Raw genomic sequence first — 55495 nt, forward strand, 5'->3', positions numbered from 1 at the left:
GGTGATGACGAAGGCCACGAAAGCCAGCGACAGCGTGACGGGCAGCCGCTCCATCACCGCTTCGGCCACCGGCTGGTTCAGCATCAGCGACCGGCCGAAATCGCCCTGCGCCAGGTTGGTGATCCACAGCCACAATTGCACTGCAACGGGCTGGTCCAGCCCCAGATCACGGCGGACCTGCGCGATGGCGTCCTGATCGGCCATGTCGCCGGCGATGATCGTCGCCGGGTCACCGGGCAGCAAATGCATCAGAAGGAATGTCAGAACGGCCACGATGAACATGACCGGGATCGCCTGCGCGATCCGGAAGGCTATGAGCTTGGGCATGCCTTGGCTCTCCTGCCAGGGGGTGGGGTCGTGGCGGCAAGGCGGGCGCGCGACCCACGGGACTGGTCGCGCGCCCTGTCATCCGGGATCAGCGGTCCAGCCACATGTCCCAGAAGATGTTGATGTTGTACGGGCGGAACCCTTTCAGATCGTTCGCAAGCGCCCGGTTGGACCCCCGGTCGGAGACCTTGATCATGTAGGCCCCTTCAAGCACCTCGGCCTCGATCTCCTTCCACGCGGCCACGCGGTCTTCCAGCGCGAGAGAGCTGTAGAAGGTGGCATAGGCCTCATCGAGCGTGGCGTTGTTCTCGATATGCGGGAAGTTGTAGATCATGGTTTCCCATTGCTGCGGCCCGAGGATCGGGTTGGAGCAGAACGAGGTCGTGGAGACGTTCCAGCCGCCGTTGCCCGATTGCAGGTTGGAGGCGTTGGTGGTCCAGTCCGTGATGTCCAGCTTGACCTTCATGCCGGCCGCTTTCAGCTGTTCGGCCAGAACGATCATGGAATCGCGCATGTAATCGTAGTTGGTGTTGGACTGAAGGAGGATCTCCTCCCCGTTGTAACCGGCCTCCTTCAACAGGGCTTTCGCCGCTTCGGGATCGCCGCCATCGTACCAGCCGGCATTGTCCTCGCCGATGAAATATTCCCCGTTGGGATAGACCATGGAGAAGTTCTTGTTCGCCGACTCGCCGCTGGCCAGGATCAGGTCGTCAACCTCGGCCGCGGTTCGGATCGCCTGACGGATCATGCGGTTGTCGGTCGGTGCCTGGCCGGAATGCACGATCAGATATTGCTGGCAATAGGGGAAGACGGTGACAGGGGTCACGCCTTCGGCGCCATCCAGACGTTTCGACAGGTCCAGCGGCAGGGAGGTGGTGATATCCGCCTCGCCGGTCTGCATCGCCGCGACACGGGCGTTGGCCTCCGGCAGGAAGTTGTAGCGCACGGCATCCACATGCACGGTCTTCTTGCCGACATAGCCGCTGGGCCCGTCGGAATCCTCACGTGGGGTGTAACCGGGGTTCTTCTCGATCACCACGTGGCTGTCCTTGACCCAATCGCCCAGCTTGAACGGGCCGGTGCCGATCACTTCGATATCGCGGGCCGGAGCGTCCCGCTGCGAGGCGGGCATGATGTAGAGCGGATAGACCGGGGTCTTCAGCCGGTCGATGAAAACGGCGTTCAGGTTGTTCAGCTCGATCACGAAGGTATAGGGGTCAGGCGTGCGGTATTCCTTGACATCCGCCAGCGTGCCCTTGCCGGGGCTGACCTCGGCGTAGCGTTCGTAGGTGGCCTGCACATCGGCGGCGGTCATTTCCTGGCCGTTGTGGAATTTCACCCCTTTACGCAGATGAAAGGTAAAGGTCGTGCCGTCGTCGGAGATGTCGTAGCTTTCGGCCAGCATCGGCTTGGCTGAATAGTTCTCGTCCATGGAGACGAGGCTTTCGAAGACATGGGCCAGCACCTCCAGCTCAACCAGGCTGGCCGCCATCTGGGGATCCAGCTGGCCGGGGCCGGAATTGTTGGCGTAGATGATGGTGCCGCCGGATTTGGGTTCCTCTGCCAGCGCGGCGGAGAAGGGGGCGGCGGCAAGAAACGTGGCGGACAAAAGCGTGCCGACCGTCTTGCCGGGATTGAAGGTTTTCATTGGTCGCGATCTCCCTGGTTTTTTGTTTTTTGGGTCCGGGCCGCCTGGCGATGCCGGCGGCCTTCTTCTTTATGGGTCTGTTCTCGTGCCGATGCGGGCCATGGTCAGGCCGGGTTCAACCGGGTGCGCTTCACCGTGTGGCCGGCGACGGCCTCGGCGGAATAGGCCATCGGCACCATCTCGCCGCGCGCCCACAGCGGGTTCTGGTCGGAATAATGGGAATCGCCTGCCTGCCCGGCGGCGCCATGCATGACGATCCAGCGACTGTTGTCCCAATCGGCCAGGTCAAAGACATACCGCGCCACCGGGCCATAGACGGATCGGGTGCCGTAGCCGGGAAACCCGCCCGTCGCCAGCACGCAATCGCCGTCGCCGCCGGTCGGGTCCGATGTGGGTGGTGCCACGCCCGTCGCGTCGGGAAAGACATGCGCCAGCGGATGGACGAACAGGGGCACATGCGCCGCGCCCCATGGCTCGGGCAGGGGGCCGGCGGAGACGCTGGCAATGGCGCGGCGGATCACCCCGGTCCAGTCGTTTCCGTCCAGCAAGGTGACGTCATCGTCACGCAGCAGCCGGGGCAGGGTCCACCACATCTGGTTCAACGCAGGAATGCCCGGCGCGGGCGCCGCCGCCGGATGATCTGACGCGCGGTCCAGACCAGACAGACGGACCAGTTCGCGGGTCATCTCCTGGCGGATCATGTAGTAGATCGTGGGCGCGGTCAGGCCGGTGTCCATGCGGCCATCCCATCCGGCCAGCGCGGCGCGCAGCGGGCTGCCGCTCGCTTCCTCGCCCTCGTTCCCGCCAGTGCCGGCCGGCCAGGCGGCGAGGATCCGGGCGGTGATCTCCCGCGCGGGGGCGCTGTCGGTGTCCCGCAGGAAATCCGTCATGTCGCCGGGGGTCAGGTCCGAGGTCCGGGCGATCCTGTGGGCCAACCGGCTGGCGCGCGTCGTGGGGTGGCAATCTGTGGTGATGTAATCGGGATGATCCTCGGGCACCGTGCGGTTGTTGGCGGTGACGATATAGCCCTGCGCCGGGTCGATCTCGCAGGGCATCCGATCAAACGGGATGTAACCGCGCCACTCATGGGTGCCGGTCCAGCCCGGCACAGGCAGCCAGCCATTGATGCGGTCCCGCTCGGGTACCGATGCGCGGATCAACACGCCGATATGGCCGTCACGGTCGGCGCCGACGACATTGTGGTCGATCACGCCCCAGCCCTTGCAGGTCTTGTAGAACGCATCGAGACTGGTCGCGCGCATCATCGGCTCCAGGCAGTCCAGAGACCTGTCGATGTCGAACAGCTGCGCGGATTTCAGGGCCAGCGCCGGGCCGGAGGCAGGGTCGCCAGCGATGATCGGGCCGTGGCGGGTCTCGTGCACGGTGATCGTCTCGTCCGGGGCGCCGCGCACGGCGATGACCTCCTGCCGGGTGGTCGTGGCCTCTGTTCCCGTTTCGGTGCGGTAGCGGGCACCGCCGTCGGAGAATTCCTCAACATACAGATCATGCAGATCGGCAAAGCTGTGGGTGACACACCAGGCGACATTCTCCGTATGGCAGAAATGCGGAAAGGCCGGGACGCCGGGCACGGAAAAGCCGATGGCGTCGAAGTCGGGGCAGCTCAGGTGCAGTTGGGTGTAGATGCCGGGGATCTCGTATTGGCGATGCGGGTCACCGGCCAGCAGCGGGAGGCCGCTGGCGGTGCGCGACCCGGCCACCGCCCAATTGTTCGACCCGCCCACGGTTCCATCCTCGGGGGCAAAGCCCGACAGCGCCTCGATCGCGGGGGCAAGCTGCTCCAGCGTGGCGGCCAGGCGGTGGGTGTCGGCGCCCTGCGGGGCGATGACCAGCTCGCCCGATGCGTCCGCCCCGTCGTCATAGCGCAGCAGCGGCACGGCCTCTGCCCCGATAGTGCCCAGGGCGGCGGCGCGCCACAGCTTGAACCAGACAGAGCCCATCAGGATTCCGCGCTGGCGCATCACGGCGACGCCGAACCACGGTTCCCACCGCATCGGGAGGCTGCCCAGCAGGTCGTATTCCGGGGCCGTCCCGCCGCTATCGATCCAGGCGTTCACCCCCTGGGCATAGCGGGCCAGCATCTCCTGCGTGGCCGGGGCCAGCGCGTCGAAATCGCGCCGCGCCGCCGCCTCGGCTCCCAGTTGCCGGGCCAGCCGGTCGGCGGGCAGGGCGGCGGGGCCGGTCCATTCCGCCAGGCGGCCGATGCCGCGACGCAAGGCGGCCTCCATCTGCCACATCCGGTCCTGGGCGTGGACATGGCCGTTCACCAGGTAGAGATCGGCGGCAGAGGCTGCGCGGACATGCGGAATGCCCCATTGATCGCGCCGGATCTCTGCCGTGGCCGCAAGGCCGGGCAGGGACAGGATGGACGTCTCGGGATCTGGTGTCTGGCCGATATGAGGGTTGCGGGGATCAGTGTTGATCATGGCCGGCACCTTGATTCGGATATATCATGATAGCGATCATCATCCCTAGGACTTCAAAAAACTAGCCTAAACTTCGGCGCATTCTGCCGTGGTCCGACGGATCGGCAGTGATATCTCCCGAAAAACGCGTGTAAATTCGGTGGTTTGATATATTATAATGGCATGCAATCGCCGCAGGTCGCCCGGAGCAAATCCACTCCGCATCCCGCCCCGCGCCGTCATCGAAAGTAGAGGATCGACCCCATGATCATTGTCACAGGCGGAACCCACGGAATCGGCCGCGCCACCGCCCTCGCCCTGGCTGAGGGCGGCGCGCAGGTCTTGATCACCGGACGTGACAGCGCGGCTGGCAACGCGCTGGCGGAACAGACGCCGGGCGTGCAGTTCCAGCAGGCGGACGTCACCGATGACGCGGCCTGCCGCGCGCTGGTGGAACGGGCGATGACCCAGGGGGCGGGCCGGATCACCGGGCTGGTCAACAATGCCGGGATGGGGCGGCGCCACGTCTTTGCCCAGACCAGCGCGGCGGATTGGGATCAGATGATGCAGGTCAATGCCCGCAGTGTCTACCTGATGACCCGGCTGGCGTTGGAGGGGCTGATCGCGGCGCGCGGCGCGGTTGTCAATGTCGCCTCCGTCGCGGGCCTGCGCGGGGAGGAGCAGCTGGCGCTTTATACCGCGTCCAAGGCGGCGGTGATCGGGCTGACGCAGGCGCTGGCATTGGAACTGGGCGGCCAGGTGCGGTTCAACGCGGTCTGCCCCGGCCAGGTCGGGACCCGGATGATGGACGGCGTGCTGGCGGATGCCGCGCGGCGGCGGGCGCTGGAAATCCGCATCCCCACGGGCCGCATCGCGCATCCCGCTGAAATCGCCGAGGTCATCGCCTGGCTGCTGTCGGACAAGGCCAGCTATGTCAACGGCGTGGTCCTGCCTGTCGACGGGGCGGAGACGGCGGGGCTGCGCCTTCCCCGCCCGGCGGGCTAGGCGATCAGCGTCCGCCATCCGCCGGTCCTTCCGTTTTCGCGGCAGAGCCGTACCCATAGGTCCGGTAGGCGGTGTGGACCTCTGCCATTTCTGCATCGGTCAACAGGGTGACCGGGCCCATGGTGCGGGCCAGTTGGTATTGCCGCGCCAGGACTTCCAGTTTCTCCGTGCGGACAAAGGCCGCCTCCAGCGTTGCGCCCAGGGCGATCATGCCGTGGTTGGCCATCAGACAGGCGTGGTAGCGCTGGCCCATCGTGTCGGCGACGGCGCGGGCCAGTTCGACCCCGCCAAAGGTGCGGTAGGGCGCGCAGGGCACTTCGTTCCCGCCGAACCCGGCAACCATGTAGTGGAACGGCGGCATCGCCTGCCGCAAAACCGACAGGGCGACGCAATAGGTGGGGTGGGCGTGAACGATGGCCTGCGCGTCGGGCCGATTGCGGTAGAGCGCGGCGTGCAGCGCCCATTCACTTGACGGTTTCCAGCTGCCGGTGACATGACCGTCGAAGGCGACATGAGCGATCTGGTCCGGCGTCATCCGATCGGGTGGGATGCCGGAGGGGGTGATCAGCATCCCGTCCCCCTGGCGCAGGCTGATGTTGCCCGCCGTCGCGTTCGATAGCCCGGAGGTCACGCAGGCCTGGCTGTAATGGACCAGCGCGGCGCGATGTTCTGTGTCCGGTGCGGAGTTCATGACGCGGCTCCCTGTTCCATTTCTTCGAGGGCACGCAGCAGCACGTCGCGGCTGCCCAGCTTGCCGGATTTCAGGAAAAACGACATCGGGTCAGCTTCCTGGGTCACGCAGAATCCGCCGCCCAGCGGTCCGCGCGCCATCGCCCTGACCCGGTCGACGCCCAGGGCGGCCATGACGGCGCCCGAGGTCTCGCCGCCCGCGACGACAAGGCGCCGGATACCCCGCGCCCTGAGGCCGGTGGCGATTCCGGCCAGCAGCCGTTCGGCCCGCCGTGCGGCGCCCATCCGCCCGTGCAGGGCCTGCGCCGCCTGAACGCCGCCGGTGTCGGTACAGGTGGTGATGGCAAGGGGGGTGCCGATCCGCGGCGTGGCCCAGTCCAGCGCGCGGGCGATCTGGGCGGCCTCCGGCGCGGGATCGCTCAGCGGCAGGCGCAACACGGGGTGTTCGGCGGCAAAGGCGTCCAGCTGCGCCTCCGCCACCGGCCCGACGCTGCCGCCCAGAACGGCGGCCGGGCCCTGCGCGTGGCGCGGTGGCGGGGCGGTGCCCGCCCGACCGGCGGCCCGTGCCAATCCCAGCGACACGACCAGCGGATCGCTGGCAACGATAGCGCGGCTGTCGGCGGCCAGCCGGACGCTCATCGCGACATCGGCATCGTCGCTGCAATCCAGCAGCACATGGCGGTGTCCGGCGGCGACCTGTGCGGCCAGCGCCTGACGGGCCGGCCCTTCGCCCGCCAGCAGATCCAGGTGGGAGACAAGACCCAGTGGCGTGCGCGTCTGCAACGACAGGAACCGCACCAGGTCGGGGTCGGGCATCGGGGTGACCGGGTCGAACCGCTTGACCGAGGTATGCACCGGTGCCCCCTGGTAGAACAGGTGGCCCTGGTGCACGGTGCAGCGGAATTCGGGGAAACCGGCACTGATCAGCAGCGGCTTCTGGTCCAGCCGGTCGGCCAGCATGTCGGCGGCCAGCCCGATATTGCCCTCCGGCGTTGAATCGAAACTGGCGCAAGCCTTGTAGGCCACGGTGCGGCAGCCGCGTCCCACCAGCGCATCCAGTGCGGTTGCAATGGCGGCGCGGGCCTCGGCCACGGGCACCAGGCGGGTGCGCTGCGCCAGCACCAGGATCGGTGCCTCCGAGGTTTCGGCGGCGGCGCGCTCCGGGTCGAAAAAGACCGGCGATTCATGGCCCGCTTCCTCGAAATAGCTGGCGACCAGCAGCGCACCGGTCACGTCGTCGGAAATGACCCCGTAGGCCGGGGTCACGCGGACACCTCGTCCTGGCGTCGGGCCAGCGCGGCGAAGGCGTCGTCGATGGCGGCCAGTGCGGTGTCGATGGTGGCGTCGTCATGGGCCAGAGACAGGAACATGTTGTGCCGGTGGTGCAGGTAGACACCGCGCGACAGGGCCTCCTGGCACAGCGCCTCGCCCAGCCGGGCGTCGGGGTCGTCGGCGAATTGCATCAGCGGGATCGCCGGCGGGCCGGACAGGGCAACGTCAAAGCCGTGCCGCGCCGCGCTGCCGGTCAGCCCGGCGGCAAAGCGGTCGCCGGCCGCGCGCAGGTGGGCGGGTCCGTTCTCACGCTCCAGCACGTCCAGAACGGCGACGGCGGCGGCCATCGGCGCGCCGGAATACCAGAAGGAGCCGGTGACAAAGATCTGTCCGCCGGCCTTCCGGAACCGCTCCGCTCCGGTGACGGCGGCCAGCGGATAGCCATTGGCGATCGCCTTGGAATAGGCCGCCAGGTCGGGCCGCACACCGACGCCTTCCCAGCTTCCGCCCAGGTGCAGACGGAACCCGGCGCGCACATCGTCGAGGATCAGCGCCGCGTCCGCGGTGTCGCAATGCGCCCGTGCGGCATGCGCGAATTCGGGGGTCGGCAATTCCTGCCGGGTGGCCAGGTCGTGGCGAAAGGCCGACACGACGACCCCGGCCAGATCTTCCCCGGCCTCGGCCACGGCGGCGGACAGACTGTCAGGGTCATTGTAATTGTAGTAGATCAGGTGGGCGCGATCCTCTGCCGTGACCCCCACCACGGAGGGGGAGGACCAGGGCACCGCACCGTGATAGGCGCCCCTGGCCACCAGGATCTTGCGGCGCCCGGTGCCCGCACGGGCGATGGTCACGCAGGTGGTCATGGCGTCCGATCCGTTCTTCTGGAACAGGGCCCAATCCGCATGGGGGATCAGCGCGACCAGCCGTTCGGCCAGCGTGACGGCATGTTCGGTCGGCCCGTCCAGGCAATCGCCGGCATCCAGGCAGGCGCGGGCGGCGGCTTCCACCTGTGGATGGCGATGGCCCAGGATGATCGGCCCCCAGGAGCACATGAAATCGATATATTCCCGTCCGTCCGCATCGCGCACGCGGGCACCGTTCCCGCCGGAAAAGAACTGGGGATACCCCTCGGGGACTGCCGCCGCGCGCATGTGGCCCCACATGCCGCCGGGGATCACATGCGCGGCGCGGGCCCGCAGCTGGCCGTCTTTGGTGTTGGGAAGGGATTGGGAGGTGGTGGGCATGGGCTGTTCCGCTCTGCTTGTGGCGGAGCCGGACAGCACCCGCATTCGATATACCAAAAATCGGGAATCAGGGGCGCCAGTCAAGCTTTTCTTTCGAAATCACTCCCAGATTCATCCGGTACCGAGGCGGGATCTTCAGGGTATTAGTAGGGCGGCGGCTCTCTAACATAGTGTAAAATAAACGATAAACGTGGTATCCGTGGTTCTGATCCACAGAAATCTTTCCCAAGAACTCTTCACTATTCTGCTATATCATAAATCAGGGCAGATCCGCCGAATCCGCAGAACTTGTCGCTTTCGCGGGCGCGCCTTAGATTGGACAGACACCGTAGGGGGAGCCCGCATTTGACCACTTCACGCGACATGGCCGCCGAGCTGACCCTGAACCGCCCGATGCGCCGCAGGGGGATCGAGCGGTTCAACAGGTTGCTGGACGTGACCGAAACCCTGATGGCGGAAAACGCGGACGAGGACATCAGCCTGGCCCGCATCGCGGAGGCGGCGGAAGTGTCCATCGCCTCGGTCTATTATTTCTTTCCGAACCGGAATTCCGTCTTTGTCGCGCTGGCATTGCGGTTCAACGACGAGATCTACCAGCGCGCCATCCTGCCGCCGCGCGATCCGGAACCGCAAAGCTGGCAGGAGCTTCTGGAAACCAAGCACAAGGCGGCGGCGGAGTTCCAGAACAGCCGGCCCGCCGCCCTGCGCCTGTTCCTGGGGGCGGGGGTGTCGGTCGCGATACGCAATGCCGATTTCACCGGCAACGCCCGGATCGCACGCAGCCGGGCGCGGATGCTGGAAGCCTATTTCGATCTCCAGCCCACCCCGGACCTGGCCCGATGGCTGGAGGTGTCGGCGGCGGCGATGGACGGCGTCTGGTCTCTGTCCTATGGCCGTCACGGCAAGATAACCGAGGAATACCGCAGGGAGGGCACCGCCTGCGCGGTCACCTACCTGCGCCGGTTCCTGCCGGAGTTCCTGCCGCGCAAGCCTCTGACCGAAGAGGCTTTGGCCCGGATCGACGTCAGCGCCGACCCGACGGGCTGACCTGACCGGCCCCTAGCCGGCGGTCAGCCAGGCCGTGCCCTGCACCAGTATTCCGGGAAAGGCCATCAACAGCGCACCGCACAGGATCATCAGCGCCACATAGGGCAGAACGGCGCGGTACAGCTCGACGATGCTGGCCTCGGGACAGATCGTCTTGAGGTAGAAGATGTTGTAGCCGAACGGCGGGGTGATGTAGCCGATGCACAGGTTCAGCTGGAAGATGATGCAGAACCACAGCGGATCGAACCCCAGCTGCACCACCACCGGGAAACACATCGGCAGGACCAGCAGGATGATCCCCAGCGGATCCAGGAACATCCCCAGCACCAGCACCACCAGCTGCATCAGGATCATCAGCATCCAGGGGGAGAGGTCCAGCTCGGTCAGGTAGCTCTGCATGAAGGAGATGCCCCCCGCAGCCGAGTAGACGGAGACAAAGGCGGTCGCGCCGAAGACGATCCAGATCACCATGCCGGTGGTCACCGCCGTCTCGAAACAGACCTCGCGCAGGAATCTCAGTGTCACCTCCCCCTGCGCAGCGACGGCCAGCACCACGGTAACCGCGCCGACGGCGGCGGCCTCGGTCGGGGTGGCGAGGCCCAGGAAAATGGAGGCCAGCACCACCACGATGATGGTCAGCGGCGCCAGCACCGACCTGAGCGACCATAGCTTGTCCTTCAGCGGAACGCGGTGGCCGATGGCGGGCGCGGCCTCGGGGTGGCGCCAGGCGTGGATCGCGACATGGGCGCAGATCACCGCCAGCACCAGCAGACCGGCGATCAGCCCGCCCATGAACAGCCGCCCGATGGACAGGCCCGTCGTCATGCCGATGACGATCAGCGTGATCGAAGGCGGGATGATGATGCCCAGCGTGCCGGCCGCCGCGATGGTGCCCAGGGCAAAGCCCCGGTCATAGCCCAGCCGCTCCATCGCGGGCATCCCGATCTTGCCCGTCGTCAGGGTGGAGGCGGCGCAGCTGCCCGTCATCGCCGACAGCACGGCGGCAAATCCGGCGGTGCCCAGCAACAGCCCGCCGTTCACCCGGCCCGACCAAAGGTGGAACGCGTGGTACAGATCGCTGGAGATGCGGGAGCGGGACAGCGTGACCCCGATGAAGATGAACAGCGGCACCGCCGCCAGCAGCACGGACCACATGGTGCCGAACACGGCGGAGACCATGGGAAACAGTCCCCCCGATCCGTACATGATCAGGGTGAACGCCACCGCCACCCCGCCCAGGGCAAAGGACAGCGACACGCCGAGGACGATCAGCAGCACCAGGCTGCCGAACATGCCGAGGGTCAGGATTTCAGGGCTCATGCGGCGGGATCTCCGGTCGGGGTTTCGTCAGATTGCGGGCGCCACATCCGGCGCAGCGCATCCGCCAGCTCGGCCAGGCCCTGAAGGGCGATCATCACGACACCGATGAACAAAGCCAGTTTCACCGGCCAGATCGGATGGCCCAGGGCGCTGTCGTCGCGTTCCGCGAACATCCACGACATCTCCAGGTAGGACCAGGCCTGATAGCTCAGCGCGCCGGTCCACAGCAGCAGGACGGCATAATTGACCACGTCGAGAAAGGCCCGCCAACGGGGGAAGCGGTCGTTCAGCAGCAGATCGACCCGGACGTGGCCGCGATGGATCAGGGTATAGGCGCCCAGCAGCACGAAATAGGCGCCAAAGATCCGCTGGGTGTAGCCCTGCACCCAGATGGTCGGCGCGTTGAAGGCATATCGCATGACCACCTCGTAGACGATGATGACCATGCCGATCAGGATGGCAAAGCTGACGGCCTTGCCCAGCAACGTGTTCAGATAGGTGATCAGTCGCACCATGCGTCGGCCTCCCTCGTGGCTCTGGACCGCGTGGCGGGCCGGGGTATGCCCGGCCCGCCGGTTGCGCGGGATCAGACCTTGCCGGTCTGGCGCATGAAATCATGCAGCAGGGCGCCGATGCGACCGCTGTATTTCGGATCCTGTTCCGAAATCTCGTCCACGACTTCCAGCGACTTGTGGCGCATCTGCTCCAGAACCGCATCCTCCATCATGGAGATCTCACCGCCCGCCTCGTTGACGAAAGTGTCCACGCCGTTCAGATCGGCCTGCATGATCCGCGCGGAATAGATGCCGGTGGTGGCGCGCACGGCATCGGTGACGACCTGCTTGTGATCCTCACCCAGGCGGCTCCATTTGTTCGCGTTGACGAACACTTCGAGGTTGGTGGGGCTGACCAGATCGGGCTGGACGATGTAATCCGTCACTTCCTGGAAATTCATGCTCATCCCGCCGGAGACGCTGCCCCAATGGGCCGCGTCCACGATCCCGGTCTGAAGCGCCTGATAGAGTTCCCCGCCCGCGACGGAGACGGGGTTGGCGCCCATCTTCTCCAGCACGCGCGCGGCGGTGCCGGTGGTGCGGATCTTGTAGCCCTGGAAATCCTCGGCCGTGCGCACCGGGCGCTTGCCGAACAGGGTCACGCCGCCGGCGCCGATCGGGCCGACCTGGTGGATGCCGCGTTCGGCATAGGCTTCGCGGATGATGTCCAGCGCGCCCATCTCGTACATGAAATATTCCATCTCCGTATTGTTGGAGAAGGTCGCCAGGTTGCCGTTCAGATGGCCCGCAGCGGGGATCTGGCCGACCCAGTAGGCCGGGAAGGTGAACGCCCCGTCAAGCGCGCCCTGCGCCGACGCCATCAGCGAATCCCCGGTCGAGACGATGGAACCGGGGGCATGGGTCTCGATCACCAGTTCGCCATTGGTCGCGGTGGTCACGCGGTTGGCGAAATCCTGAAAGATCGCGTCGTAATACCAGGTGCCGGTGGGAAAATGCGTCTGCATCCGCCAGGTGGTCACCGATTGCGCCGATGCAATGGTCGCGGGCGCGGCCAGCACGGCGGCGCCGGCCAGCACGGGTGCGCCGGACAATACGTTGCGGCGGGTGAGGGTCTTCTTGGTCTGGGTCATGTCTGTCCTCCACTGATAAGTCGGGGCTTTGGCCCCCTTGGTTCGGGTGGGCGTCGTCCTCCTGCCGCCCGGCCCGTTTTCTGGTCGTGTCGTCCGGGGTGCCGGTCTCAGGCGCCTGCCTCGACGACGAAAGTGACGATGGTCGTAGCACTGCCGCCCAGGTTCAGAGTGGCGAAGCGATGCGCGCCCTCCACCTGGTAGGCGCCGGCCCGGCCAGTGACCTGGCGCGCGGCGTCCAGCACCATGCGCACGCCGGTGGCGCCCACCGGATGGCCGCCGCCGATCAGCCCGCCACCGGGATTGACCGGGATGCGGCCGCCCAGGGCGATGTCGCCGTTTTCAACCGCCCGCCAGCTTTCGCCCGGAGGGGTGATGCCGAAATGGTCGATGGCCATGTACTCGGTCGAGGAGAAGCAATCATGCGTCTCGATCCCGTCAACCTGTGCCACATCGGCAATCCCCGCGCGGGCGAAGGCGCCCTGGATCGCGTCGCGCACATGCGGGAAGATGTAGGCGCTGTCACGGCTGTAATCCAACTTCTCCTGAAGGCGCAGGTGGGCGGTGGTGTGGCCCCAGCCGGCGATGCGCGGCAGGTCGTCCAGTGACAGGCCACGGGCCTCGGCCCAGGCGCGGGCATAGGATTCCGAGGCCAGCACCACCGCCGCCGCACCATCGGTGATCTGGGCGCAATCCTGGCGGCGGATCATCCCTTCGATCACCGGATTGGCGTCGTCATCGGCGGTGAAGCTTTCGGCCGTGTATTGCCAGTCGCGGGTCTGCGCGTTGGGATTGCGGCGGCCGTTCTCGATGTTCAACCGGGCGATTTCGGCCAGATGGTCGTATTTCAACCCGTAGCGGCGGTCGTATTCCTCGGCCACGCGGTGGAACATGTAGGGCCAGGGGTAGGTTGCCTCCTGTCCCTCGGTGCCGACCCACATCGCCGCGCCCAGGTTCTGCGCCGCTTCCTTGCCGGAGACGTTCCGCTCCAGTTCCACCCCGGTGACGAGAACGCAATCGTAGCGTCCCGCCTCGATCTCCGCCGTGGCGGCCAGCATCGCGATGGAGCCGGAGGCGCAGGCGGCCTCGTGACGCCCGGCGGGACGGCCGTAAAGCGCGGGGTCGATGGCGGCAAACATGCCGCCCAGCTGGCCCTGGCCGGCGAACATCTCGCCGGTGAAATTGCCGACATGGGCGGACTGGATTTCCCCCGCGTCCAGCTGCGCATCTGCCAGCGCGCCCTGGACCGCGTGTTGCATCAGGTCGAACAGGCCCTCGCCCCGGCGGGCGGCAGAGATGGCGAAATCGGTTTGATGTCCGCCAAGAATGAAGATCGGCTGTGTCATGTGCGTCCTTTCGGATTGTGCGGCGCGGTGCGGGTTTCTGCCTCGGCCCGCGCGCGTTCGCGCAGGGGCACCTTGGACAGCTTGCCGTTCAGGTTGCGCGGCAGGGGATCGTCGGTCTGGGTGACGAAATCGGGGGTCTTGTAATCGGCCAGCTGCGTCCGGACATGGGCGCGCAGCGCCTCGGGGTCGATCGGTTCGGTACCGTGGACAAAGACGTGCACCCGTTCGCCCAGCACGGGGCAGGGGGTCCCGACGGCGGCCACCTCCACCACGCCGGGAAAGGCATGGATGACGTTTTCCAGCTCAACGCAATAGACCTTGAATCCACCGCGATTGATCATGTCCTTGATCCGGTCATGCACCCGCAAGTAGCGTTCTGCGTCCACCGATCCGATATCGCCGCTGCGCCAGTAGCCCGCGACGAAGTTCTTGCGCGTCGCTTCGGGGTTGTCCCAATAGCCCGAGGCATTGCCGGGGCTGCGGATCCACAGCTCTCCGTTTTCGCCGGGAGGGACTTCGCGGCCCGCCTCGTCCAGTACGCGGATGTCGACGCAAGGCAGCAGGGTGCCGACGCTGTCCAGATGTGCGTGCCGCCGGGCCGGTTCGGTCAGGGACACCGCCGATGTCGTCTCGGTGCTGCCGAAACCGTTCAGCAATTGCAGTTGCGGCAATGTCTGCGCCAGCTGGGTGATCGAGGTTTCGGCCATGGCCGCGCCGCCGAAATGTCCCACCCGCCAGGCGGACAGGTCGCGCGCGCCCAGATCCGGTTCCAGCAGCAGGAGGTTGTACATCGCGGGCACCAGGACGGCGGCGGTGATCGCTTCCCGTTCCAGAACGTCGAGGGTGGTCGCGGCCTTGAAATTGCGTTCCAGAACGACCAGACCGCCGACATTCATCATCACCGTCAGTCCCGCCAGCAGGCCGGAGATATGGGTGATCGGAATGACCAGCAGCATCCGGTCCTCGGCCGTATAGCCAAAGCGGTCGCGATAATTCCGCGCCGTGTGCCAAAATCCCAGGTGGGTCAGCACCGCGCCTTTGGGCCGGCCGGTGGTGCCGGAGGTATACATGATGCAGGCCGGATCTTCGTCCCCGGCGGGGGAGGGGGCGATCTGCCGCGCCGCACCTGCCAGATCCGCATGCGCAATGGCGCCGCGATCGGCCAGTACAGGCACCTCCCGCGTGTCGGCGCATTCGATCAGCAGCCGGACAGTGGGGATGGCTGCGGCCTCGGGCACGCGGTCGGCAAGATCGCGTTCATGCATCAGCGCCACGGCGCCGCATTGGCCCAGCATGAACGCCAGCTCATCCGCCGCCTGCCGGATGCCGATGGGCACCGCCACCGCGCCCAGCCGCCACAGGGCAAACAGGGTCGTGACGAATTCCAACCGGTTGCCCAGGAACACCGCCACCCGGTCGCCCGCCGCGATCCCGTGCGCCGCCAGCCCGGCGGCCTCCTGCGCCACCCGGTCGGCCAGTTCCGCATAGCTGAGCCGGCGGACCCCGTCCTGAAGGGCAGGGCGGGCGCCGTGGGCACGGGCGATATCGGCCAGCATGCGGTCCAGGTTCTCCGGGCAATCGGCGTGGCAGGGCACGATCCGGTCACCGTAAAGAACGCGGTGTTGCGGGGCCGTGGGGTTTGTCATGCGGGGATCTCCTGCGGTTCGCGCATCCGCACGCCGCCGTCAATACGCAGCACGGATCCGTTCAGCATCTGGTTCTCGACACAGGTCAGTGCCAACCGGGCGAATTCATCCGCCCGGCCGAACCGGGTGGGAAATGGAACATCGGCGATCAGCCGGGTGCGGGTGTGGTCGGGCACGTCGCCCATCATCCCGGTCTCGAACGTGCCGGGGGCCAGGGCCACGATGCGAATGCCGAACCGCGCCAGCTCCCGCGCCAGCGGCAGGGTCATCGCCGCCACCCCGGCCTTGGAACTGCCATAGGCGGCCTGTGCCGACAGGGCTTCGTAGGCGGCGACGGAGGCGGTGTTGACAATCACCCCCCTGTCCGGCCCATCGGGCGCGGCGGGGCCGTCCTGCGACAGGGCGGCGGCGAACAGGCGGATGGTGTTGAACGTGCCGGTCAGGTTGACGTCGATCACGCGGCGGAACTTCTCCATCGCGCGCGGAGAGACGGCGCCCGTTTCCCGGTCGATGCGGAACACGCGCGCGGGGCCCAGGATACCGGCGCAATTCACCAGGATCGTGGCGCGGCCCAGCTCCTGGCCGATGCGGTCGAAGGCCGCTTCCATCTGCGCGGCATCGGCGACATCGCCCGCCAGCGTCAGCGCCATCCCGGCCACCGGATCGGGGGCGGGACCGTCGCGCGGCGGCAGGTCGATGCCCACCACCTGCGCGCCGCGGGCCACCAGCGCCTGTGCCACGCCGCGCCCCAGCCCGGAGGCCGCGCCGGTCACGATGGCGATCTGTCCTGTCGGATCCATGTTGCCCCCTTACAGCCGCGCGGGCATGCGCAGCCCGCCGTCCAGCCGGATGGTTTCGCCGTTGATCATCGCGTTCCCGATGACAAAGCGCGCGGCATCGGCAAAATCTTCGGCCGTTCCCGCCCGCTTGGGAAAGGGCGGCAGCGCGGCAAAGACCACATCGCGGGATTTTTCCGGCAGGCCTTCGGTCATCGGGGTGCGAAAGACGCCCGGCGCGATGGCGGCGATACGGATCGCGTGGTCGCCCAGCTCGCGCGCCAGCGGCAGCACCATGCCCGCCACGCCACCCTTGGACGCGGCATAGGCGGCCTGGCCCATCTGGCCGTCGCTCGCCGCGATGGAGGATGTCAGCACGATCACCCCGGCCTCGGCCCCGTCCGGCCCGGCGCGGCCCCGGCGGATCATTTGCGGCACGGCGCAGCGGATGCAGTTCAGGCTGCCCATCAGGTTGATGTCCAGTACGCGCCGGAATTCGGCCAGATCCATCGGTGCGCCGCGGCGTGTCACCGGGCCGGGCGTTGCCACGCCAGCGCAGCAGACCAGGATCGACACCGGGCCATGCGTGGCCTCGATCCTGTCGAAACAGGCCTCTGCCGCGGGGTCGTCGGACACGTCGAGCGGGAGGGCGTGAATGCCCAGATCGGCGGCCACGGCGGCGGCGCGGGCGCCGTCCGCGTCCAGAATCACCACCCCGGCGCCCGCGTCGCGCAGCATCCGTGCGGTGGCCAGTCCCAGCCCCGAAGCGCCGCCGGTGACCACCGCCAGCCGCCCCGCGAGCGGGGCGGGCACACCTGCCTCGACTTGTTGGTTCATTGTCCCCCCTGCGGCCCGCTTGCCGCCCCTGCGATGGCGCTGGCCCCTCCCGGCCGGCGCGGTGTTACTCTGTAGTAACCATTGGCGTCGGAACCTAGCCATCGCGCCCGAACCTGTCAACTTGGCGTGATGACAAAAGTGTAACCATATGGAAATGAACATCTTTCCACGATATCTCATTGCGCAGCTTGTACACCGGGACCAGCTTTGTCACATTTCGCCCGCGTCCCGGCAGGGCAGCAAAATCGGGTGACCATGGAAAAAGGGCGGGGCGGCATGGGCGATTCAGATACGGATTTTCGGGAGATGATCGCCGATGGCTGGCGGGAGGCGCTGAACGATTCGGAGCGCAAGCAGGAGATGCGTCGGCTGTCGCTGGTGCGTGCCGCCGGGCGGGCGTTTGGCCGCAAGGGATTTCACAAGACCACGCTGGACGAGATCGCGACCGAGCTGTCGGTGACCAAGCCGATGCTCTACCGCTATGTCAAAAGCAAGCAGGAGATCCTGTACGAATGCCACCGCATCGCCATCAGCATGGCCGAAGAGGCGCATTCCGCCGCGATGTTGTCGGGCCGCACACCGCTGGAACGGATCAGTCATTTCGCGGAGGATTACGTCGCCCGCATCACCAGCACGCTGGGATCCTGCGTGGTGCTGACGGAATTCTTCTCGATGACGCCAGAGGATACGGCCCGCATCCAGACCCGGCGCGCCCGGCTGGACCGCGAGCTGCGCGCCCTGGTCAGCGATGCGATCGACGCCGGGGAAATCGCGCCCTGCGATCCGAAACTGGCGGTGTTCTTCTTCATGGGCGCGATCAACGGCATCAGCCGCTGGTTCATGGCCGACGGACCGATGGAAGGGCCGGAGATCGCCCGCGTCTTTGCCGCCCATATCACCGCCAGCCTCAACCCCACGGGCAAGACGGCGCTGGCCGGTTAGGGCGCGCGGGTCAGGCGGTTCTCGTCGTCGATGACCGCCAGCCGGTCGTCGCCGCCCTTGTTCCAGCGCCACAGCACCATGTTCAGCTGGTCCGCCCGCGCGCCATGGGCATAGCTGCGCACCAGCAGCGCGGCATAGCCGTCCGCTTGCAACCCTTTGGCGAATTCCTGCGTCGGGACGGTCTGTCCTTCCAGCATGGCGGTGCGCCAGCCGGGGTCGGCCAGGGCGGCGGCGTCGATGTCGCGATCCGCCAGCGCGGTGTCATCGCGGGTGTCGAATACCGGTCCCAGATCGGCGCGGTAGGCGACAAGCGTGGTGGGTTGCAGATCGCCGACCTGATTGGCTTCCCGCAGGGCAGTAACAGGGTCCAACGCGGTATATAGGGTCTCTGTTCCCTTCTGGTTGAACCGCCCGCCGAACAGCGCCGCGCCGCGCCCGGACAGCGGGTCGCGGGCATAGACAGGGTTCAGCGCGCGGTACAGCCGCCCGACGAACCGGCCAGATTGCAGCGGCATCAGGCGTAGACGCCCGCATCCACCGCATCAATATAGTCGAGAACCTGATGCGCCTTGCCTTCGCGCACAAGTTGCATGGCGGTGCGCCCGTCGAACCCCGGAAGCGGCTCCGAACGGTACCAAGCATAGGCCATCAGGTCCGAGCCGAAGCGCGGTTCGACCTTGTTCAGAACCTCGACCAATTCGCGCAGGCGGCGTTGCGTCCGGTCGGAGTTGATCCGCGCCCGGCGTTGCAGCGCATCCTTGCCCAGCCCGACGGTCTGGGCGACCTCCTCGGAGGAGGTTCGCAGCACGGCGGCAATCTTGCGGGGGTCGAACAGACCTGCCTCGGCATATTGGGTGAGGGGCATGATTGGGCTCCTGACAGTGATACTGACAGTATATAGCGTCAGTATCACCGGTAATCAAGGCCGCCTCAGCCCGGCGCCTTCAGGCGAAAACGCTGGATCTTGCCGGTTTCCGTCTTCGGCAACGCGTCGATGAACAGGACGGAGCGGGGGTATTTGAACGGCGCGATCGCCGCCTTGACATGATCTTGCAGGGCCTTGGTCAGCACCGCGTCGCCGGCATGGCCGGGCGCCAGCACCACATGGGCCTGCACAATGCTGCCCCGGTCGGGATCGGGGGCGCCGATCACCGCACATTCGGCCACCGCCGGGTGGGACAGCAGCGCCGCCTCGACCTCGGGTCCGGCGATGTTGTACCCGGAGGAGATGATCATGTCGTCATTGCGCGCGGCGAAATGCAAATAGCCGTCGGGGTCCATGACAAAGGCGTCGCCGGTGACGTTCCAACCGTCCAGCACGTAGCCCCCCTGCCGGTCATCGGCCAGATAGCGGCAGCCGGTCGGCCCGCGCACGGCCAGACGGCCCACTGTGCCGCGCGGCACCTCCTGTCCCGCATCGTCGATCACGCGGGCCTCGTAGCCGGTGACCGGCTTGCCGGTGCAGGCGGGGCGGTGATCGTCGAAACGGTTGGAGATGAAGATATGCAGCATCTCCGTCGCGCCGATCCCGTCCAGCATCGGCTTGCCCGTCTTGGCGATCCATTCGTCATAGACCGGGGCGGGCAGCGTTTCCCCCGCCGAAACGGCGGCGCGCAGGGAGGACAGGTCGGCGCCGTCCTCCATCGCCTTGAGCATCACGCGATAGGCCGTCGGCGCGGTGAAGGACACCGTGGCGCGGTATTTCTGGATGATCTCGATCATGTTGGGCGGGCTGGCATTTTCCAGCAACGCCGCCGCCGCACCAAAGCGCAGCGGGAACACCGCCAGCCCGCCCAGACCGAAGGTGAACGCCAACGGCGGAGAGCCGACGAACACGTCATCGGGGGTCACGCCCAGAACCTCCCGCGCATAGCCGTCGGCGATGATCAGCAGGTCGCGGTGAAAATGCATCGTCGCCTTGGGCGATCCGGTGGTGCCGGAGGTGAAGCCCAGCAGCGCAACGTCGTCCCGGCCGGTGTTCACGGCTGTGAACTGAACCGGTTTCTCCAGCGCCAGCCGGTCCAGCTCCGCATCGTGGTTGGAGGTGCCGTCGAACCCCACGACGGTCTTCAGGAAGGCGCTGGACTTGGCGCAGATTGCCATTTCATCCATCAGCCGCGTGTCACAGAAGGCGAATTGGACCTCTGCCTTGTCGACGATCTGGCCCAGCTCTCCGGCGCGCAGCAGGGGCATGGTGTTGATCACCACGGCCCCGGCCTTGGTCGCGGCCAGCCAGACGGCGACCATGGCGGGGTTGTTGGCGGAGCGGATCAGCACGCGGTTGCCGGGGCGCAGGCCCAGATCGTCGACCATGGCGTGCGCCAGACGATTGGTCCAATCCGTCAGCTCCTTGTAGGTGCGGCGACGACCGTTGCCGATCAGGGCGGTTCGGTCACCGTGACCCCGTTCGACCATCGCATCCGTCAGCTCTACCCCGACATTCAGGTGTTCGGGATAATCGAACCCACCCAGCTGGAAGTCGGGCCATTGGTCCGGCGGGGGCAGGTTGTCGCGGGTAAAGGTGTCCACATGGGCCGATGGGCCCAGCCGCGCCGCAGCCGAAGCGGATGCCATCATGATCGTCATACTCCCAGTTGGCCGTGGCCCGGATCTTTGCGCCCGGATCTGCGGCGGGTGTCAGGCCCGCGCGATCATGTCGCGCGGGCGGAATCGAGTGTCTGGCGCGCGATGATCACCTTTTGCACGTCCGAGGCACCCTCGTAGATGCGCAGGGCCCGGATCTCCCGGTACAGCCGTTCGACGACCGCGCCGCTGCGCACGCCGTCGCCGCCATGCAGCTGGACGGCGGCGTCAATGACCTTTTGCGCCTCGTCGGTGGCAAACAGCTTGGCCATCGCGGCCTCCCGGCTGACGCGCGGGGCGCCGCTGTCCTTGGCCCAGGCGGCGCGGTAGACCAGCAGGGCGCTGGCATCGACGCGCAGCGCCATCTCGGCCAGATGGGCCTGCACCATTTGCAGATCGGCCAGCGGTTTGCCCTGCACCTGCCGGTCATTGACCCGTGCCAGCGTTTCGTCCAGCGACCGGCGGGCAAAGCCCAGACCGGCGGCGGCCACCGTGGTGCGGAACACGTCCAGCACCGACATGGCGATACGGAACCCTTGCCCGGCCTCGCCGATCAGGGCGGATTTCGGCAGCCGCGCGCCGGTGAACCGCAGAGTGGCCAGCGGGTGCGGCGCGATGGTATCCAGACGTTCGGCGATCTCCAGCCCCGGCGTGTCGGCGGGCAGGACAAAGGCCGACAGCCCCTTGGCCCCCGGCCCCTCCCCCGTGCGGGCAAAGAGGGTATAGACATCCGCAATGCCGCCGTTGGAGATCCAGGTCTTCTCCCCGTCCAGCACCCAGGCATCGCCGTCATCACGGGCGGTCATGGTGGAATTGGCCACGTCCGACCCTGATTGCGGTTCGGTCAGGGCAAAGGCGGAAATCGCCTGCCCCGTGCGGGTCAGCGGCAGCCATTCATCCTGTTGCGCGCGGGTGCCGAACAGCGACAGCGCCCCGGTGCCCAGCCCCTGCATGGCAAAGGCGAAATCGGCCAGACCGTCGTGCCGGGCCAGCGTTTCGCGGGTCAGGCACAGGGTTCGCACGTCCAGGGGCCGTGGATCGGCAGGGTCCACGGCTGACGGGTTCAACCAGCCGTCCGCCCCCAGCCGCGCGACCAGTGTCCGGCAGGCGGCGTCGGTGTCGTGGTGGTCGATCGGTCCCAGCCCGGCCGCCCAATCGTCCAGCGCGATGGCATGGGCCTTGTGCGGGGCGTCCAGGAACGGCCAGTCGAGAAAGGAACGGTCTGCCATCAATCGCCCCCGAACACGGGGGTTTTCCTGGCCACGAAGGCCTCGTAGGCGCGGGTGAAATCGGCGGTTTGCATGCAGATCGCCTGGGCCTGCGCTTCGGCTTCGATCGCCTGGTCCAGTGACATGGACCATTCCTGATTGATCATGGTCTTGGTCATCATGTTGCCGAAATTCGGACCGCCGGCGATGCGCTGCGCCAGGTCGCGCGCCGCGCCTTCCAGATCCTCCGCCGGGACAAGGCGGTTCCAGAAGCCCCAGGCCTCCCCCTCGGTCGCGGACATGGAGCGCCCGGTATACAGCAACTCCGCCGCGCGGCCCTGGCCGATGATCCGGGGCAGCATGGCGCAGGCGCCCATGTCACAGCCCGCCAAACCGACGCGTGTGAACAGAAACGCGCATTTGGCATCCGGGCTGGCCAGCCGCATGTCAGCAGCCATGGCGATGATCGCGCCGGCGCCGACACAGATGCCATCGACGGCGGCGATGATCGGCGTCCCGCAATGCAGCATCGCCTTGACCAGGTCGCCGGTCATGCGGGTAAAGGTCAGCAATTCCTTCATCGACATCTTTGTCAGCGGGCCGATGATGTCATGCACATCCCCACCGGAGGAGAAGTTGCCCCCGTTGGAGGCAAAGATGACGGCCTTGACCGTGTCGTCCTGCGCCAGGTCGCGGAACCAGTCGCGCAGCTCGGCATAGCTGTCGAAGGTCAGGGGGTTCTTGCGGTCCGGACGGTCCAGGCGGAGCGTGGCAATCCCGTCCTCGATCTCGCAGCGGAAATGTTCGGTATCGGCCTTCATGGGGTCTCCTCCTCATTATGGGGCACCGCGTCGAAACGGTCGGAGAAGATGCGCGCCTCCTCCGGCGTGAAGTCGTCCAGCAATTCGTTGATCCAGGCTTCGTGCGCGGCGGCCTGGCGGGCAAAGACCTCCTGGCCCTTGCGCGTCAGCCGCACGAGAGAGGCGCGGCGGTCGCCCGGCACCTGCACGCGCACCACCAGCCCCTCTTCGGCCAGGCGGTCCACGATCCCGGTGACATTGCCGTTCGACACCCGCAGCACGCCCGACAGCGCCGACATCTTCAGCCCGTCGTCGAACCGGGCCAGCGCGGCCATCACGTCGAACCGGGGCAGGGTGCTGTCGAATTCGCGGCGCAACCGTTCACGCAGCACCTGTTCCACCCGGCGGGTGCTTTTGAGCATCCGCAGCCACATCCGCAGACGCGCCTTGGTCAACGGGTCCGGGGCGGGATTTCCCTGAGGGTCGGCGTCGGGGCCAAGCAGCGCCACTGGCACCTCCTGCGGTGGTTTCGTCAGATTTTCATCAAACGCTAGAAAGCGGGGAAAAATATTTCAAGCAAAAAAGATTTGAGCTTGAAATATATTTTGCGGCCCGTAACGATACTTGCAAGACCGGCGTGTCGTGGCTTGCAAAGCCCGCCCGCCAGGCAGGAAAACAGGGAGATCGCCCGTGGTCGTCTTTGACGTGACGGATTGGGACGCCGCCTATGAAAACGGTCGCAACATCCCCGGCGGGTCGGAATACCCGGCGGCCTGGGTGGGCCCGGCGGCGGCGTTTCGCGACCAGGCGCGGGGGGAGATCGATGTGCCCTACGGCCCCGGAGACCGTCACCGCTATGACCTGTTTTTGCCGCAGGGCGCGCCGCGCGGGCTGTTTGTCTTCGTGCATGGCGGCTACTGGGTGGCGCTGGACAAATCCTACTGGTCCCATCTGGCGGCGGGACCGGTGGCGCGGGGATGGGCCGTGGCGATGCCCTCCTATGACCTGTGCCCGACGGTGGGTATCGCGCAGATCACCGATCAGGTCGGCGCCGCGATCACCCATGCGGCGGGGCAAGTCGCAGGCCCCGTCATCCTGTCGGGCCATTCGGCCGGCGGCCACCTGGTCAGCGCCATGATGTGCCACGACAGCCCCCTGCCGCCGCAGGTGCAGGCCCGGCTGGCGCATGTGGTGTCGATCTCCGGCCTGCATGACCTGCGCCCGATGCTGAACACCACGCGCAACGCGCAATTGCAGCTGGATCTGACCACCGCCGAGGCCGCCAGCCCGGCCCTGAAACGGCCCCTGCCGGGGGTGGACCTTACCGCCTGGGTCGGCGGGGGAGAGCGTCAGGAATTCCTGCGCCAGACGCAGCTATTACCCAACATCTGGCATGGGCTGGGCGCGCGCACCGCTGCCGTGGTGGAACCCGATCGCCACCATTTCAACGTGATCGACGGCCTGGCCGATCCGCATTCGCCGCTGACGCGTCGCGCCCTGGCCCCCGCGGAGGAGCGCTGACCATCGAAATGACTTGCATCCGTACCGCCGCGCGCCACTCAATGCGGGGCAGTCGGGCGCCAAAGGGCCGAAGGCCCGACCAGACGGCAAAGCCGCGTGATACCAACAAGGGAGATAACGACATGACAATCAAGACCAAATTGATGGCCACCACCCTGGTGGCCCTGGGGCTGAGCGCCCCGGCGATGGCGCAGGATGTGCCCGCCTCTGCCCAGGATGATGTGCTGAAGATCGGGCTGGTCTACACGCTGTCCGGCCCGCCTGCCGCGCTTGGCGTTCAGGCGCGCGACGGCTTCATGCTGGCGGCCGAAAAGATGGGCGATATTGGCGGCATGAAGACCGAGATCATCGTCGTCGATGATGAGGGCCGTCCCGATCTGGCCGCCGACAAGGCGCGCGAACTGGTGCAGCGCGACAATGTGGATTTCGTGGTCGGGCCGATCTTTTCCAACATCCTGATGGCGATCCACCAGCCCGTCACCAGCACCGGGAACATCCTGATCTCCACCAATGCCGGCACGTCCAACTTTGCCGGGGCGGAATGCAATCCCAATTTCTTCACCACCTCCTACCAGAATGACCAGAACCACGAGGTCATGGGCGCCTATGCGGAGCAGCAGGGCTACAAGAACGTCTTCCTGATGGTGCCGAACTACCAGGCCGGCAAGGACAGTGTCGCGGGGTTCAAGAATTCCTACACCGGCGGCGTCGCCGGCGAAGTCTATACCGAGTTGGGGCAGCTGGATTTCTCGGCCGAGCTGGCACAGATCGCCGCATTCCAGCCGGATGCCATCTTTACCTTCATGCCCGGTGGCATGGGCGTGAACCTGGTCAAGCAATATGCGCAGGCCGGGCTGGATTCGATCCCCTTCCTGTCGGCGTTCACCGTGGATGAGACCACCTTGCCGGCGACCCAGGACGCGGCCGTCGGCCTGCTGGGCGGGGCCAATTGGGCGCCTGACATGGACAACGCGGCCAATCAGGCCTTTGTCGCCGATTACATCGCGAAATACGAATCGGTGCCCGGCACCTACGCGATGCAGGCCTATGACGCGGCCCAGCTGATCAACAGTGCCGTGGCCAAGGTTGGCGGCGATCTGACCGACCGCGACGCCCTGCGCGCGGCCATCCACGCGGCGGATTTCGACAGCCCGCGCGGCGACTTCTCCTTTGGCGCGAACAACTACCCGGTTCAGGATTTCTACCTGGTCGAGGCGGTGAAGCGTGACGATGGTTACTACGGCACCTCGGTGAAGGAGAAGATCTTCGACGATTACGTCGATAACTACGCCGACGCCTGCGAGATGCAGTAACCGGCCGGGCGAGGGGGATTGCATCCATGATGAACCTGTTCGTGCTCCAGCTCCTCAACGGGGTTCAGCTGGGGGTTCTGTTGTTCCTGATCGCGGCGGGGCTGACCCTCGTTTTCGGGATCATGGATGTGATCAACCTCGCCCATGGCGTCCTGTATATGGTCGGGGCCTATCTGATGGCGACCTTTGCCGCGCTGACGGGCAGTTTCTGGTGGGGTCTCCTGCTGATGCTGCCCGCCGCCGTGGTGGTGGGGTTGGTGCTGGAGGTCGTGGTGATGCGCAGGCTATACGCCCGGTCGCATCTGGATCAGGTGCTGGCGACCTTCGGCCTTGTGATGATCGCCGGAGAGCTGGTGGAAATCACCTGGGGCACCTCGCCGCTGTCGGTTGCCATGCCGGACCTGCTGTCGGGCGCGGTGCCGCTGATGGGGCCGCTGAAATATCCCGTCTATCGTATCGCCATCATCGCCGCCGGGCTGGCGGTGGCGGGCGGGCTGTATCTGTTGGTCAATCACACGCGCATCGGGATGCTGCTGCGCGCAGGCGCCACCAACCGTACCATGGTTTCGGCCCTGGGAGTTGATATCAACCGGCTGTTCGCCATCGTCTTCACCCTGGGCGCGGTGCTGGCCTGCCTGGCCGGGGCGCTGGTCGCGCCGATCCTGTCGGTGGATACCGGCATGGGGGAAAGCGTGCTGATCCTGGCCTTTGTCGTCGTCGTCATCGGCGGCATCGGATCGGTCAAGGGCGCGTTCCTGGGCGCGCTGATCGTGGCCGTGGTGGATACCGTGGGCGGCGTCTTCGGCCCGATCTGGCTGCGCAGCGTTCTGGATCCGGCGGCGGCGGGCCAGATGGGCCGCGTGCTGGCGCCGATGCTGGTCTACATCCTGATGGCGGTGATCCTGTTTGCCCGTCCCGCCGGCCTGTTCGGGAGGCGCGCCTGATGTCGGACCTGTCCACCCCCCTGGGTCTGCCCCGCCAGCCGATGCTGGCCGGCCGGACCCGCGCGGCGCTGGCGCTGTTCGTGCTGTTCGCGCTGCTGCCGCCGCTGGCCTCGGCGCTGAATGATCCGTTCTACGTGCTGATCGGCACCCGTATCCTGGCCTATGCGATCGCCGCCATGGCGCTGGACCTGATCCTGGGCTTTGGCGCGCTGGTGTCGTTCGGCCATGCCGCCTATCTGGGGTTCGGCGCCTATGCGGTGGCGGTTCTGTCCAGCATGGGGATCAACGACCTGTTCGTGCAGATCGCGGGCGCCATCGCCGTATCGGCCGTCTTTGCACTGGTGACGGGGGCGATCTCCCTGCGCACGCGTGGGGTCTATTTCATCATGATCACCCTGGCCTTCGGGCAGATGGCGTTCTTCTTCTTCATCTCGCTGTCGGCCTATGGCGGCGATGACGGCTATTCGCTGGCGCGCCGCTCCACCGTGCTGGGGCAGGACATGCTGGCCCATGATTACGGCCTCTACTACATGGCGCTGGCGCTGCTGATCGCCCTGTTCGTGCTGTGCAACCGCATTGTGGCCTCGCGGTTCGGCCGCGTCTTCACCGGCATCCGGGAGAACGCCACCCGGATGGAGGCGGTGGGCTACGCCCCGTTCCGGTATCAGCTGACGGCCTTTGTCATCTCGGGCTGCATCACCTCTGTCGCGGGGGTTCTGCTGGCCAATCAGGCGCAGTTCGTTTCTCCGGCATTCATGTCCTGGCACCGCTCGGGCGAGTTGATCGTGATGGTCGTGCTGGGAGGCGTGGGCACCCTGACCGGCGGCATCGCCGGGGCCGTGGCCGCGCTGCTGCTGGAGGAATGGTTGGGCATGTTGACCCACCATTGGCCACTGCTGTTCGGGATCTTCCTGGTGCTGATGGTGCTGTTCTCACCGCGCGGGCTGACCGGCCTGCTGGAAACGCTGGGACTGGGAGGGCGCAAGCAATGACCGGGCTGAGCATCCGCAACCTGTGCAAGACTTTCGGCGCGCTGAAGGTGACGGACGATGTGTCCCTGGAGATCGCGCCGGGTGAAATCCACGCCATCATCGGGCCCAACGGCGCCGGCAAGACAACGCTGATCGCGCAGCTCTCGGGGCAATTGCCCAGCGATGCGGGCAGTGTCACGCTGGGCGATCGCGACGTGACCGCACTGGCGATGCCGCAGCGGGTCAAGCTGGGGCTGGCGCGATCGTTTCAGATCACCTCCATCCTGCCGGGGTTCACCGCGCTGGAAAACGTGGCGCTGGCGGTGCAGGCGCGCAGCGGGTCCAGTTTTCGCTTTTTCCGGGCCGTCACGCGGGAGGAGGCGCTGAACCGCGCCGCGCTGACCGCGCTGAAGGAGGCCGGGCTGGCCGACCGGGCGCAGGAACGGGCCAGCGCGCTCAGCCATGGGGAACACCGGCGGCTGGAACTGGCCATCGCCCTGGCCACCGAACCGCGTGTGCTGCTGCTGGACGAGCCGTTGGCCGGCGTGGGCGGGGAGGACGCGGAAGCGTTCGTTGCCCGGCTCAAGGCCTTTCGCGGGCGCTTTACCATGGTGCTGATCGAACATGACATGGAGGCGGTCTTTGCCCTGGCCGACCGGGTTTCGGTGCTGGTCTATGGACGTATCATCGCCACCGGCACCCCGGCGGAGATCCGCAACGACCCCCAGGTGCGCGCCGCCTACCTGGGCGAGGAAGAAGAGGGGGCCGCCTGATGTTGCAGGTCAAGGGACTGGAAGCCGCCTATGGCGAAAGCCGCATCCTCTTCGGGGTGGATCTTCATGTGGACCAGGGCGAGGTGGTGACCCTGCTGGGCCGCAACGGGATGGGCAAGACGACGACGGTGAAGTCCATTTTCGGCCTTCTGGCGCCGCGCGCCGGGCAGGTCACCGTGGACGGGCGCGACCTGACCGGCGCCGATCCCCACCAGGTGGCCCGCGCGGGGCTGGGCCTGGTGCCCGAGGGGCGGCAGATCTTCCCCACCCTCAATGTCGAGGAAAACCTGCGCGCCACCGCCCGCACGGGCAAATGGACGCTGGCCCGGATCTACGACCTGTTCCCGCGCCTGCACGAACGCCGCCGCAACATGGGCAACCAGCTCTCTGGCGGCGAACAGCAGATGCTGGCCATCGGCCGTGCGCTGATGACCAATCCGCGTCTCATCGTCCTGGACGAGGCGACCGAGGGTCTGGCCCCCCTGATCCGCGCGGATATCTGGGCCTGCCTCGCCCGGCTGAAAGCCGAGGGCGAGGCGATCCTGGTGATCGACAAGAACGTCGATGCCCTCACCCGTTTTGCCGACCGGCATGTCGTGATCGAGAAGGGCCGCGTGGTCTGGACCGGCAGCACGGCCGATATCCTGGCAACCCCCGACGTGAAGGACCGCTTCCTTCACGTGTGATCCCAGAAAGGACAGAAGATGATGATCCCCGGCGTGACCAAATCCAACAGCGGCATCGACGAAATCTCGTGGAATATCCTGGGTCAGACCTATGTGCCCAAGCAGAAGTCCGAGAACTCGATGGCCTGGCATGCGACCTTGCCCAAGGGCACCTTTGTCCCGCCGCATATCCATCCGACGCAGGATGAATTCATCTATGTCCTCGAAGGGCGGTTCGACCTGTTGCTGAACGGCGTGGAAACCTATGCCGAACCGGGTGACCTGATCCGCATGCCGATGAACATCCCCCACGGGATCTTCAACAAGACCGACAGTACCCTCAAATGCCTGTTCTGGGTCGCCCCGACGGGCAAGCTCTTCGATCTGTTCTGGGCGCTGCACAACCTGGGGCCGGAACCGAATCCGGCCGATGTCGTCGCCGTTTCGGCCAAGCACGAGGTGGATTTCCTGCCCCCCGAGGAGGAGTGACCCCATGACGGTGATCATCGCGGGTGCCGGGATCGGCGGGCTGACGACGGCCCTGATGCTTCATGCGCGGGGCATTCCCGTGCGCCTCTACGAGGCCGCGCGCGACGTGCGGGAGGTCGGGGTCGGAATCAACGTGCTGCCCCACGCGATCCGCGAACTGGCGGACCTGGGCCTGTTGGACGCCCTGGACAAGGTCGGCGTGCGCACGCGGAAGCTGTCCTATCTGACCCGCCAGGGTCAGGAGGTCTGGTCCGAATTGCGGGGGGTGCATGCGGGTCACGAGGTGCCGCAATTCTCGATCCACAGGGGGCGGTTGCAGAAGGTCATCCATGATGCCGTTCTTGCGCGGCTGGGCGCGGACGCGATCCGTACCGGGCGGCGGCTGGAAGGGTTCATCCAGGATGATGGTGGCGTCACCGCGCAGTTCAGCGACACCCGTCTGGGCGGTGCCGGTGAAACCGTCAGGGGCGAGGTTCTGATCTGCGCCGACGGCATCCATTCAGTGGGCCGCCGCAGCTTCTACCCGGCCGAGGGCGCGCCCTCCTGGCAGGGGGTGGTGATGTGGCGCGGCGCCACGGAATGGCCGGTCTGGGAAGACGGGGAAAGCATGGCCATCGGCGGTGGGCTGGGGGGCAAGTTCGTCCTCTATCCCATCGCGCCGCCGGTGAAGGGCAAGCAGCTGATGAACTGGGTGGTCAACATCCGGATCAAGGATGGCGATCAGTCGCCGCCACCGCCCGACAGCTGGTCGCGCCAGGCCTCGCTGGCCGCGGTGCTGCCCCATGCGCTGCGCTTCCATGTGCCGGGCATGGATATCGGCGGGCTGGTGCAGAAGACGCCGGCGATCTTCGAATACCCCATGGCCGACCGCGATCCGCTGCCGCGCTGGACCTTCGGTCGGGTGACCCTGCTGGGCGATGCGGCGCATCCGATGTACCCGGTGGGGTCGAACGGGGCCAGCCAGGCGATCCTGGACGCGCGTTGCCTGGCCGATGCGCTGGCCCGCGCCGAACATCCGCGCGCCGCGCTCTGGGCCTATGAGAAGGAGCGTCTGCCCAAAACGGCCGAGGTGGTGCGCACCAATCGCGTCGGCGGGCCGGAACGGGTGATCGACGAGGTGGAGAAACGCGCGCCCGCCGGGTTCCGCGATATCGACCAGGTGCTGTGCCACGCGGATCGCAAGGCCATCGTCGGCGGCTATGCCTCCATGGCCGGGTTTTCCCGCGTGACGGCACCGCCCGCCGCGCGGCGCTGACTGCCGACACGCTTGGATGCCAAGGGCCGCGCCCCATCCCGGAGGCGCGGCGCTTGCCGTATTTGCAGCGTCTGAGCCGCGCGCGGCGACGGGGATCAGACCTTGAGGCCCAGCCCCTCGCCACGTTCGGCCAGCCGCATCATCTGATCGCGCCCGGCCTCGTAGGGCAGGGGCCATTGGGTGCCGGTATCGCCCAGGGCGGCGGCGGCGTGCAGGGTCCAGTAGGGATCGGCCAGATGCGGCCGCGCCAGGCAGACCAGATCGGCCCGCCCCGCCATCAGGATCGAATTGACGTGATCGGGCTCGTAGATATTGCCGACCGCCATGGTGGGCATGCCCCCCTCGTTGCGGATGCGATCCGAAAATGGGGTCTGGAACATGCGGCCATAGACGGGCTGCGCCTGGGTGCTGGTCTGCCCGGCGGAGACGTCGATGATATCGGCGCCCGCATCACGGAACATCTGCGCGATCTGCACCGCCTCTGCCGCGTCCACGCCATCCTCGGCCCAGTCGCTGGCCGAGATGCGCACCGCCATGGGCTTGTCCTCCGGCCAGGCCGCGCGCATGGCGTCGAAGACCTCCAGCGGGTAGCGCATGCGGTTCGCCAGATTGCCGCCATAGGCGTCGCCCCGCCGGTTCGACAGGGGCGAGATGAAGGAGGACAGCAGATACCCATGGGCGGCGTGCAGTTCGATCATGTCGAACCCGGAGCGATCGGCCATGCGGACGGCCTCCACGAACTGATCGCGGATCGTCTCCATCCCGGCGCGGTCCAGCTCTTTCGGGGCGGTATGCCCGTCGTCCCACGGGATGGCCGAGGCGGAAACGGTCTGCCAGCCTCCGGTCTCCAGCGGATCATCCATCCCTTCCCAGCCCAACTTGGTGGAGCCTTTGCGCCCGGAATGGCCGATCTGCATGCACAATTTCGCCTGCGTCTGCCCATGCACGAAATCGCACAGACGGCGCCAGGCGGCTTCGTGCTCGGGCGCGTAGAGCCCCGGACAGCCGGGGGTGATCCGCCCCTCGGGGCTGACGCATGTCATCTCCGTATAGACCAGCCCGGCGCCGCCCTTGGCCCGTTCGGCGTAATGGGCGAAATGCCAGTCGGTGGGGCAGCCATCGACGGCCTTGTACTGCGCCATCGGAGAGACCACGACCCGGTTCACCAAGGTCATCCCCCGCAGGGCAAAGGGCGCGAACATCGGCGCGCGGCGTGCCTCCGGCGCCCCGGCGCGCGCCTGAAACCAGGCCTCCGCCGCGCCCAGCCAGTCGGGATCGCGCAGGCGCAGGTTCTCGTGGCTGATCCGCTGGCTGCGGGTCAGCAGGGAATAGGTGAACTGCACCGGGTCCAGCGGCAGGTAGCGGTCGATCTCCTCGAACCATTCGGTGGAATTGCGTGCCGCCGATTGCAGGCGCAGCACATCCAGCCGGCGATCTTCCTGATAGGCGGTAAACGCCTCTTCCAGCGTGGGACGGGTGCTGACCAGTTCGGCCAGCGCGATGGCCGATTCCAAGGCCAGTTTCGTGCCCGACCCGATGGAGAAATGCGCCGTGGCCGAGGCATCGCCCAGCAGCACGACATTCTGGTGGTGCCAGGTCTCGCAGAGCACCCGGTTGAAGTTCAGCCAGGCCGAGCCGCGCAGATGCCTGGCATTCGACATCAGGTCGTGCCCCCCCAGATGATCGCCAAAGATCTCCTCGCATTTGGCGATGGTCTGGTCCTGATCCATGGCGTCAAAGCCGATGCCGCGCCAGGTCTCTTCCGAACACTCCACGATGAAGGTCGCGGTGTCGGGATCGAATTGATAGGCATGCGCCCAGACCCACCCCTGCGGCGTCTTCTTGAAGATGAAGGTAAAGGCGTCGTCGAACTTGGCATGGGTGCCCAGCCAGATGAACTTGCACGCGCGTGTGTCGATCTCGGGGCGGAAGGCCTCGGCGAAATGGGTGCGGGTCCGGGAGTTGATCCCGTCGGCGGCCACCACCAGGTCGTGATCGCGGCAGAGCTGGTCGAAATCCTCCACCTCCGTCTCGAACCGCAGCCGCACGCCCAGTTCGCGCGCGCGATCCTGCAACAGCAACAGCATCGCCCGCCGCCCCAGCCCGCAGAATCCGTGCCCGGTAGAGGTGATGGCCACATCTTCCTTCACCACCTTGATATCGTCCCAATAGGCGAATTGGTCGCGGATCGCGGCGGCGCTGACCGGGTCGTTACGTTGCAGGTTGTCCAGCGTCTCGTCGCTGAGAACGACGCCCCAGCCGAACGTGTCATCGGCGCGGTTGCGTTCGATCACCGTGACCTCCGCCTCCGGGTTGCGAAGCTTCAGGCTGATGGCGAAATAGAGGCCGGACGGCCCGCCCCCGATACAGACGGTCTTCATGCGCTTCCCTCCTTGGGGCGTGATCCCTGGGCGAAGTCTTCCACGTCCCGCCCAGACATTTCAAGCCTAAAACTTTAGGCTTGAAATTTCGGTGCCGCTGGCCGAAGGTAATCGCAGAACCGGCAGGCCTCTGCCATCACGGGACAGATGCGGGCCGCGCGCCCGCCACGGAACGGGAACAGCACATGGCGGTCTTTGCCCATCGCACCACGGTGATGTTCCAGCATTGCGACCCGGCCGGGATCGTCTTTTACCCGCGCTATTTCGAAATGGTGAACGAGGTGGTCGAAACCTTCTTTGCCCACGCGCTGGACTGGCCGTTCCACCAATTGCACGGGCCCGAGGGGCTGGCCGTGCCGACCGGGCGGATCGCGGTGGACTTCCACGCGCCGTCGCGGTTGGGGGAGGTGCTGGACTGGTCGCTGGTCTTTGTCCGGCTGGGCGGTGCCAGCGCCGATTGGCGGATGCAGGTGAAGGGTGCAACAGGCGGACCCGCACGGCTGACGGCCACCGGCACGCTGGTGCTGGTCCGGGCCGAGACGATGAAATCCACGCGCTGGCCGGACGGGCCGCGCGCCATATTGGAACGCTACACGGAGGATGCGGCGTGAGCACGATGATGATTCATCCCGAAGGATGGAAACCCGCCAAGGGCTATGCCAACGGTGTCCTGGCCGAGGGCCGCATCCTGCATGTGGGCGGGCAGATCGGCTGGACCGCCGAGCAGGTGTTCGAGGCCCAGGATTTCATTGGCCAGATGGTCCAGGCCCTGCGCAACATCGTGGCCGTGGTGGAGGCCGCCGGAGGCCGTGCCGAACACGTCACCCGGCTGACCTGGTTCGTCACCTCCAAGGCGGAATACCTGGCACATCAGGCCGAGGTCGGCGCCGCCTACCGGGAGGTGATGGGCTACCATTTTCCCGCCATGACCATGGTCGTTGTCGCCGCCCTAGTGGAAGACGACGCCAAGGTCGAGATCGAGGCGACGGCCGTCCTGCCGTCCGACAGCTGAGGCCACGATGACGGAGTCCTATGATCCGGCGGGCGAAGGGGCCAAGATGTCCTTTGCCCGCGACATGTCTTATGTCGATTACCTGGCGCTGGACCCGATCCTGGGCGCGCAGAACCGGCAATCGGACGCCCATGACGAGATGCTGTTCATCATCCAGCACCAGACCTCGGAATTGTGGATGCGGCTCGCGCTTTATGAACTTTCCGCCGCGCGGGACCGTCTGGCGGCAGGGCAGGTGGCGCCCAGTTTCAAGATGTTGACCCGTGTGGCACGGATCTACGAACAGCTGAACGGCGCCTGGGAGGTGCTGCGCACCATGACGCCCAGCGAATACACCGCCTTTCGCGACGATCTGGGCGCGTCCTCGGGGTTCCAGTCGCATCAATACCGGCTGATCGAATTCATCCTGGGCAATCGCAACGTCGCGATGATGAAGGTGCATGAACACCGGCCCGATCTGCACGCGATGCTGCGCCAGGAGATCGGGCGCAAGTCGCTGTACCACGTCGCGCTGGACCTGCTGGCCGCCCGGCTGGGCGTGACCTTTGATCCGGCGGTCTACCGGCTGGACGGGCCGCATCGCGCCGACGATGCCGTAATGGAGGCCTGGACGCAGGTCTACCGCGATCCCGAACAGCATTGGACCCTGTATGAGCTGGGGGAAAAGCTGGTCGATCTGGAAGACTACTTCCGCCGTTGGCGGTTCAACCACGTCACCACCGTCGAACGCATCATCGGATTCAAGCGTGGCACCGGCGGCACCACAGGTGTCGCCTATCTGCGCAAGATGCTGGAGGTGGAGCTTTTCCCCGAACTCTGGAACATGCGAGGCCAGCTGTGACCAAGACCCTGCCAAACCTGCCGCGAAAGCACCTGTTCGATCTGCCGGAGGGGATGATCTACCTGGACGGCAATTCCCTTGGCCCGCTGCCGCGCGCGGTGCAGGGCGAACTGGCCTCGGTCGTGGCCGATCAATGGGGCGGGCATCTGATCAAGGGCTGGAACCTCGACGGCTGGATGGATCAGCCGCGCCGGGTGGGCAATCGCATCGCCGGGCTGATCGGTGCGCCCGACGGCTCTGTCGTGATGGGGGACACCCTGTCGATCAAGGTCTACCAGGCGCTGTCCGCCGCTGTGCAGATGCGCCCCGACCGGCGGGTGATCCTGTCCGACAGCGGCAACTTCCCCTCGGATCTCTATATCGCGCAGGGGCTGGTCCAGCATCTGGACCGCGGCCATGAGCTGCGCATCGTCGCCCCCGAAGACGTGGCCGACGCGATCACCGACGAGGTCGCGGCGGTGATGATCACACAGGTCGATTACCGCACCGGGCGGATGCACGACATGGCCGACATAACCGCCCGCGCCCAAGCGGCGGGCGCGGTGATGATCTGGGATCTGGCCCATAGCGCGGGCGCCGTGCCGGTGGATCTGGCCGGCTCCGGCTGCGAATTCGCGGTGGGCTGCACCTACAAGTATCTGAACGGCGGGCCGGGATCGCCGGCCTTCATCTATATCCGCCCCGATATCGTGGATCAGGCGCAGCCCGCACTGGCCGGGTGGATGGGCCATGACGCGCCCTTTGCGTTCGAGCAGGGGTATCGCCCGGCGCCGGATATCGAACGGATGCGCGTCGGCACCCCGCCGGTGTTGCAGATGTCGGTGCTGGAAACCGCGCTGTCGGTCTGGGACGGGGTGGACATGGCCGAACTGCGTGCCGCCTCTGTCGCCCTGTGCGATCAATTCATCGCGGAGGTGGAGACCGCCTGCCCGCAGCTGGAACTGGCCAGCCCCCGCGACGCGGCGCAGCGCGGCTCGCAGGTGTCGTTTCGGTTCGCCCATGGCTATGCCGCGATGCAGGCCCTGATCGCGCGCGATGTGATCGGCGATTTCCGCGCGCCCGATGTCATGCGCTTTGGCTTTACCCCGCTGTATGTGGATGCCGCCGACGTTACCCGCGCGGTGCAGATCCTGGCGGAGGTGATCCAGACCCGCGCCTACGAGGATCCCGCCTATCAGGCGCGCGGGCGCGTCACCTGATCAGGGCTATCGCTGCCCCCGGCGATAGGCGCCGGGGGTCACCCCCGTCCAGCGTTTGAACGCCCGGTGAAAATTCGCGGCGGAGGCAAAGCCCAGATCCTGCGCGATCGCCTCAAGGCTTTTGCCCTCCTTCGCCAGATCGCGGATCGCCATGTCGCGGCGCAGCCCGTCGCGGATACCCTGGAAACTGGTCCCCTCCCGCGCAAGGCGGCGAATCAGGGTGCGTGGCGTGATCTTCAGCGCGCGGGCGGCATCGTCCAGCCGCAGCGGCGCGTCGCCCGCCATTTGCATCATCTCCCGCAGGCGCAGGGGCAGGGTGTGTTCGTGATAGCCGGTAAAGATCCAGTCGCGTGGCGCCCGGATCAGGAATTCGCGCATCTCCGCCTCGGTCCGCCGCACCGGCAGGGGGGCCAGCGCGCGGTCGAACCCGATGGCCGATACGGACGCGCCGAACCGGACCGGGGCCGGGAACAGCACGGCGTAATCGGCGGCGAACTCCGGCCGGGCAAAGGCCAGCGCCACGTCCCGCACCGGCAGTTCACGCCCCGCCAGCCAGGAGGCGATGCCATGCGCCAGCTTCATCAGCAGCATCTGCCCGAACCGATGGGGCACCTGCGGCCCGCGCGGGACCAGCCGCAGGCGCAGGGTGTCAGGGGTGGCCTCCAGCTCCAGCCGGTAATCGTCCAGCAGCAGTGTCCAGAAGGTCGCCAACCGATACAGCGCCGCCCCCAGCGAGGATGCGCCGCGCACCGACACGCAGATGTGTTTCAACGCGCCGCTACGGATCGGGCGGCTCCACAATCCCATCATCTCGTCCCCGGTTTCCACCGCGACGCGCTGGTACAGGCGCACGATCTGGTCATGGGTCACGCGGCTGCGCGGGGTGGCGCCGTCCAGCCCGGTTTCCGCCAGCAGCCGGGCCAGTTGGTCCGAGGCGCAGTGACAGCGCAGAGCGTCCAGCCAATCCTCGATCAGGGGCAGGGAGACGGTGGACAGCACGGGCGACAAGGCAGGGGGCATGGGGCTATTCTGCCCCTCCCTGTCACTTTGTGCAAATCATCGGGTGGATAAAGAGATAGAAACGCCGATCCCACAGAGATATCTGGCGGAAAAGGACATTCACCGGAGAACAGACATGCCCCTGGATATCGACATCGCCCGCTTTGCCAACCTGGATATCAAGGTGGAGGACGACGGCGTCTGGATCGTGACCGTCAACCGCCCGGACAAGCGCAACGCCCTGGACATCGCCACGATCGAGGAGCTGGTTTCCTTCTTCTCCGACGCGCCGCGCGCCGGGGTGCGGGCCGTGGTTCTGGCGGGTGCGGGGGATCACTTCTGCGCCGGGCTGGACCTGATCGAACATCATGACGCGGATCGCAGCCCGGCGGACTTCATGCATGTCTGCCTGCGCTGGCACGAGGCGTTCAACAAGATGGAATATGGCGGCGTCCCGGTCATCGCCGCATTGCAGGGGGCTGTGGTCGGCGGCGGGCTGGAACTGGCCAGCGCGGCGCATATCCGGGTGATGGATCACACAACCTATTTCGCCCTGCCCGAGGGCCAGCGCGGCCTGTTTACCGGCGGCGGCGCCACGATCCGCGTGGCGGACCTGGTGGGCAAGGATCGGATGATCGACATGATGCTGACCGGCCGGGTCTACCAGGGGCAGGAGGCGCTGGACCTGGGCCTGGCGCAATATTTCACCGAGACCCCCAGCATCGACAAGGCGCTGGAGATCGCGCGGCGCACGGCGGAGAACCTGCCGCTGACCAATTTCGCCATTTGCAGCGCGATCAGCCATATGCAGAACATGTCAGCCATGGATGCCGCCTATGCGGAGGCGGTCGTGGCCGGCGTGGTGAACACCCAGCCCGACGCGCGCAGCCGCCTGGCCGATTTCGCCAGCAAGAAAGCCGCCCGCGTCCGCCGCAACGCCGATTGATCCGGGAGCGGCGGCGCCTGGCCGCCCGGCCCTCAGGGTGCCGGCTGCTGGTCGATCCGGGTCAGCGCCTCGGTCAGCGCCTCGACGCAGCGGGTGCGCTTGGTCTTGAACCGGTGGGAGGGGATGGGCACCGAAATGGCGTGGATTTCCCCGCGCAGGTCGCGAAAGGCGGCGCCGACGGCGGAAATGCCCGGTGTATGCTGGTCCTCGTCAAAGGCCACGCCGTCCTGCGCCACCTGGTCCAGCATTGCGGAAAAGGCCGGCCAATCGCCTTCCCGATCCCGGTCGCGCCATTCCGCCATCGTCAGTTTCTGTGCCAGCGGGCGGTCCAGCAGCGCCAGCGCGGCGCGGCCATTGGCGGTGCTGGTCAGCGGAAAGACATCGCCCACCGAGGACACCGCGCGCAGCCGGTGGGTGCCCGCCACCTGGTCGAGAAAGATCATCCCGCGCCCGCGCAATACCGACAGATCCGCCGTTTCACCCAGGCTTTGCGACAGGTCGGACAAGATCATGCGGCATTCCTCGACCACGGAATAATGCGCGGCCTCTGACAGGGCGGTGATCTCAGGCCCCAGTCGGATGGACCCGCCGCCGCCGGAGGAGATGACCAGCCGTTCCTCCTGAAGCGCGCCGATGATGCGCTGCACGGTGGAGCGCGGCAGCCCCACCCGTTCCGCGATCTGTCCCAGGCTCATCCCCGCGCTGTCCTCGCGCAGGACGCGCAGGATGGCGGCCGCGCGCGCGATCACCTGGATGCCGTTGCGTCCAACGGTCTTTTCTGTCTCAGCCATCGGCCTGCGCCCTCCGCGTCGCAATCGCAGCCCTCTATCCCGGTCTTCCCGTGATGGGCAAGTCGGCGGACAGGGCGGCAAAAACCATATTGACCGCTATGCGGTGCATATGTATCGTATTGCGGGAGGATGAGGGGAATTCTCATCAGTGTCAAGAAGACGAAGCGGGGGGCCGGAACGGGCTGTTCCGCGAACGGAGGAGTATTGCCGATGGTCACCATCCGGGGCATCGAGTTCGAGGAAAACACTAACAACAGCATGGGGTTGGAGTTCTACAACCTCAGCCACAGGTTCGGGTTTCAGAACCCCAACTGGCCGTATTTCGAGGATACCAAGATCGAGCGTATCCACTACATGGCGAAGTCCGGCGTGCTGTCGCAGCGCATCACCACCACGATGCATGCCACGACCCATATCGACGCGCCCGCGCACGTCGTGCAGGGGACGCCCTTCATCGACGAGGTGCCGCTGCCGCATTTCTTCGGCACCGGGATTGTCGTGTCCCTGCCCAAGAAGAAGTGGGAGCCGATCACCGGCGAGGATCTGGAGAAGGCCTGCGGCCACGCGATCCGCAAGGGCGATGTGCTGATCATCAACACCGGCTGGCACAAGCAGTATGAAGACGGCGATTACTTTGCCTATTGCCCCGGTTTCGTGAAATCCGCCGGGGAATGGATGGTGGAAAAGGGCGTGAAAGTCGTCGGGCACGACACCCAGGCCAATGACCATCCGCTGGCCACCGCCATCGGCCCGCAGCGCAATGGCCCGCTGCTTCCGCACCTGGCGGAGGAATACAAGGAATGGTCCGGCGGCCGCGACTGGAAAGACGATTTCCCGGAATGGGAGCCGGTGCACAACGTGCTGTTCAAGAACGGTATCCTGGGCATCGAGAACGTCGGCGGCGATCTGGACGCAGTGACGGGCAAGCGCTGCACCTTCGCCTTCTTCCCGTGGAACTGGGATCGCGGCGACGGCTGCATCATCCGCCTTGTGGCGATGCTGGACCGGGATCAAGCCTACCGGATCGAGGCAGGCGAGGACTTCTGACATCGCGGGGCAGGCTGCGTGCCTGCCCCGCCCGATCGGCCCGGGGGAGGGGATCCGATGCTAATCAAGCGGTTCGACGAGGCGCAACCCTATGAGGCGCCCAATCACCACGGGTGTCACGGCCTGCGCCTGCAAGGGTTCGAAGAGGGCGGGCCCACAAATCAGTGGGTCGGCTACAGCCAGTTCCTGCCCGGCGGTGGTGCAGGGCCTGACGCCACCCCGTTCGAAAAGGTCTACGTCGTGCTCGAAGGCGAGATGACCGTGCAATGCGAGGGCCGGACCGAAGTGCTGCGCGCCATGGACAGCTGCACCCTGCCTGCCGGGGCGGAACGCCGGATCGAGAATCGGTCGAACCATGTGTGCCGGATGCTGGTGATCATGCCCTACCCGCGGCAACCGGCCACATGACCGTGCAAGACAAGACCAAGGAGAGCGCGATGAAAGACCCCCTGTCTATGTTCGATGTCCAAGGCAAGGTGGCGCTGATCACCGGCGCCTCCGGTGCCTTTGGCATGGTGGCCGCCCGTGTGCTGGCCGGGGCCGGGTGCCATCTGGTGCTGACCGCCGGATCGGCCGAGGCGCTGGACCAGATCGCTGCCGAATGCCGGGAATTGGGCGCGAAGGTCACAACGATGAACGCCCGCCCGGACGATGCCGCCACCTGCACGGCGATGGTGGATCGCGCGGTCGCCGATCACGGTGCGTTGGACATTCTGGTCGTTGCCAGCGGTATGAACAAGGTCGCCAAGATCGACGACATGCCGGTGGAGGATTTTGGCGCCGTGATGGACGCCAATGTCACGCAAAGCTGGCTGTTGGCGCGCGCCGCCACGGTTCGGATGAAGGAACAGGGCAGCGGCAAGATCGTCTTTGTCTCCTCTGCCCGAGGGTTGCTGGGGCATCCTGCGGGCTACACCGCCTATTGCGCGTCAAAGGCGGCGGTGGACGGGATCACCCGGGCGCTTGGCTGCGAATTGGGGCCGACCGGCATCACCGTCAACGCCATCGCGCCGACCGTCTTTCGCAGCCCGCTGACCGCGTGGATGTTCGAGGACACCGATCAGGCCCGCGCCATGCGTGACGGGTTCCTGTCCCGTGTGCCCAAGGGCCGGCTGGGAGAGCCGGAAGACCTGGCCGGGCCGCTTCTGTTCCTCGCCTCCGGGGCGTCTGATTTCTACACCGGGCATATCCTCTATGCCGACGGTGGCTATACGGCGGGTTGAACCATGGTCGACAAGAACCAGCAGATCGCCGTTATCGGCGCGGGCCTCATGGGGCATGGAATCGCCCTGACCCTGGCCCGCGCCGGGCAACAGGTCGCGATCACCGATCCCGTGGCCGAGGCCCGCGCCACCGTCGCTGACCGCATTGCCGCCAGCCTGCGGGCCCTGGGCGAGGCAGAGACCGCGATCCCCGCCATGCTGCGCCGCATCACCATCTGCGACAGCACCCCCGGCGCCGTTCGTGACGCCCGCGTGGTGTTCGAGGCCGCGCCGGAGAAACTGGAGCTGAAACAGGCGATTTTTGCCGAGGTGGAGGCCCACGCCCCCCGCGATTGCGTCCTGGCCTCCAACACCTCGGTCATGCCGATCACGCAGATCATGTCCAAGCTGTCGGATGGCAGCCGGGCCCTGGGCACCCATTGGTGGAACCCGGCCCACATGATCCCGCTGGTGGAGGTCGTGCGCACCGACGACACCACCGATGCCGCGATGGAGCTGATGATGGATCTGCTGCACGATGCCGGAAAGACGCCGGTACGGGTGGAGAAGGACGTACCCGGCTTTATCGGCAACCGCATGCAACATGCGCTTTGGCGGGAGGCGATTTCCATGGTGGAGCATGGGATCTGCGATGCGGAGGCGGTGGATACCGTGGTCAAATCCTGCTTTGGCCGCCGTCTGGCCGTGCTGGGGCCGCTGGAAAACGCCGATCTGGTGGGCACCGACCTGACGCTGGACATCCACAATCAGGTGCTGGCCGATCTGGACCGGCGGCCGGGGCCATCGCCCTATCTGGAACAGCTGGTCGCCGAGGGGCGGCTGGGCATGAAATCCGGTCAGGGCTTTCGCAGCTGGACAGAACAAGAGGCGCAGGAGACCCGCGACCGCGTGGGCCGGCACCTGCAACGGCTGCCCGGCATCCTGGATGACGCCCCCGAAGACAAGACGAGCTGACGACCCGAATTACCGTGAACGACACGCGCAAATGCCCAAGGAGGAGGGACAAATGCCCAAGATCACGACCAGCCGCCGGAGGTTCCTGGCCGGGACCGCCGCCACGCTTGCCGCACCGGCCATCCTGCGCGCCACCCGCGCCTATGCCGCAAACCCGGTGATCCGGGTCGGCCATGTCAGCCCCCGCACAGGCCCGCTTGCCGGGTTCGCGGAGGCCGATGACCATATCATCCAGGCCGTGTCCCGGCAGTTCGCCGCAGGGATCGAGAACAACGGCAAGACCTGGACGGTGGAGATCATTTCGAAGGACAGCCAGTCCAATCCCAACCGCGCGGCGGAGGTCGCGAACGAATTGCTGCTTGACGACGAAGTCGACATCATCGTCGCCGCCTCCACCCCCGAGACGGTGAACCCCGTCTCCGATCAGGCAGAGCTGAACGAAACCCCCTGCATCACCACCGATTGCCCCTGGCAGCCGTATTTCTTCGGCCGCAACGGCAATCCCGAACAGGGATTCCGCAGCACCTACCATTTCTTCTGGGGGCTGGAAGACGTGATCGGCGCCTTCCTTGACATGTGGGGCGGGGCCGATGTCGCGCCGGTGGTCGGCGGGTTGTTCCCCAATGACGCGGACGGCAATGCCTGGGGTCATCCCGAACTGGGCCTGCCCAAGCCGCTGGCGGAGGCAGGGTACACCCTGGTCGATCCGGGTCGCTACCAACCGATGAGCGACGATTTCTCCAACTATATCGGCGCCTTCCGGGAGGCCGGCTGCGAGATTGTCACTGGCAACATGATCCCCCCCGATTTCGCCACCTTCTGGTCACAGGCCGCGCAACAGGGGTTCGCGCCCAAGATCGTCACCATCGGCAAGGCGCTGCTGTTCCCGTCGGTCATCGCCGGGCTGGGTCCGCGCGGCGACGGGCTGTCGTCCGAGGTCTGGTGGTCGCCGGAACATCCGTTTGCCTCCTCCCTCACGGGGGAATCCGCGCGGGATCTGGCGCTTGGATACAGCGCCGATACCGGCCGTCCCTGGACCCAGCCCATCGGGTTCAAGCATGCGCTGTTCGAAGTGGTGGCCGACGTCATCGCACGGGCCGAGGATCCCGAAGATCCCGATGCCCTGACGGATGCCATCGGCGCCACCCAACTGGACACGATCGTCGGGCGCGTCGACTGGTCCGCCGGGCCGGTGCCCAATGTGACCAAGACGCCGCTGGTGGCCGGGCAATGGCAGACCGAGGGCGACACGGCCGAGCTGAAGATCGTGGCCAACAGCGCCGCGCCGCAGATCCCATTGACGGGTGAACTGCGGCTTCTGTGATCATCAGGCACGACCCCGCCGCCCGATGCGGCGGGGCCATCCACCGGGGGAAACGATGGCAATTCTGGAATTGGCCGAGGTCCGAAAATCCTTTGGCGCCGTGGTCGTCGCGGATGCGCAATCCTGGTCCCTGACCGAGGGCGAGGCATTGGGCGTCATCGGGCCGAACGGTGCGGGCAAGACGTCGATGTTCAATATCGTCACCGGCACGCTGGCGCCGGATGGCGGGCGGGTGCTGCTGGACGGGCAGGACATCACCGGCTGGTCCGCCGCGCGGCGGTGCCGGGCGGGGATCGCCCGCAGCTTTCAGGTGCCGCAGCCGTTTTCAGGCATGACATTGTTCGAGAACGCCTATGTCGCCGCGACCCAGGGCGCCGGGCTGTCGGGATCCGAGGCACAGGATCTGTGCCTTGACGTGCTGGAGCGTACCGGCCTGCTGGCAAAGGCCAACACCCTGGCAGGCGGGCTGACACTGCTGGAACGCAAGCGGCTGGAACTGGCCCGCGCCATGTGCGTGAAGCCGCGCGTGCTGCTGCTGGACGAGATCGCGGGCGGGCTGACAGAACAGGAATGCCATGCCCTGATCGACACCATCCGGGGACTGCGCGCCACCGGCATTTCCATCGTCTGGATCGAGCATGTGGTCCATGCGCTGCTGGCGGTGGTGGACCGGTTGATGGTCATCGACTTCGGCCGCAAGATTGCCGAAGGCCCCCCGCGCGAGATCATGGACAGCCGCGAAGTCCGCGAAATCTATCTGGGGATCGACGCCGATGTCTGAACCATTCCTGTCCATCACCGGGCTGAATGCCCATTACGGCGATTTCCAGGCCCTCTACGGTATCGACATGGAGGTTGCGCAAGGCGAAGTCGTCGCCGTCATCGGCGCCAATGGCGCGGGCAAGACGACGCTGATGCGGTCCGTCTCGGGCCTGTTGCGCAACGGGGCAGAGCAGGTGCGCTGGAACGGTCAGCCCATCGGCCGGATGCGCCCCGACCGGATCGCACGGCTGGGCCTTGCGCTGGTGCCGGAGGGGCGGATGCTCTTCGCCTCCCTCAGCGTGGAGGAAAACCTGCGGATCGGCGGCCAGGCCGGGCGGTCCGGCCCCTGGACCCTGCGCCGCATCTACGACCTGTTCCCCATCCTGGAGGAGCGCCGGGCCGTGCCCGCCACCGCCCTGTCCGGCGGACAACAGCAGATGGTCGCCATTGGCCGCGCGCTGATGTCGAACCCCGACCTGCTGATGATGGACGAGATCAGCCTGGGCCTGGCCCCGGTGATCATCAAATCCATCTACGAGGCGCTGCCCGGCATCGTCTCGGAAGGGCTGTCGGCCATCGTCGTCGAACAGGATATCGCCAAGGCCCTGTCGGTCTCCCGCCGGGTCTATTGCCTGCAAGAGGGGCGGGTTTCACTGCAAGGGTCGTCCGACGCGCTAGGCCGCGACGAGATCACCCGCGCCTATTTCGGGGTCTGAGCCATGGATTGGATCAATGCAATCGTGCAGGGCACACTGCTGGGCGGGCTGTATGCCCTGTTCGCGGCGGGGCTGTCCCTGATCTTCGGGGTGATGCGGCTGGTCAATATCGCCCATGGCGACCTGATCGTGCTGGCGGCCTACCTGGCGCTGACCACCACCGTGGTGGTCACGGGGCTGCATCCGCTGGTCGCGCTGGTGGTGGTGATGCCACTGATGGCGGGCCTGGGCTACGTGTTGCAGCGTGCGGTGCTGAACCGGACCATGGGCGGCGATATCCTGCCGCCGCTGCTGGTGACCTTTGGCCTGTCGGTGATCATCCAGAACGCGCTGTTGGCCGGCTATACCGCCGATCCGCAGAAATTGCAGGCCGGGGCGCTGGAGACGATGGCCGTGGATGTCGGCGGGCTGACCCTGGGGGTGTTGCCTGTGATCGTCTTCGCCACCGCCGTTGCGGTGATCGCGGGGCTGCAATGGGTGTTCTACCACACCGCCCTTGGCCGCGCCTTTCGCGCCACGTCCGACCTGCCGGAGATCGTGCAGCTGATGGGGCTGAACCGGGCGCATGTCTTCGGCATGGCGATGGCGCTGTCGCTGGCGGTGACGGCGATCGCGGGGGTGTTTCTGGGCATCCGAACCTCGTTTGATCCGGCCATCGGCGGGTCGCGCCTGATCTTCGGGTTCGAGGCGGTGATCATCGGCGGTCTGGGCAACCTGTGGGGCACACTGGCCGGCGGCGTCATCCTGGGCGTGGCCCAGACGCTGGGAGCCCGGATCGACCCCGGTTTCCAGGTGCTGGCCGGGCATATCGTGTTCCTGCTGATCCTGGCCACCCGCCCGCGTGGCCTGTTCCCGAGGATGGACGGATGATGACCCAACAGATGCATGTCTCGCGCATGACGCGCCTTTCGACCGTGGCGATGATCGCGCTGTTGCTGGGGCTGGCGGTGATGATCGCCGCGCCCTGGTGGGCGGGACGGTCGGATTTGCGGCTGTTCGGCGAATTCTTCCTGTACCTGTCGCTGGCGACGCTGTGGAATTTCCTTGCCGGATATGCCGGGCTGGTCTCTGTCGGGCAGCAGGCCTATGTCGGCTTCGGCGGCTACCTGTTCTTCGGGCTGGTGATGCTGGGGGGCATCCACCCCTTTGCCGCGATGCCGCTGGCGGCGCTGGCCGGGGCTGCGGTGGCCGCCCCTGTGGCGGCCCTGATCTTTCGGTTGCGCGGGGCCTATTTCGCCATCGGCACCTGGGTCGTGGCCGAGGTCTTTCGCCTGACCGCCGCGCAGATCGGCGCGCTTGGCGGCGGGTCCGGCACCTCTCTGCCCATTGACGTGGTGCGCAATCTGGCCGATGGCCGCGCCGCGCGGGAAGCCCTGCTGTACTGGCTGACGCTGGGGCTGGCGGTGCTGATCGTGGCCTGCGTCGTGGCCTATCTGCGGTCGCGCCGGGGCGTCGCCCTGACCGCCATTCGCGACAATGAACTGGCGGCGAAATCGCTGGGGATCGATATCTGGCTGTCGAAATTCGCAGTCTACGTCGTGACCGCCGGCCTGACCACGCTGGTCGGCTGCCTGATCTTTCTGCAAAAGCTGCGGATTTCGCCCGATGCGGCGTTTTCCACCAATGACTGGACGGCCTTTGTCATCTTCATCGTCGTGATCGGCGGCATCGGCACGATCGAAGGGCCGATCCTGGGCACCCTGATCTACTTCCTGTTGCGTGAGACGCTGGCCGATCTGGGCACTGTCTACCTCATTGCCCTCGGCCTTGTGGCGATCGTCATCATGCTGAAGGCCCCGACCGGGCTGTGGGGCCTGATCCGCGGTCGTGCCGGGCACGAGCTTTTCCCACTCAGCCGCCGTGTGCGCGGTCTTCCAGACAAAGGAGCCTGAGACTTGGCCAAGCAAAAGACCATCATCACCTGTGCCATCACCGGTGCGATCCACACCCCCACCATGTCCGACGCGCTGCCCTGGACCTATGACGATATCGCCCAGCAGGCGATGGAGGCGGCAGAGGCCGGGGCCTCCATCCTGCACCTGCATGCGCGGGATAATGAAACCGGCGCGCCTTCGGTCAATCCAGACGATTTCACGCCGTTTCTGGGACGGATCAAGCAGGCGACGGATGCGGTGGTGAATATCTCCACCGGCGGATCGCTGACCCTGTCCATTCAGGACCGCATCCGCCCCGCCGCGACTTTTTCGGCAGAGATGTGTTCGATGAACATGGGGTCGATGAACTTTTCCTTTCACCCGCTGGCGAAACGCTACAAGGACTGGAAATTCGAGTGGGAGCGTGACTACGTCGCCAATTCCGACGGCAACATCTTTCGCAACACCTTCCGCGATATCGAGGAAGCCGCAACCACACTGGCCCCCCATGACATCAAGTTCGAGCATGAATGCTACGACGTCGGGCATCTCTATAACCTGAAGTTCTGTATGGATATCGGCCTGTTCAAGGCGCCGGTGTTCATCCAGTTCGTGATGGGTATCCTGGGCGGCATCGGCGCGGATATCGACAACCTGGTGTTCATGAAGAAGACGGCGGACAAGTTGTTCGGCGACGATTACCGCTGGTCCGTCCTGGCCGCCGGTGCCCAGCAGATCCCGCTGGCCGCGACTGCCAGCCAGATGGGCGGCAACGTCCGCGTCGGGCTGGAGGACAGCCTGTTCATCCGTCGCGGAGAGCTGGCCGAAAGCAACGCGCAACAGGTTGCCCGCATTCGTCACATTGTGGAGGAGTTGGGCTGCGACGTCGCCACACCCGACGAGGCGCGGGAGGTGCTGGACCTGAAGGGCGGCGACAAGGTGAACTTCTGAGCGTCGAAGGAGCACAGGCCATGACACGACCCCATACCGGCATGGTGCCGGGAGAGCTGGACGGCAAACCCTATGCCCGTCACTGGCAGCCGGTCATGACGCCGATCCCGGATCATGCCCGGCGGGCGCTGGAGGCCGGGGCCGGCGCGCCGGGCGATACCTTTCGCCCGGAGCAGGCCGCGCGGATGCTGGCGCCGGGCTATCTGCCGATGGAGACAGGCTATGCCCGGATGCCGGATGGCCGGATCTTCGTCGCCTGCCTGACCGACATGCCGGGCGTGACCCCGGAGATGATAGACTGGTGGTTCGCCTGGCACCCGATGGAAGACCAACGCTACAAGCTGTGGCACCCGGCAGAGCATGTTTCCTGCCGGGCCACGCGGCAGAACGGGGACGATGCGGGCCTGTCCAACCGGCAGAAATATCTGAACAACCCGCATCTGGTGAGTGAGCATGTGGGGGCAGGGCAGGTGGATATCACAATCACCTTTGTCGACCCCGCCGAGCTGTTTGGCACCGCCGATCTGAACGCCGCCGGAATTGGCACCGCGCTCTGCGCGCGTGTCGGTTTGCAAAAGGCTCCGGTCGAGGTGACACGGATGGTGCATCTGATCCGCCGGACCGAGCATGGGGTGGAGATGCGCAGCCGGTTCTGGATGGGAGGGCTGGCCTTCACCCATCCCGCGCTGCAAAGGGTTCTGGGCCGACTGATCCCCCGCAAGGCCATTGCACGGCGCGCGGTGACAGAGACATCGGGCCAGCAGATGCTGCAACATTGCAGCGAGGAAATGACCCATCTTGCCAGTTTTCTGCCCGGTCTTTACGCCGATTACCACCCGCAGGGCACCGCCGGTTAGTGCCCCGCTGCTGCCTGCCGCGCCCGCCTAGCGCTGCCAGCGCAGGCGGGCGATTTCGTCCTGCCGGGCGGTGTCGCGGCGGGCGGCGTCCCGGCGATTGTCGGCCAGACGCCGCAGCCGCAGGATTTCGTAGGTCTTCTGCTCTGCCAGCGCGTCGCGCAGCGCGTCCTCCGCCTTCTGGCGGGCGGGGGTCAGCTCGTCGATCTGGTGTTGTACCCGCTCCACCTCCGCGCGAATGGCGCGGATGAACTGGCCCAGATAGGCCGCGCCTTCCAGCCCCTCGATCCGCGATTCGCGGGTGATGCGGTGCAGCAGCTCCGCGCGGGTGGCTTCCAGCGCCTCGATCCTGCTGCGCAGCTCTGCGGCGGCGCGGGCGCTGCGTTCGGTGTCCTGTTCCTTGACCCGCTCGATCACCCGCAGGGCACGCAGGCGGCGGTCGCCGGACATGCCTAATGCCCCGTGTCGGGGGAAGCGGGGGTCGGATCGGGCGCCGGTTCCCCCGCCTCCGGGGTCTGGCGGGCGACGAGACGGGCGCGCATGTCCGCCAGGATCGCGGCTGGATAGCCATGGTCCGAGGGTGGCAACGCCGGCAGATGCACGGGGCCGTTGCCTGTCTTTGCCGCTGGTTCGGGCGCGGGCCCGGCGGCCAGCGCGCCCTGCGTCATCAGCGCCAGACCCAGAGCGGCAGCCCGGATCATTGCGCCGCTATCTCTCGCTGCGCCGCCTCCACTGTATAGAAATCGGGCTGCATCCGGGTGGGAATGTTGCCGCGTCCGATTTCCACGCAGATGCTGGGCGGGTGGTCCGACACCATGGCGACAAAGATGTCCCGGATCACGAAATAGAAGGTCGCGTCTTCTTCCTCGATCTGTTTCAGCCGGCCGGAAATCGGTTGCACCATGCAATAGGCCAGGAACACCCCCAGAAACGTGCCGACCAGCGCGCCGCCGATCATCGCGCCCAGAACCTCGGGCGGCTGGTCGATGGAAGACATCGTCTTGATCACCCCCAGAACCGCAGCGACGATGCCGATGGCGGGCAGCCCGTCGGCCATGGTCTGGATGGCATTGGCGGAGGTCAGCGATTCATGGTGATGTTTCTTGATCTTGCGGTTGATCACGTCCTCGGTCTGGTACTTGTCGTCGAATTGCATCGACAACATGCGGAAACTGTCGCGGATCAGGTCCAGCGCAAAGTGATCCGCCGCCACGCGGGGGTAGCGGGCGAAGATGTCGCTGGTTTCCGGGCTTTCGATATGGCTGTCCAGCGCCAGAACCCCCTGGGTCTTGTAGATGCGCGACAGTTCGAACATCAGGTTCAGCAGGTCGGAATAATCCTTGGCCTTCCAGCGCGGGCCCTTCAGCACCTTCATGACGCCGCGAAAGGAGCTTTTGATCACCGAAAAGCTGTTGGCGATGACAAAGGCGCCGATGGCCGCGCCGCCGATCATCATGCCCTCGAACGGCAGGGCATGCAGCACGATGTCCATCTTGCCGCCCGACAGCATGAAACCGCCGAACACCAATCCGAAGACGAGGGCAAGTCCAAGCAATACGGTCATGTGGTTCTTTCAGATCTGGCAGGGACGTGGTGACTTGTCCCCGACAATATACATAAATCTCTTTTATTCAAGCATAGACAAGTATAGGATGATCACACACAAGAATAGAACATGAAGACTATTCCATGTCTGCTGATAAACTCGCCTATTTCTTCGATCACGCCGATCTCTGCGCCCTGTTTCGCGACTGGCCGCAGGAGATCGGGCTGGTGCTGTGCATGGATGATGCGGGCAGTTGCGACCTGCTGCTGTTCCACGAGGATGCCCGCCAGAAGGTGCTGGAGGATGCCGGCGCAGTGCTGGACCGCGCGCCGGGGGAATTCGCCGTGGTGCCGCGCCTTGACGGCTATCCGACGCGGCGGGTGCTGTTTTCGGACGAGCAGAAGCTGATGCAGCTGATCGGACAGGAGGACGACCTGGCTGAAATGGCAGCCGACCACCTGATCAACCACCAGTTCGAGATTGAGCGCCGGACCGCCGCCGCTGCCGAGCCTGGCCGCTCCGCGCGCCCCCCTGCGGTCCCGCTGGCAGAGGCACGTTCCGCCCCGGCGCCTTGGCGGCCCCGGTTCCGCCTGTCCTATGCCCGGCCCCGCCCCGCGCGCCCGGCCAAGGCGGCGCTGCCGCCCGGCTTCCTGCCCGCGCGCCAGGTTCAGGAGGAATCCTGTAGCTTCCCGGAGGGGCAGATTTCCATGGGTCGGCGCGGCGTGCGGGTCACTCTGCACCCCGAGAAGGTTTCGGTGAATACGGCTTTCCAACGGGTGGAGGACGTGGCCTTTCGCGACGATTACGCCTCCTTCATGCTGCCGGTTGCTGCGTTGAAGGGCTGGCACATGGGCGATCCGCTGGTGCTGGATATCGAGGCGGTGCTGTTTCCCATCGGTCTGCGTCAGCGCCTTGCTCTCGCCCCGCGCCGGGCCGAGATCACGGTGACGCCGCGCGGTGTCTTCGTCGCCCCGGCAGAGGCTTTGCCCCAGCCCGAGGAAGAGGCCGCGCCGCCGCGCCGCCGGGCGCCGTTCCTGCGCCGCAGTCAGGTGGCCCTGGTCGCGATCCTGGCCTGTCTTGGCCTGGCCACCGGCACTTCCGTCCAGCAGCTGAACCTGAAGGAGGCGATCCGGTCTGTGCAGATGGTGGCGGCGGGCGATCTGCCTGCGGCCAGGTGAGGGCCGGCCGGATGCGCTGTGCCATCATTACACCGGTTGGCCCCGGCCATGCCGACAGCCTGACAGGGATCTGCGTCCCTTCGGTTCAGCGCGCGCTGAATTACGGCACTGGCCCCTTTGCCGAGGTGCGGCACCTGGTGATGGACGATGGCGAGGGGCGACACGGCCGATCCGCGCGGCGCAACGATGCCCTGCGGCAGGCGCTGGCAGACGGTGCCGATTGGGTCTTTTTCCTGGATGCCGACGATTTGCTGACCCCCAACGCCTTCGAGGCCTTCGGCCGGGTGATCGCGGCAGAGCCAGACCTGGACGCCGTCTGGGGCCTGATCTGCACGCTTGACCCGGAGGGGGAGCCACAGCTGCGCGAGGGTCAGCCGCCGCAGCTGGACCGGCGCGAGGACTTTCTGGCTCACAGCCCCGACCGCGCGGTGCAGATCGGCGGCTTTGTTCGCGCCTCGGTGGCGGCGGCCATCGGGTTCGACGCCGCCCTTGATACCGGCGAGGACTACCTCTTCTACACCCGCCTCTGGCGCGACCACCGCTGTGCCAAGCGGCCGGAAATCTTCTTCGTCAACCGGCGCGGCGCCCATTCCATCGGCCCCCGTGCGGCGAGCGGGGCGGATTGGGCCAGCGCCGTCATGGCCCGGTGGCGCGCCGAATTGCAGGGGGCAGAGGTCTGGGCGCAGTTCGATGACGGCGCGGGCGATCCGGTGCGGATGCGGCTGACCAACCCCGCCGACCTGATCCAGAATGCCCATGTTCAGGGCGGCTATTTCGAGGCCGCCTCCCTTGAGAAGCTGCGCGCTTTGGTCCGCGCCCCGCGTCCCCACGTGGTGGAAGTCGGTGCCAATATCGGCAACCACGTCGTCTGGTACGCCCGCCAACTGGATGCCGCGCGCATCTACCCGGTGGAGCCGAACCCGGAGGCGCTGGCGCTTCTGGACGCGAATATCGCCGCCAATGGCCTGTCGGACCGGATCGACCGGCGCGGCATGGGGTTGGGTGCCGGGGCGGGCACGGGTCGGTTTGACGCGCGCACCGACGATGCTGACAACCTGGGCGCCACGCGGCTGGTCGCGCAGGCCGACGGCGCCATCGAAACCCGCAGCCTGGATGATCTGATGGGGGCGGACCGCGCCGATCTGATCAAGATCGACGCCGAAGGCATGGAGCTGGAGGTGCTGGACGGCGCCCGTGCCCTGATTGCGCGGGATCGTCCGGTGATCTGGGTCGAGGTGCTGAAATCCAACGTCATGGGCTTTGTCCAGGACTGGTGCCGCGCGGCGGGCTACCGGGTCGTGGACAGCACCGGATACGTGAACACCACGGATTATTTCGCCGTCCCGAAGGAGTGGAGATGACCTCTGACACCCTGTCCCGCAAGGATCGGCGACAGCGCCTTGCCAAGGCGGCCAAGATGTATGGAATCAAGGGCGACGCCGCGTTGGAACTGCACGCGGCCTACCTGGCCCTGGGGCGCGGCGCGATGGCGGAGGCGGTGCAGCTGGCGCATCCGGTGCTGAAGGCGCATCCTGCCAATCCGCATGGCTGGATGATCCTGGGCACCGCCGCGCTGGACCGGCGCGAGGGGGAGACGGCCCGCGCCTTTTTTGCCCGCGCGCTGGAACTGGCCCCGGGCGAGGCACAGGCCCTGGCCGGGTTGGCCCGTGCCCAGGTGCTGGAGGCCGACGTGGAAGCCGCGGTCGCCACCATGGCGCAGGCCATTGCCGCCGACAGCCGCGATGTGCCGCTGATCCGGCTCTACATGGACCTCATGTCGCGGCTGGGGCGCCGTTTGGATTGTGCCGATGTGGTTGCCCCCACGATCCGGCGGATCCGCGATGCCGGGTTGGCTTTCGCTCTGGGCGATCTGCTGGATGCCGCCGACGAACCTGGCCGCGCCGCCGAATGGCTGGAACGGGCCTGGAAACTCGACCCGGCTCCGGAGGCACACCAGATCGCCCGACTGCGCGCCATGCTCTACCAGGTGCGGCTGGAGGAGGCCGAGCCGCTGGCGCGCGCTCTGTTGGCGCGCTCCCAGCCGGACCCTGTTGCGGATCGCGATACCGTGGCACTGATCCTGCTGACCCTGCTGCGCAGCCAGCGGCGCCTGGAAGAGGCCGAAGAACTGGCGGCGACCTTCGATTTCGCCACCCCCGCCGGGCTGGCTCAGGCGCGCGGCCTGGTGGCCAACATCCATCAGGATCGCGGCGATCACCAGGGCGCCCGCGACGCCTATGTCGAAGCGGTGCATATCACCGGCACGGAAACCCGTATCCGCAAGGCCTTCGGCGCGTTCCTGCTGCGCCGCGGAGAGATCGCGCCAGGCCAGGCGGAATTCGCGCATCGGTTCCCCGAGGTTCAGCGCCGCCGCGTGCCGCTGGCCAATTCCGACCCCGCCGCGCTGGCCGCGCGCGGGCGGCTGTTCCTGATGGCCGAACAGGGCGTGGGCGATCAGCTGGCGCTGGCCGGGTTGCTGCCGCGCGCGCCGCTGGGCGCCGATGTGGCGTGCACCTTCGTCGGCGCGGGGCGGATGGGGCCTTTGCTGGCGGGCAACTCGCTGGATCTGGCGCATCTGCGGCAGGCCGATTTCGCGAAGCAGAACATCGCCGTCTCCCCGCAAGAGGTCATTTTTCTGGGCGATCTGGTCCGCTATCTGCCCGACGCCGGTGATTCCGGTGAGGCCGTGGCACCCGTTGCCCCCGGCGGCTACCTGCGTGCCGATCCCGCCCGCCTTGAGCATCTGCGGCGAAAGTACGAACGCCTGGCGGAGGGCCGGCCGGTCCTGGGCCTGGCCTGGGCCAGCCGGTCGCTGGCGGGGCGGCTGCGCTCTGTTCCGCTGGAGCGGATGGTGGCGGCACTGCCCCGTGATGCGTTGGTGATCGACCTGCAATATGGCGACACCACGACGGAGATCGCCCGAGCCCGCGCTGCCCGTCCCGACCTGCTGTTCCACAGCGATCGGGAGGTCGACCAGTTGACGGACCTTGCCGGTTTCGCGGCGCAGATCGCCGCGCTGGACCGGGTCGTGACCATCGACAACACCACCGCGCATCTGTGCGGCGCGCTTGGCCTTCCGGGGCACATGCTGGTGCCGGGTGGCTCCGAATGCATGTGGTACTGGGGCGAAGCGGGCACGCAGGACCGTTGGTACGGGGCGCTGACCCTGCATCGCCAGTCGGTTGTCGGCGACTGGTCCGGGCCGCTGGCGACGCTTGGTGCGGCGCTGTCGGCATGAATTTCGAAGAAATCTCGAAAAACTTTCGGGCTTTTATCAATAATTAATCCACATTTCCTATCTACTGTTCACGACACGGCTGAAACTGGCCAAGAACAGCGCCACAAGCGCAAGAACAGGCATCGGGACAACAACGGAACCATGTGGAGCGGGATTTATCTGACGGACCGGGCCGGACGACGCGGCAGGATCGCCCTGCCAACGGTCGGCGGGGCCTTGCCTGTCAGCGGCGCATCCTTTTACAAGGGGTTCCGAAATGCCCCGTTTGGCAAGTACAGTTTCACAAAAGTTCTGGTTAGAGGAAGAATTGGCGCAATAGCCGCAATGGTGCGAAGGATTGCAACGTGATGCATCAGGAAGACATTGAAGAACAGGCGGCCCTCTCCGAGACTGCGGAACGGCACGCGGCCATCGGCCACATCGTCGCCGCCTATGCCGGTCGGCTGGATGTCAGCGCGGATGATATCGTCGCGCTTTATTCGCGGCTGTCGGGCCGGGCGCAGGCTCTGGGCAGCACCGCCGCCGGCACGACCCCCGGGGCCGCCCCGGATCAGGTCGCCGGGCTGACCCCGGCCCTGCCCATCGACCGTGCGGTGACCGAGGACAAGGTTTTCTGCCTGGTCTGCGGACGCGGATTCAAGATGCTGAAACGCCATCTGGGGGCCGAACACGGCATGACGGAGGCGGAGTACCGCGCCGCCTTTGACCTGCCGGAGGATTTTCCCCTGGTCGCCCCCAGCTATTCCCGCCGCAAGGCCCGCCACGCGCGGGAGGCCGGGTTCGGCAAATACGACCGCTCCGAACTGGCGGAATGACCCCGGAGAGCTGATCCATGGCAGGCGGCAACGATCCCTTGATCATCATCAAGAAGATCGAGGAAAATGACGATCACGCCCATCACGGTGGCGGCTGGAAAGTCGCATATGCCGATTTCATGACGGCGATGATGGCGTTTTTCCTGCTGTTGTG

The 55495-nt window shown here is 66.4% G+C and carries 57 protein-coding genes (2 of these 57 running past the window's edge); 32 read left to right on the plus strand and 25 right to left on the minus strand.

Features of this window, described 5'->3' with window-relative positions; all coding sequences use genetic code 11:
- From G5A46_RS16890 to G5A46_RS16900, 3 genes are all read right to left on the minus strand, one after another.
- Positions 1–327 carry the 5' portion of an ABC transporter permease gene (locus G5A46_RS16890; protein ID WP_163851414.1) on the minus strand. 618 nt of this gene lie to the left of the window's left edge, so the window shows 327 of its 945 coding nt (coding positions 1–327); the start codon lies at positions 325–327; the stop codon falls past the left edge of the window.
- 88 nt (positions 328–415) lie between these two features.
- Positions 416–1975: an ABC transporter substrate-binding protein gene (locus G5A46_RS16895; protein ID WP_163851416.1), complete on the minus strand. Its 1560-nt coding sequence runs from the start codon at positions 1973–1975 to the stop codon at positions 416–418.
- Between the two features lie 104 nt (positions 1976–2079).
- Positions 2080–4419: a penicillin acylase family protein gene (locus tag G5A46_RS16900; RefSeq protein ID WP_163851418.1), complete on the minus strand. Its 2340-nt coding sequence runs from the start codon at positions 4417–4419 to the stop codon at positions 2080–2082.
- 243 nt (positions 4420–4662) lie between these two features.
- Here G5A46_RS16900 and G5A46_RS16905 point away from each other — a divergent pair, with 243 nt between their 5' ends.
- Positions 4663–5403: an SDR family NAD(P)-dependent oxidoreductase gene (locus G5A46_RS16905; RefSeq protein WP_163851420.1), complete on the plus strand. Its 741-nt coding sequence runs from the start codon at positions 4663–4665 to the stop codon at positions 5401–5403.
- A gap of 4 nt (positions 5404–5407) precedes the next feature.
- Here the strand turns inward: G5A46_RS16905 and G5A46_RS16910 are convergent, their stop codons facing one another.
- The 3 genes from G5A46_RS16910 to G5A46_RS16920 are packed head-to-tail and all read right to left on the minus strand — an operon-like array spanning position 5408 to position 8612.
- Positions 5408–6094: a class II aldolase/adducin family protein gene (locus tag G5A46_RS16910; RefSeq protein WP_163851422.1), complete on the minus strand. Its 687-nt coding sequence runs from the start codon at positions 6092–6094 to the stop codon at positions 5408–5410.
- A complete protein-coding gene (locus G5A46_RS16915) occupies positions 6091–7359 on the minus strand; it encodes a four-carbon acid sugar kinase family protein (protein WP_163851424.1) in 1269 nt (422 codons plus the stop codon). Before G5A46_RS16915 ends, G5A46_RS16910 begins: the two co-directional genes overlap by 4 nt.
- Positions 7356–8612, minus strand: a complete 1257-nt coding sequence (locus G5A46_RS16920) for an aminotransferase class III-fold pyridoxal phosphate-dependent enzyme (protein WP_163851426.1) — start codon at positions 8610–8612, stop codon at positions 7356–7358. Before G5A46_RS16920 ends, G5A46_RS16915 begins: the two co-directional genes overlap by 4 nt.
- Before the next feature lie 345 nt (positions 8613–8957).
- On the opposite strand from G5A46_RS16920, the gene G5A46_RS16925 reads away from it, so the two are divergent.
- Positions 8958–9659, plus strand: a complete 702-nt coding sequence (locus G5A46_RS16925) for a TetR/AcrR family transcriptional regulator (protein WP_163851428.1) — start codon at positions 8958–8960, stop codon at positions 9657–9659.
- 12 nt (positions 9660–9671) lie between these two features.
- On the opposite strand, the gene G5A46_RS16930 is transcribed toward G5A46_RS16925, so the two are convergent.
- The 7 genes from G5A46_RS16930 to G5A46_RS16960 form a co-directional block, all read right to left on the minus strand.
- Positions 9672–10979: a TRAP transporter large permease gene (locus tag G5A46_RS16930; RefSeq protein WP_163851430.1), complete on the minus strand. Its 1308-nt coding sequence runs from the start codon at positions 10977–10979 to the stop codon at positions 9672–9674.
- The gene (locus G5A46_RS16935; RefSeq protein ID WP_163851432.1) at positions 10976–11494 is read right to left on the minus strand and encodes a TRAP transporter small permease subunit; all 519 of its coding nucleotides are present in this window, start codon (positions 11492–11494) and stop codon (positions 10976–10978) included. Before G5A46_RS16935 ends, G5A46_RS16930 begins: the two co-directional genes overlap by 4 nt.
- Positions 11495–11565: 71 nt before the next feature.
- A complete protein-coding gene (dctP, locus tag G5A46_RS16940) occupies positions 11566–12624 on the minus strand; it encodes a TRAP transporter substrate-binding protein DctP (RefSeq protein WP_163851435.1) in 1059 nt (352 codons plus the stop codon).
- A gap of 107 nt (positions 12625–12731) precedes the next feature.
- A complete protein-coding gene (locus tag G5A46_RS16945) occupies positions 12732–13967 on the minus strand; it encodes an acetyl-CoA acetyltransferase (protein WP_163851437.1) in 1236 nt (411 codons plus the stop codon).
- On the minus strand, positions 13964–15613 hold the full coding sequence (locus tag G5A46_RS16950; RefSeq protein WP_163851439.1) for a class I adenylate-forming enzyme family protein: 1650 nt from the start codon (positions 15611–15613) through the stop codon (positions 13964–13966). Before G5A46_RS16950 ends, G5A46_RS16945 begins: the two co-directional genes overlap by 4 nt.
- Complete coding sequence (locus G5A46_RS16955; RefSeq protein ID WP_163851441.1) at positions 15610–16413, minus strand: SDR family NAD(P)-dependent oxidoreductase; 804 nt, start codon at positions 16411–16413, stop codon at positions 15610–15612. Before G5A46_RS16955 ends, G5A46_RS16950 begins: the two co-directional genes overlap by 4 nt.
- Positions 16414–16422: 9 nt before the next feature.
- Entirely contained in the window at positions 16423–17226 is an 804-nt protein-coding gene (locus G5A46_RS16960; RefSeq protein ID WP_163851443.1) for an SDR family oxidoreductase, read from the minus strand.
- Between the two features lie 276 nt (positions 17227–17502).
- Between G5A46_RS16960 and G5A46_RS16965 the strand changes: the two genes are divergently transcribed.
- The gene (locus G5A46_RS16965; protein ID WP_163851445.1) at positions 17503–18168 is read left to right on the plus strand and encodes a TetR/AcrR family transcriptional regulator; all 666 of its coding nucleotides are present in this window, start codon (positions 17503–17505) and stop codon (positions 18166–18168) included.
- Here G5A46_RS16965 and G5A46_RS16970 read toward each other — a convergent pair.
- The 6 genes from G5A46_RS16970 to G5A46_RS16995 form a co-directional block, all read right to left on the minus strand.
- On the minus strand, positions 18165–18683 hold the full coding sequence (locus G5A46_RS16970) for an RES family NAD+ phosphorylase (RefSeq protein ID WP_163851446.1): 519 nt from the start codon (positions 18681–18683) through the stop codon (positions 18165–18167). The genes G5A46_RS16965 and G5A46_RS16970 overlap by 4 nt on opposite strands.
- Positions 18683–19033 carry an MbcA/ParS/Xre antitoxin family protein gene (locus G5A46_RS16975; RefSeq protein ID WP_163851448.1) on the minus strand — a complete coding sequence of 117 codons (351 nt, stop codon included), beginning with the start codon at positions 19031–19033 and terminating at the stop codon, positions 18683–18685. Before G5A46_RS16975 ends, G5A46_RS16970 begins: the two co-directional genes overlap by 1 nt.
- 65 nt (positions 19034–19098) lie before the next feature.
- Positions 19099–20745 (minus strand): AMP-binding protein, encoded by a 1647-nt coding sequence (locus G5A46_RS16980; protein ID WP_239521057.1) that lies wholly within the window; start codon positions 20743–20745, stop codon positions 19099–19101.
- Between the two features lie 74 nt (positions 20746–20819).
- The gene (locus G5A46_RS16985) at positions 20820–21980 is read right to left on the minus strand and encodes an acyl-CoA dehydrogenase family protein (protein WP_163851450.1); all 1161 of its coding nucleotides are present in this window, start codon (positions 21978–21980) and stop codon (positions 20820–20822) included.
- On the minus strand, positions 21980–22780 hold the full coding sequence (locus tag G5A46_RS16990) for an enoyl-CoA hydratase family protein (protein WP_163851451.1): 801 nt from the start codon (positions 22778–22780) through the stop codon (positions 21980–21982). Before G5A46_RS16990 ends, G5A46_RS16985 begins: the two co-directional genes overlap by 1 nt.
- Entirely contained in the window at positions 22777–23268 is a 492-nt protein-coding gene (locus tag G5A46_RS16995) for a MarR family winged helix-turn-helix transcriptional regulator (RefSeq protein WP_163851452.1), read from the minus strand. The genes G5A46_RS16990 and G5A46_RS16995 overlap by 4 nt, the downstream gene beginning before the upstream one ends.
- A 181-nt stretch (positions 23269–23449) precedes the next feature.
- Between G5A46_RS16995 and G5A46_RS17000 the strand changes: the two genes are divergently transcribed.
- The 8 genes from G5A46_RS17000 (at position 23450) to G5A46_RS17035 (ending at position 30690) form a co-directional block, all read left to right on the plus strand.
- Positions 23450–24280, plus strand: coding sequence for an alpha/beta hydrolase (locus G5A46_RS17000; protein WP_163851453.1), 831 nt, complete (start codon positions 23450–23452; stop codon positions 24278–24280).
- Between the two features lie 122 nt (positions 24281–24402).
- Complete coding sequence (locus G5A46_RS17005; RefSeq protein WP_163851454.1) at positions 24403–25593, plus strand: ABC transporter substrate-binding protein; 1191 nt, start codon at positions 24403–24405, stop codon at positions 25591–25593.
- Positions 25594–25619: 26 nt separating this feature from the next.
- Positions 25620–26537, plus strand: a complete 918-nt coding sequence (locus G5A46_RS17010; RefSeq protein ID WP_163851455.1) for a branched-chain amino acid ABC transporter permease — start codon at positions 25620–25622, stop codon at positions 26535–26537.
- Positions 26537–27529 carry a branched-chain amino acid ABC transporter permease gene (locus G5A46_RS17015; protein WP_163851456.1) on the plus strand — a complete coding sequence of 331 codons (993 nt, stop codon included), beginning with the start codon at positions 26537–26539 and terminating at the stop codon, positions 27527–27529. The genes G5A46_RS17010 and G5A46_RS17015 overlap by 1 nt, the downstream gene beginning before the upstream one ends.
- On the plus strand, positions 27526–28281 hold the full coding sequence (locus G5A46_RS17020; RefSeq protein WP_163851457.1) for an ABC transporter ATP-binding protein: 756 nt from the start codon (positions 27526–27528) through the stop codon (positions 28279–28281). Before G5A46_RS17015 ends, G5A46_RS17020 begins: the two co-directional genes overlap by 4 nt.
- Positions 28281–28967 (plus strand): ABC transporter ATP-binding protein, encoded by a 687-nt coding sequence (locus G5A46_RS17025; protein ID WP_163851458.1) that lies wholly within the window; start codon positions 28281–28283, stop codon positions 28965–28967. The genes G5A46_RS17020 and G5A46_RS17025 overlap by 1 nt, the downstream gene beginning before the upstream one ends.
- A gap of 21 nt (positions 28968–28988) precedes the next feature.
- Positions 28989–29435, plus strand: a complete 447-nt coding sequence (locus tag G5A46_RS17030; protein WP_163851655.1) for a cupin domain-containing protein — start codon at positions 28989–28991, stop codon at positions 29433–29435.
- Between the two features lie 4 nt (positions 29436–29439).
- Complete coding sequence (locus G5A46_RS17035) at positions 29440–30690, plus strand: flavin-dependent oxidoreductase (RefSeq protein ID WP_163851459.1); 1251 nt, start codon at positions 29440–29442, stop codon at positions 30688–30690.
- Positions 30691–30785: 95 nt separating this feature from the next.
- Here the strand turns inward: G5A46_RS17035 and G5A46_RS17040 are convergent, their stop codons facing one another.
- Positions 30786–33071 carry a bifunctional salicylyl-CoA 5-hydroxylase/oxidoreductase gene (locus G5A46_RS17040; RefSeq protein ID WP_163851460.1) on the minus strand — a complete coding sequence of 762 codons (2286 nt, stop codon included), beginning with the start codon at positions 33069–33071 and terminating at the stop codon, positions 30786–30788.
- A gap of 185 nt (positions 33072–33256) precedes the next feature.
- On the opposite strand from G5A46_RS17040, the gene G5A46_RS17045 reads away from it, so the two are divergent.
- From G5A46_RS17045 to kynU, 4 genes are read left to right on the plus strand one after another with little or no spacing between them, the layout of a single operon-like run.
- Positions 33257–33682, plus strand: coding sequence for an acyl-CoA thioesterase (locus G5A46_RS17045; protein WP_163851462.1), 426 nt, complete (start codon positions 33257–33259; stop codon positions 33680–33682).
- Between the two features lie 5 nt (positions 33683–33687).
- Positions 33688–34083, plus strand: a complete 396-nt coding sequence (locus tag G5A46_RS17050; RefSeq protein WP_420821367.1) for a RidA family protein — start codon at positions 33688–33690, stop codon at positions 34081–34083.
- A 7-nt stretch (positions 34084–34090) separates the two neighbouring features.
- Positions 34091–34924, plus strand: coding sequence for a tryptophan 2,3-dioxygenase (locus G5A46_RS17055; RefSeq protein ID WP_163851467.1), 834 nt, complete (start codon positions 34091–34093; stop codon positions 34922–34924).
- A gap of 8 nt (positions 34925–34932) precedes the next feature.
- Positions 34933–36123, plus strand: a complete 1191-nt coding sequence (kynU, locus tag G5A46_RS17060; RefSeq protein ID WP_163851657.1) for a kynureninase — start codon at positions 34933–34935, stop codon at positions 36121–36123.
- 6 nt (positions 36124–36129) lie between these two features.
- On the opposite strand, the gene G5A46_RS17065 is transcribed toward kynU, so the two are convergent.
- Positions 36130–37143: an AraC family transcriptional regulator gene (locus tag G5A46_RS17065; RefSeq protein WP_163851469.1), complete on the minus strand. Its 1014-nt coding sequence runs from the start codon at positions 37141–37143 to the stop codon at positions 36130–36132.
- 115 nt (positions 37144–37258) lie between these two features.
- On the opposite strand from G5A46_RS17065, the gene G5A46_RS17070 reads away from it, so the two are divergent.
- Entirely contained in the window at positions 37259–38068 is an 810-nt protein-coding gene (locus G5A46_RS17070) for a crotonase/enoyl-CoA hydratase family protein (protein WP_163851471.1), read from the plus strand.
- A gap of 32 nt (positions 38069–38100) precedes the next feature.
- On the opposite strand, the gene G5A46_RS17075 is transcribed toward G5A46_RS17070, so the two are convergent.
- Positions 38101–38859, minus strand: a complete 759-nt coding sequence (locus G5A46_RS17075; RefSeq protein ID WP_163851473.1) for an IclR family transcriptional regulator — start codon at positions 38857–38859, stop codon at positions 38101–38103.
- Positions 38860–39069: 210 nt separating this feature from the next.
- Between G5A46_RS17075 and G5A46_RS17080 the strand changes: the two genes are divergently transcribed.
- From G5A46_RS17080 to G5A46_RS17130, 11 genes are read left to right on the plus strand one after another with little or no spacing between them, the layout of a single operon-like run.
- A complete protein-coding gene (locus G5A46_RS17080) occupies positions 39070–39906 on the plus strand; it encodes a cyclase family protein (protein WP_163851475.1) in 837 nt (278 codons plus the stop codon).
- Positions 39907–39963: 57 nt separating this feature from the next.
- The gene (locus tag G5A46_RS17085) at positions 39964–40314 is read left to right on the plus strand and encodes a cupin domain-containing protein (RefSeq protein WP_163851477.1); all 351 of its coding nucleotides are present in this window, start codon (positions 39964–39966) and stop codon (positions 40312–40314) included.
- 29 nt (positions 40315–40343) lie between these two features.
- Positions 40344–41129 carry an SDR family NAD(P)-dependent oxidoreductase gene (locus G5A46_RS17090; protein WP_239521058.1) on the plus strand — a complete coding sequence of 262 codons (786 nt, stop codon included), beginning with the start codon at positions 40344–40346 and terminating at the stop codon, positions 41127–41129.
- A gap of 3 nt (positions 41130–41132) precedes the next feature.
- On the plus strand, positions 41133–42083 hold the full coding sequence (locus G5A46_RS17095) for a 3-hydroxyacyl-CoA dehydrogenase family protein (protein WP_163851481.1): 951 nt from the start codon (positions 41133–41135) through the stop codon (positions 42081–42083).
- Between the two features lie 52 nt (positions 42084–42135).
- On the plus strand, positions 42136–43407 hold the full coding sequence (locus G5A46_RS17100; protein WP_163851483.1) for an ABC transporter substrate-binding protein: 1272 nt from the start codon (positions 42136–42138) through the stop codon (positions 43405–43407).
- A gap of 55 nt (positions 43408–43462) precedes the next feature.
- A complete protein-coding gene (locus G5A46_RS17105; protein WP_163851485.1) occupies positions 43463–44188 on the plus strand; it encodes an ABC transporter ATP-binding protein in 726 nt (241 codons plus the stop codon).
- Positions 44181–44885: an ABC transporter ATP-binding protein gene (locus G5A46_RS17110; protein WP_163851487.1), complete on the plus strand. Its 705-nt coding sequence runs from the start codon at positions 44181–44183 to the stop codon at positions 44883–44885. Before G5A46_RS17105 ends, G5A46_RS17110 begins: the two co-directional genes overlap by 8 nt.
- 3 nt (positions 44886–44888) lie before the next feature.
- Positions 44889–45755, plus strand: a complete 867-nt coding sequence (locus tag G5A46_RS17115; RefSeq protein ID WP_163851489.1) for a branched-chain amino acid ABC transporter permease — start codon at positions 44889–44891, stop codon at positions 45753–45755.
- Complete coding sequence (locus G5A46_RS17120) at positions 45752–46777, plus strand: branched-chain amino acid ABC transporter permease (RefSeq protein WP_239521063.1); 1026 nt, start codon at positions 45752–45754, stop codon at positions 46775–46777. Before G5A46_RS17115 ends, G5A46_RS17120 begins: the two co-directional genes overlap by 4 nt.
- 3 nt (positions 46778–46780) lie before the next feature.
- Positions 46781–47710, plus strand: coding sequence for a 3,5-dioxohexanoate:acetyl-CoA acetone transferase (gene kce / locus G5A46_RS17125; protein WP_163851492.1), 930 nt, complete (start codon positions 46781–46783; stop codon positions 47708–47710).
- A 20-nt stretch (positions 47711–47730) separates the two neighbouring features.
- Positions 47731–48567, plus strand: coding sequence for a DAPG hydrolase family protein (locus G5A46_RS17130; RefSeq protein WP_163851494.1), 837 nt, complete (start codon positions 47731–47733; stop codon positions 48565–48567).
- 27 nt (positions 48568–48594) lie between these two features.
- Here G5A46_RS17130 and G5A46_RS17135 read toward each other — a convergent pair whose 3' ends face one another.
- Genes G5A46_RS17135 through motA form a run of 3 tightly spaced genes read right to left on the minus strand, consistent with a single transcriptional unit; the run spans position 48595 to position 50128 of the window.
- Positions 48595–49014, minus strand: coding sequence for a flagellar FliJ family protein (locus G5A46_RS17135; protein WP_163851496.1), 420 nt, complete (start codon positions 49012–49014; stop codon positions 48595–48597).
- Positions 49015–49016: 2 nt separating this feature from the next.
- Complete coding sequence (locus G5A46_RS17140; RefSeq protein ID WP_163851499.1) at positions 49017–49265, minus strand: hypothetical protein; 249 nt, start codon at positions 49263–49265, stop codon at positions 49017–49019.
- Positions 49262–50128 (minus strand): flagellar motor stator protein MotA, encoded by an 867-nt coding sequence (motA, locus tag G5A46_RS17145; RefSeq protein ID WP_163851501.1) that lies wholly within the window; start codon positions 50126–50128, stop codon positions 49262–49264. Before motA ends, G5A46_RS17140 begins: the two co-directional genes overlap by 4 nt.
- Positions 50129–50253: 125 nt before the next feature.
- Here motA and G5A46_RS17150 point away from each other — a divergent pair, with 125 nt between their 5' ends.
- The 5 genes from G5A46_RS17150 to G5A46_RS19875 form a co-directional block, all read left to right on the plus strand.
- Positions 50254–51288, plus strand: coding sequence for a hypothetical protein (locus tag G5A46_RS17150; RefSeq protein WP_163851503.1), 1035 nt, complete (start codon positions 50254–50256; stop codon positions 51286–51288).
- An 11-nt stretch (positions 51289–51299) separates the two neighbouring features.
- Positions 51300–52649 (plus strand): FkbM family methyltransferase, encoded by a 1350-nt coding sequence (locus tag G5A46_RS17155; RefSeq protein WP_163851505.1) that lies wholly within the window; start codon positions 51300–51302, stop codon positions 52647–52649.
- A complete protein-coding gene (locus G5A46_RS17160) occupies positions 52646–54526 on the plus strand; it encodes a tetratricopeptide repeat protein (protein ID WP_163851507.1) in 1881 nt (626 codons plus the stop codon). Before G5A46_RS17155 ends, G5A46_RS17160 begins: the two co-directional genes overlap by 4 nt.
- A 347-nt stretch (positions 54527–54873) precedes the next feature.
- Complete coding sequence (locus G5A46_RS17165; protein WP_163851509.1) at positions 54874–55341, plus strand: Ros/MucR family transcriptional regulator; 468 nt, start codon at positions 54874–54876, stop codon at positions 55339–55341.
- 17 nt (positions 55342–55358) lie between these two features.
- Positions 55359–55495, plus strand: the 5' portion of a protein-coding gene (locus G5A46_RS19875) for a flagellar motor protein MotB (protein ID WP_163851510.1). The gene runs 889 nt beyond the window's last position; only the first 137 of its 1026 coding nucleotides appear in the window; its start codon is at positions 55359–55361; its stop codon lies off the right edge, out of view.

It is taken from the genome of Pseudooceanicola aestuarii, assembly GCF_010614805.1.
Classification (GTDB): domain Bacteria; phylum Pseudomonadota; class Alphaproteobacteria; order Rhodobacterales; family Rhodobacteraceae; genus Pseudooceanicola; species Pseudooceanicola aestuarii.

What these genes read in the sequence shown, in the direction of transcription:
- G5A46_RS16895 (WP_163851416.1), bottom strand. Translation starts at nt 1,975, where the DNA reads ATGAAAACCTTCAATCCCGGCAAGACGGTCGGCACGCTTTTGTCCGCC.
- G5A46_RS16900 (WP_163851418.1), bottom strand. Translation starts at nt 4,419, where the DNA reads ATGATCAACACTGATCCCCGCAACCCTCATATCGGCCAGACACCAGAT.
- G5A46_RS16905 (WP_163851420.1), top strand. Translation starts at nt 4,663, where the DNA reads ATGATCATTGTCACAGGCGGAACCCACGGAATCGGCCGCGCCACCGCC.
- G5A46_RS16910 (WP_163851422.1), bottom strand. Translation starts at nt 6,094, where the DNA reads ATGAACTCCGCACCGGACACAGAACATCGCGCCGCGCTGGTCCATTAC.
- G5A46_RS16920 (WP_163851426.1), bottom strand. Translation starts at nt 8,612, where the DNA reads ATGCCCACCACCTCCCAATCCCTTCCCAACACCAAAGACGGCCAGCTG.
- G5A46_RS16930 (WP_163851430.1), bottom strand. Translation starts at nt 10,979, where the DNA reads ATGAGCCCTGAAATCCTGACCCTCGGCATGTTCGGCAGCCTGGTGCTG.
- G5A46_RS16935 (WP_163851432.1), bottom strand. Translation starts at nt 11,494, where the DNA reads ATGGTGCGACTGATCACCTATCTGAACACGTTGCTGGGCAAGGCCGTC.
- dctP (WP_163851435.1), bottom strand. Translation starts at nt 12,624, where the DNA reads ATGACCCAGACCAAGAAGACCCTCACCCGCCGCAACGTATTGTCCGGC.
- G5A46_RS16945 (WP_163851437.1), bottom strand. Translation starts at nt 13,967, where the DNA reads ATGACACAGCCGATCTTCATTCTTGGCGGACATCAAACCGATTTCGCC.
- G5A46_RS16950 (WP_163851439.1), bottom strand. Translation starts at nt 15,613, where the DNA reads ATGACAAACCCCACGGCCCCGCAACACCGCGTTCTTTACGGTGACCGG.
- G5A46_RS16955 (WP_163851441.1), bottom strand. Translation starts at nt 16,413, where the DNA reads ATGGATCCGACAGGACAGATCGCCATCGTGACCGGCGCGGCCTCCGGG.
- G5A46_RS16960 (WP_163851443.1), bottom strand. Translation starts at nt 17,226, where the DNA reads ATGAACCAACAAGTCGAGGCAGGTGTGCCCGCCCCGCTCGCGGGGCGG.
- G5A46_RS16965 (WP_163851445.1), top strand. Translation starts at nt 17,503, where the DNA reads ATGGGCGATTCAGATACGGATTTTCGGGAGATGATCGCCGATGGCTGG.
- G5A46_RS16970 (WP_163851446.1), bottom strand. Translation starts at nt 18,683, where the DNA reads ATGCCGCTGCAATCTGGCCGGTTCGTCGGGCGGCTGTACCGCGCGCTG.
- G5A46_RS16975 (WP_163851448.1), bottom strand. Translation starts at nt 19,033, where the DNA reads ATGCCCCTCACCCAATATGCCGAGGCAGGTCTGTTCGACCCCCGCAAG.
- G5A46_RS16980 (WP_239521057.1), bottom strand. Translation starts at nt 20,745, where the DNA reads ATGATGGCATCCGCTTCGGCTGCGGCGCGGCTGGGCCCATCGGCCCAT.
- G5A46_RS16985 (WP_163851450.1), bottom strand. Translation starts at nt 21,980, where the DNA reads ATGGCAGACCGTTCCTTTCTCGACTGGCCGTTCCTGGACGCCCCGCAC.
- G5A46_RS16990 (WP_163851451.1), bottom strand. Translation starts at nt 22,780, where the DNA reads ATGAAGGCCGATACCGAACATTTCCGCTGCGAGATCGAGGACGGGATT.
- G5A46_RS17005 (WP_163851454.1), top strand. Translation starts at nt 24,403, where the DNA reads ATGACAATCAAGACCAAATTGATGGCCACCACCCTGGTGGCCCTGGGG.
- G5A46_RS17010 (WP_163851455.1), top strand. Translation starts at nt 25,620, where the DNA reads ATGATGAACCTGTTCGTGCTCCAGCTCCTCAACGGGGTTCAGCTGGGG.
- G5A46_RS17015 (WP_163851456.1), top strand. Translation starts at nt 26,537, where the DNA reads ATGTCGGACCTGTCCACCCCCCTGGGTCTGCCCCGCCAGCCGATGCTG.
- G5A46_RS17020 (WP_163851457.1), top strand. Translation starts at nt 27,526, where the DNA reads ATGACCGGGCTGAGCATCCGCAACCTGTGCAAGACTTTCGGCGCGCTG.
- G5A46_RS17025 (WP_163851458.1), top strand. Translation starts at nt 28,281, where the DNA reads ATGTTGCAGGTCAAGGGACTGGAAGCCGCCTATGGCGAAAGCCGCATC.
- G5A46_RS17030 (WP_163851655.1), top strand. Translation starts at nt 28,989, where the DNA reads ATGATCCCCGGCGTGACCAAATCCAACAGCGGCATCGACGAAATCTCG.
- G5A46_RS17035 (WP_163851459.1), top strand. Translation starts at nt 29,440, where the DNA reads ATGACGGTGATCATCGCGGGTGCCGGGATCGGCGGGCTGACGACGGCC.
- G5A46_RS17040 (WP_163851460.1), bottom strand. Translation starts at nt 33,071, where the DNA reads ATGAAGACCGTCTGTATCGGGGGCGGGCCGTCCGGCCTCTATTTCGCC.
- G5A46_RS17045 (WP_163851462.1), top strand. Translation starts at nt 33,257, where the DNA reads ATGGCGGTCTTTGCCCATCGCACCACGGTGATGTTCCAGCATTGCGAC.
- G5A46_RS17050 (WP_420821367.1), top strand. Translation starts at nt 33,688, where the DNA reads ATGATGATTCATCCCGAAGGATGGAAACCCGCCAAGGGCTATGCCAAC.
- G5A46_RS17055 (WP_163851467.1), top strand. Translation starts at nt 34,091, where the DNA reads ATGACGGAGTCCTATGATCCGGCGGGCGAAGGGGCCAAGATGTCCTTT.
- G5A46_RS17065 (WP_163851469.1), bottom strand. Translation starts at nt 37,143, where the DNA reads ATGCCCCCTGCCTTGTCGCCCGTGCTGTCCACCGTCTCCCTGCCCCTG.
- G5A46_RS17070 (WP_163851471.1), top strand. Translation starts at nt 37,259, where the DNA reads ATGCCCCTGGATATCGACATCGCCCGCTTTGCCAACCTGGATATCAAG.
- G5A46_RS17075 (WP_163851473.1), bottom strand. Translation starts at nt 38,859, where the DNA reads ATGGCTGAGACAGAAAAGACCGTTGGACGCAACGGCATCCAGGTGATC.
- G5A46_RS17080 (WP_163851475.1), top strand. Translation starts at nt 39,070, where the DNA reads ATGGTCACCATCCGGGGCATCGAGTTCGAGGAAAACACTAACAACAGC.
- G5A46_RS17085 (WP_163851477.1), top strand. Translation starts at nt 39,964, where the DNA reads ATGCTAATCAAGCGGTTCGACGAGGCGCAACCCTATGAGGCGCCCAAT.
- G5A46_RS17090 (WP_239521058.1), top strand. Translation starts at nt 40,344, where the DNA reads ATGAAAGACCCCCTGTCTATGTTCGATGTCCAAGGCAAGGTGGCGCTG.
- G5A46_RS17095 (WP_163851481.1), top strand. Translation starts at nt 41,133, where the DNA reads ATGGTCGACAAGAACCAGCAGATCGCCGTTATCGGCGCGGGCCTCATG.
- G5A46_RS17100 (WP_163851483.1), top strand. Translation starts at nt 42,136, where the DNA reads ATGCCCAAGATCACGACCAGCCGCCGGAGGTTCCTGGCCGGGACCGCC.
- G5A46_RS17105 (WP_163851485.1), top strand. Translation starts at nt 43,463, where the DNA reads ATGGCAATTCTGGAATTGGCCGAGGTCCGAAAATCCTTTGGCGCCGTG.
- G5A46_RS17110 (WP_163851487.1), top strand. Translation starts at nt 44,181, where the DNA reads ATGTCTGAACCATTCCTGTCCATCACCGGGCTGAATGCCCATTACGGC.
- G5A46_RS17115 (WP_163851489.1), top strand. Translation starts at nt 44,889, where the DNA reads ATGGATTGGATCAATGCAATCGTGCAGGGCACACTGCTGGGCGGGCTG.
- G5A46_RS17120 (WP_239521063.1), top strand. Translation starts at nt 45,752, where the DNA reads ATGATGACCCAACAGATGCATGTCTCGCGCATGACGCGCCTTTCGACC.
- G5A46_RS17130 (WP_163851494.1), top strand. Translation starts at nt 47,731, where the DNA reads ATGACACGACCCCATACCGGCATGGTGCCGGGAGAGCTGGACGGCAAA.
- G5A46_RS17135 (WP_163851496.1), bottom strand. Translation starts at nt 49,014, where the DNA reads ATGTCCGGCGACCGCCGCCTGCGTGCCCTGCGGGTGATCGAGCGGGTC.
- G5A46_RS17140 (WP_163851499.1), bottom strand. Translation starts at nt 49,265, where the DNA reads ATGATCCGGGCTGCCGCTCTGGGTCTGGCGCTGATGACGCAGGGCGCG.
- motA (WP_163851501.1), bottom strand. Translation starts at nt 50,128, where the DNA reads ATGACCGTATTGCTTGGACTTGCCCTCGTCTTCGGATTGGTGTTCGGC.
- G5A46_RS17150 (WP_163851503.1), top strand. Translation starts at nt 50,254, where the DNA reads ATGTCTGCTGATAAACTCGCCTATTTCTTCGATCACGCCGATCTCTGC.
- G5A46_RS17155 (WP_163851505.1), top strand. Translation starts at nt 51,300, where the DNA reads ATGCGCTGTGCCATCATTACACCGGTTGGCCCCGGCCATGCCGACAGC.
- G5A46_RS17160 (WP_163851507.1), top strand. Translation starts at nt 52,646, where the DNA reads ATGACCTCTGACACCCTGTCCCGCAAGGATCGGCGACAGCGCCTTGCC.
- G5A46_RS17165 (WP_163851509.1), top strand. Translation starts at nt 54,874, where the DNA reads ATGCATCAGGAAGACATTGAAGAACAGGCGGCCCTCTCCGAGACTGCG.